The 57671-nt window shown below is 42.5% G+C and carries 50 protein-coding genes and 2 tRNA genes (1 of these 52 running past the window's edge); 29 read left to right on the top strand and 23 right to left on the bottom strand.

Translation table 11 applies throughout. The features are described from left to right. Positions 1 to 176 precede the first annotated feature (176 nt). The 3 genes from ACYPWY_RS09515 to ACYPWY_RS09525 all read left to right on the top strand — a co-directional run bounded on the left by ACYPWY_RS09515 (position 177) and on the right by ACYPWY_RS09525 (position 4098). A complete protein-coding gene (locus tag ACYPWY_RS09515; RefSeq protein ID WP_459685296.1) occupies positions 177 to 380 on the top strand; it encodes a hypothetical protein in 204 nt (67 codons plus the stop codon). A 109-nt stretch (positions 381 to 489) separates the two neighbouring features. Beyond that, a complete protein-coding gene (locus ACYPWY_RS09520) occupies positions 490 to 3210 on the top strand; it encodes a DNA gyrase/topoisomerase IV subunit A (RefSeq protein ID WP_459685297.1) in 2721 nt (906 codons plus the stop codon). 42 nt (positions 3211 to 3252) lie between these two features. Next, positions 3253 to 4098, top strand: coding sequence for a DUF3316 domain-containing protein (locus tag ACYPWY_RS09525; protein WP_459685298.1), 846 nt, complete (start codon positions 3253 to 3255; stop codon positions 4096 to 4098). Between the two features lie 430 nt (positions 4099 to 4528). Here ACYPWY_RS09525 and ACYPWY_RS09530 read toward each other — a convergent pair whose 3' ends face one another. Both ACYPWY_RS09530 and ACYPWY_RS09535 read right to left on the bottom strand, forming a co-directional pair. After that, positions 4529 to 4720 carry a hypothetical protein gene (locus ACYPWY_RS09530; protein ID WP_459685299.1) on the bottom strand — a complete coding sequence of 64 codons (192 nt, stop codon included), beginning with the start codon at positions 4718 to 4720 and terminating at the stop codon, positions 4529 to 4531. Continuing rightward, positions 4717 to 5283: a zeta toxin family protein gene (locus tag ACYPWY_RS09535; protein ID WP_459685300.1), complete on the bottom strand. Its 567-nt coding sequence runs from the start codon at positions 5281 to 5283 to the stop codon at positions 4717 to 4719. The genes ACYPWY_RS09530 and ACYPWY_RS09535 overlap by 4 nt, the downstream gene beginning before the upstream one ends. A 417-nt stretch (positions 5284 to 5700) precedes the next feature. Here ACYPWY_RS09535 and ACYPWY_RS09540 point away from each other — a divergent pair, with 417 nt between their 5' ends. From ACYPWY_RS09540 to ACYPWY_RS09595, 12 genes are all read left to right on the top strand, one after another. Continuing rightward, a complete protein-coding gene (locus tag ACYPWY_RS09540; protein WP_459685301.1) occupies positions 5701 to 7116 on the top strand; it encodes an aspartate kinase in 1416 nt (471 codons plus the stop codon). 366 nt (positions 7117 to 7482) lie between these two features. Next, positions 7483 to 8298, top strand: coding sequence for a MotA/TolQ/ExbB proton channel family protein (locus tag ACYPWY_RS09545; RefSeq protein WP_459685302.1), 816 nt, complete (start codon positions 7483 to 7485; stop codon positions 8296 to 8298). Positions 8299 to 8367: 69 nt separating this feature from the next. Further along, positions 8368 to 8979 carry an ExbD/TolR family protein gene (locus tag ACYPWY_RS09550; RefSeq protein ID WP_459685303.1) on the top strand — a complete coding sequence of 204 codons (612 nt, stop codon included), beginning with the start codon at positions 8368 to 8370 and terminating at the stop codon, positions 8977 to 8979. Between the two features lie 50 nt (positions 8980 to 9029). Further along, positions 9030 to 9674 carry an ExbD/TolR family protein gene (locus ACYPWY_RS09555; protein ID WP_459685304.1) on the top strand — a complete coding sequence of 215 codons (645 nt, stop codon included), beginning with the start codon at positions 9030 to 9032 and terminating at the stop codon, positions 9672 to 9674. 24 nt (positions 9675 to 9698) lie between these two features. Continuing rightward, positions 9699 to 10535 (top strand): energy transducer TonB, encoded by an 837-nt coding sequence (locus ACYPWY_RS09560; RefSeq protein ID WP_459685305.1) that lies wholly within the window; start codon positions 9699 to 9701, stop codon positions 10533 to 10535. Between the two features lie 99 nt (positions 10536 to 10634). Continuing rightward, positions 10635 to 10850, top strand: a complete 216-nt coding sequence (locus ACYPWY_RS09565) for a hypothetical protein (protein ID WP_459685306.1) — start codon at positions 10635 to 10637, stop codon at positions 10848 to 10850. A gap of 32 nt (positions 10851 to 10882) precedes the next feature. Continuing rightward, the gene (locus ACYPWY_RS09570) at positions 10883 to 11905 is read left to right on the top strand and encodes a PstS family phosphate ABC transporter substrate-binding protein (protein ID WP_459685307.1); all 1023 of its coding nucleotides are present in this window, start codon (positions 10883 to 10885) and stop codon (positions 11903 to 11905) included. 39 nt (positions 11906 to 11944) lie between these two features. Continuing rightward, positions 11945 to 13597, top strand: a complete 1653-nt coding sequence (locus ACYPWY_RS09575) for a tetratricopeptide repeat protein (protein WP_459685308.1) — start codon at positions 11945 to 11947, stop codon at positions 13595 to 13597. Between the two features lie 200 nt (positions 13598 to 13797). After that, positions 13798 to 15066, top strand: coding sequence for a methionine adenosyltransferase (gene metK / locus ACYPWY_RS09580; RefSeq protein ID WP_459685309.1), 1269 nt, complete (start codon positions 13798 to 13800; stop codon positions 15064 to 15066). A gap of 66 nt (positions 15067 to 15132) precedes the next feature. Further along, complete coding sequence (locus tag ACYPWY_RS09585) at positions 15133 to 16011, top strand: DUF4271 domain-containing protein (protein ID WP_459685310.1); 879 nt, start codon at positions 15133 to 15135, stop codon at positions 16009 to 16011. Beyond that, positions 16008 to 16766 carry a uroporphyrinogen-III synthase gene (locus tag ACYPWY_RS09590; protein ID WP_459685311.1) on the top strand — a complete coding sequence of 253 codons (759 nt, stop codon included), beginning with the start codon at positions 16008 to 16010 and terminating at the stop codon, positions 16764 to 16766. The genes ACYPWY_RS09585 and ACYPWY_RS09590 overlap by 4 nt, the downstream gene beginning before the upstream one ends. Before the next feature lie 189 nt (positions 16767 to 16955). Next, positions 16956 to 17648, top strand: coding sequence for a M48 family metallopeptidase (locus ACYPWY_RS09595; protein ID WP_459685312.1), 693 nt, complete (start codon positions 16956 to 16958; stop codon positions 17646 to 17648). Positions 17649 to 17652: 4 nt separating this feature from the next. Here ACYPWY_RS09595 and ACYPWY_RS09600 read toward each other — a convergent pair whose 3' ends face one another. The 3 genes from ACYPWY_RS09600 to ACYPWY_RS09610 form a co-directional block, all read right to left on the bottom strand. Beyond that, positions 17653 to 20196 (bottom strand): DUF5686 and carboxypeptidase-like regulatory domain-containing protein, encoded by a 2544-nt coding sequence (locus ACYPWY_RS09600; RefSeq protein ID WP_459685313.1) that lies wholly within the window; start codon positions 20194 to 20196, stop codon positions 17653 to 17655. 77 nt (positions 20197 to 20273) lie between these two features. Then, positions 20274 to 21959 carry an energy-dependent translational throttle protein EttA gene (gene ettA / locus ACYPWY_RS09605; protein ID WP_459685314.1) on the bottom strand — a complete coding sequence of 562 codons (1686 nt, stop codon included), beginning with the start codon at positions 21957 to 21959 and terminating at the stop codon, positions 20274 to 20276. A gap of 310 nt (positions 21960 to 22269) precedes the next feature. Beyond that, positions 22270 to 24471: a beta-glucosidase gene (locus tag ACYPWY_RS09610; protein ID WP_459685315.1), complete on the bottom strand. Its 2202-nt coding sequence runs from the start codon at positions 24469 to 24471 to the stop codon at positions 22270 to 22272. Positions 24472 to 25108: 637 nt separating this feature from the next. Between ACYPWY_RS09610 and ACYPWY_RS09615 the strand changes: the two genes are divergently transcribed. Further along, a complete protein-coding gene (locus tag ACYPWY_RS09615; RefSeq protein ID WP_459685316.1) occupies positions 25109 to 26632 on the top strand; it encodes a right-handed parallel beta-helix repeat-containing protein in 1524 nt (507 codons plus the stop codon). Between the two features lie 38 nt (positions 26633 to 26670). Beyond that, positions 26671 to 28047, top strand: a complete 1377-nt coding sequence (locus ACYPWY_RS09620; RefSeq protein ID WP_459685317.1) for a right-handed parallel beta-helix repeat-containing protein — start codon at positions 26671 to 26673, stop codon at positions 28045 to 28047. Positions 28048 to 28439: 392 nt separating this feature from the next. Here the strand turns inward: ACYPWY_RS09620 and ACYPWY_RS09625 are convergent, their stop codons facing one another. Further along, positions 28440 to 28958 carry a hypothetical protein gene (locus ACYPWY_RS09625; protein ID WP_459685318.1) on the bottom strand — a complete coding sequence of 173 codons (519 nt, stop codon included), beginning with the start codon at positions 28956 to 28958 and terminating at the stop codon, positions 28440 to 28442. 379 nt (positions 28959 to 29337) lie between these two features. On the opposite strand from ACYPWY_RS09625, the gene ACYPWY_RS09630 reads away from it, so the two are divergent. Then, positions 29338 to 29466 (top strand): hypothetical protein, encoded by a 129-nt coding sequence (locus tag ACYPWY_RS09630; protein ID WP_459685319.1) that lies wholly within the window; start codon positions 29338 to 29340, stop codon positions 29464 to 29466. A gap of 403 nt (positions 29467 to 29869) precedes the next feature. Here the strand turns inward: ACYPWY_RS09630 and ACYPWY_RS09635 are convergent, their stop codons facing one another. Then, positions 29870 to 30592: an RDD family protein gene (locus ACYPWY_RS09635; RefSeq protein WP_459685320.1), complete on the bottom strand. Its 723-nt coding sequence runs from the start codon at positions 30590 to 30592 to the stop codon at positions 29870 to 29872. Between the two features lie 113 nt (positions 30593 to 30705). Between ACYPWY_RS09635 and ACYPWY_RS09640 the strand changes: the two genes are divergently transcribed. Further along, positions 30706 to 31659, top strand: a complete 954-nt coding sequence (locus ACYPWY_RS09640; protein WP_459685321.1) for a stage II sporulation protein M — start codon at positions 30706 to 30708, stop codon at positions 31657 to 31659. A gap of 85 nt (positions 31660 to 31744) precedes the next feature. Here ACYPWY_RS09640 and ACYPWY_RS09645 read toward each other — a convergent pair whose 3' ends face one another. Both ACYPWY_RS09645 and ACYPWY_RS09650 read right to left on the bottom strand, forming a co-directional pair. Continuing rightward, positions 31745 to 32050 carry a DUF5053 domain-containing protein gene (locus ACYPWY_RS09645; protein WP_459685322.1) on the bottom strand — a complete coding sequence of 102 codons (306 nt, stop codon included), beginning with the start codon at positions 32048 to 32050 and terminating at the stop codon, positions 31745 to 31747. A gap of 208 nt (positions 32051 to 32258) precedes the next feature. Further along, a tRNA-Pro gene (locus tag ACYPWY_RS09650) sits at positions 32259 to 32331 on the bottom strand. Positions 32332 to 32689: 358 nt separating this feature from the next. Between ACYPWY_RS09650 and ACYPWY_RS09655 the strand changes: the two genes are divergently transcribed. Next, entirely contained in the window at positions 32690 to 33454 is a 765-nt protein-coding gene (locus ACYPWY_RS09655; protein WP_459685323.1) for a glycoside hydrolase family 25 protein, read from the top strand. 3 nt (positions 33455 to 33457) lie between these two features. Next, positions 33458 to 34453, top strand: coding sequence for a S41 family peptidase (locus ACYPWY_RS09660; protein WP_459685324.1), 996 nt, complete (start codon positions 33458 to 33460; stop codon positions 34451 to 34453). A gap of 68 nt (positions 34454 to 34521) precedes the next feature. On the opposite strand, the gene pyrF is transcribed toward ACYPWY_RS09660, so the two are convergent. The 5 genes from pyrF to recJ form a co-directional block, all read right to left on the bottom strand. Continuing rightward, on the bottom strand, positions 34522 to 35340 hold the full coding sequence (gene pyrF, locus ACYPWY_RS09665; RefSeq protein ID WP_459685325.1) for an orotidine-5'-phosphate decarboxylase: 819 nt from the start codon (positions 35338 to 35340) through the stop codon (positions 34522 to 34524). A 7-nt stretch (positions 35341 to 35347) separates the two neighbouring features. Then, a complete protein-coding gene (locus tag ACYPWY_RS09670) occupies positions 35348 to 35896 on the bottom strand; it encodes an ORF6N domain-containing protein (RefSeq protein ID WP_459685326.1) in 549 nt (182 codons plus the stop codon). A 10-nt stretch (positions 35897 to 35906) separates the two neighbouring features. Further along, the gene (gene prfA / locus ACYPWY_RS09675; RefSeq protein WP_459685327.1) at positions 35907 to 36992 is read right to left on the bottom strand and encodes a peptide chain release factor 1; all 1086 of its coding nucleotides are present in this window, start codon (positions 36990 to 36992) and stop codon (positions 35907 to 35909) included. A 506-nt stretch (positions 36993 to 37498) separates the two neighbouring features. After that, positions 37499 to 37891 (bottom strand): acyl-CoA thioesterase, encoded by a 393-nt coding sequence (locus tag ACYPWY_RS09680; protein WP_459685328.1) that lies wholly within the window; start codon positions 37889 to 37891, stop codon positions 37499 to 37501. Between the two features lie 12 nt (positions 37892 to 37903). After that, positions 37904 to 39625: a single-stranded-DNA-specific exonuclease RecJ gene (gene recJ, locus ACYPWY_RS09685; RefSeq protein WP_459685329.1), complete on the bottom strand. Its 1722-nt coding sequence runs from the start codon at positions 39623 to 39625 to the stop codon at positions 37904 to 37906. Positions 39626 to 39960: 335 nt separating this feature from the next. On the opposite strand from recJ, the gene ACYPWY_RS09690 reads away from it, so the two are divergent. Beyond that, positions 39961 to 42357, top strand: coding sequence for a hypothetical protein (locus ACYPWY_RS09690; RefSeq protein ID WP_459685330.1), 2397 nt, complete (start codon positions 39961 to 39963; stop codon positions 42355 to 42357). Between the two features lie 236 nt (positions 42358 to 42593). Here ACYPWY_RS09690 and yidC read toward each other — a convergent pair whose 3' ends face one another. Next, on the bottom strand, positions 42594 to 44543 hold the full coding sequence (yidC, locus tag ACYPWY_RS09695) for a membrane protein insertase YidC (protein WP_459685331.1): 1950 nt from the start codon (positions 44541 to 44543) through the stop codon (positions 42594 to 42596). Between the two features lie 27 nt (positions 44544 to 44570). Beyond that, complete coding sequence (locus ACYPWY_RS09700) at positions 44571 to 46190, bottom strand: CTP synthase (RefSeq protein WP_459685332.1); 1620 nt, start codon at positions 46188 to 46190, stop codon at positions 44571 to 44573. Between the two features lie 191 nt (positions 46191 to 46381). Here ACYPWY_RS09700 and tsaB point away from each other — a divergent pair, with 191 nt between their 5' ends. The 6 genes from tsaB to ACYPWY_RS09730 all read left to right on the top strand — a co-directional run bounded on the left by tsaB (position 46382) and on the right by ACYPWY_RS09730 (position 50516). Continuing rightward, the gene (gene tsaB, locus ACYPWY_RS09705) at positions 46382 to 47077 is read left to right on the top strand and encodes a tRNA (adenosine(37)-N6)-threonylcarbamoyltransferase complex dimerization subunit type 1 TsaB (protein ID WP_459685333.1); all 696 of its coding nucleotides are present in this window, start codon (positions 46382 to 46384) and stop codon (positions 47075 to 47077) included. Positions 47078 to 47443: 366 nt separating this feature from the next. Further along, positions 47444 to 47716 (top strand): ECs_2282 family putative zinc-binding protein, encoded by a 273-nt coding sequence (locus ACYPWY_RS09710; protein WP_459685334.1) that lies wholly within the window; start codon positions 47444 to 47446, stop codon positions 47714 to 47716. A gap of 2 nt (positions 47717 to 47718) precedes the next feature. Further along, positions 47719 to 48156 (top strand): hypothetical protein, encoded by a 438-nt coding sequence (locus ACYPWY_RS09715; protein ID WP_459685335.1) that lies wholly within the window; start codon positions 47719 to 47721, stop codon positions 48154 to 48156. Positions 48157 to 48175: 19 nt separating this feature from the next. Beyond that, positions 48176 to 48934 (top strand): LEM-3-like GIY-YIG domain-containing protein, encoded by a 759-nt coding sequence (locus ACYPWY_RS09720; protein WP_459685336.1) that lies wholly within the window; start codon positions 48176 to 48178, stop codon positions 48932 to 48934. Positions 48935 to 48940: 6 nt separating this feature from the next. Then, positions 48941 to 49582 (top strand): hypothetical protein, encoded by a 642-nt coding sequence (locus ACYPWY_RS09725; RefSeq protein ID WP_459685337.1) that lies wholly within the window; start codon positions 48941 to 48943, stop codon positions 49580 to 49582. 28 nt (positions 49583 to 49610) lie between these two features. Next, the gene (locus ACYPWY_RS09730) at positions 49611 to 50516 is read left to right on the top strand and encodes a hypothetical protein (protein ID WP_459685338.1); all 906 of its coding nucleotides are present in this window, start codon (positions 49611 to 49613) and stop codon (positions 50514 to 50516) included. Positions 50517 to 50626: 110 nt separating this feature from the next. Here ACYPWY_RS09730 and ACYPWY_RS09735 read toward each other — a convergent pair. From ACYPWY_RS09735 to ACYPWY_RS09760, 6 genes are all read right to left on the bottom strand, one after another. Beyond that, positions 50627 to 50697 (bottom strand) — tRNA-Cys (locus tag ACYPWY_RS09735). A 70-nt stretch (positions 50698 to 50767) separates the two neighbouring features. Further along, positions 50768 to 52390 carry a C69 family dipeptidase gene (locus tag ACYPWY_RS09740; protein WP_459685339.1) on the bottom strand — a complete coding sequence of 541 codons (1623 nt, stop codon included), beginning with the start codon at positions 52388 to 52390 and terminating at the stop codon, positions 50768 to 50770. A 283-nt stretch (positions 52391 to 52673) separates the two neighbouring features. Beyond that, positions 52674 to 53555 (bottom strand): GTPase Era, encoded by an 882-nt coding sequence (gene era, locus ACYPWY_RS09745; RefSeq protein ID WP_459685340.1) that lies wholly within the window; start codon positions 53553 to 53555, stop codon positions 52674 to 52676. 72 nt (positions 53556 to 53627) lie between these two features. Beyond that, entirely contained in the window at positions 53628 to 54611 is a 984-nt protein-coding gene (locus ACYPWY_RS09750) for a beta-ketoacyl-ACP synthase III (RefSeq protein ID WP_459685341.1), read from the bottom strand. Positions 54612 to 54708: 97 nt separating this feature from the next. Then, a complete protein-coding gene (gene rpmF, locus ACYPWY_RS09755) occupies positions 54709 to 54894 on the bottom strand; it encodes a 50S ribosomal protein L32 (protein ID WP_459685342.1) in 186 nt (61 codons plus the stop codon). 59 nt (positions 54895 to 54953) lie between these two features. Further along, positions 54954 to 55517: a YceD family protein gene (locus ACYPWY_RS09760; protein WP_459685343.1), complete on the bottom strand. Its 564-nt coding sequence runs from the start codon at positions 55515 to 55517 to the stop codon at positions 54954 to 54956. A 430-nt stretch (positions 55518 to 55947) separates the two neighbouring features. On the opposite strand from ACYPWY_RS09760, the gene ACYPWY_RS09765 reads away from it, so the two are divergent. After that, positions 55948 to 56541: a DUF4294 domain-containing protein gene (locus ACYPWY_RS09765; RefSeq protein ID WP_459685344.1), complete on the top strand. Its 594-nt coding sequence runs from the start codon at positions 55948 to 55950 to the stop codon at positions 56539 to 56541. A gap of 72 nt (positions 56542 to 56613) precedes the next feature. Here ACYPWY_RS09765 and ACYPWY_RS09770 read toward each other — a convergent pair whose 3' ends face one another. Next, a protein-coding gene (locus ACYPWY_RS09770; RefSeq protein WP_459685345.1) for a DUF58 domain-containing protein crosses the window boundary here: on the bottom strand, positions 56614 to 57671 show its 3' portion. It continues 250 nt past the right edge of the window; only the last 1058 of its 1308 coding nucleotides appear in the window; the start codon falls outside the window, past its right edge; it ends in the stop codon at positions 56614 to 56616.

Raw genomic sequence — 57671 nt, forward strand, 5'->3', positions numbered from 1 at the left:
AAGACCACAGGACTATGCGAGTACTGACACACTTTTCTACTCCACCAACAGGGCGGTGGCAGCGGTGGGTAAAGAACTGTTCATTAACTATTCGCATAATGTCGCTTAATTTTGAGTACTTACTTATCATTTTTGCTCAAAATTCCCATAATCGGTCAAAATTCCCAGGGCAAACCATGGAGAAATTTAGTACTACTGTTATGGATGAGATTCCTCCCTTTGGTCGGAATGACTCGCCTGTCAGTAGTTTAAAGGATGAGGAAGTGGCGGCGAAGCCGCCACTTCCTCATCCCCTCTCCCCAAAAGGAGACTGTCATTCCGACCAAAGAGAGGAATCTCCTGTTCATATCAGCAACTTTACCGAAAGGCATAAGCAGTAAAATTTTTCATGCGTTTTCCCTTGGTAATTTCCCCATATTTTTTGAATTTTACGCGAAAAAAAATTACCTTTGGGATTCCAATTACAATAAAACAAGTTTAAATACATATATGTTTCCAGAAGATACAACAGATGATCTTGAAAATTTGGATGAGGACAAGCCATCCGGTGGTGTAGGAGATGATAGCAATAGCGAAACAAACGAGGGCTTGCATTCGGGCTATAAGGTTCCGTTGAAAGACCTTGATAGTCAGTTGCATTTGTCGGGTATGTACCAAAACTGGTTTTTGGACTACGCTTCGTATGTGATACTCGAAAGAGCTGTTCCTCATATTGGCGACGGGCTAAAACCTGTGCAACGGCGCATATTGCACTCCATGAAGCGCATGGATGACGGACGCTACAACAAAGTGGCGAACATAATCGGCCATACCATGCAGTTCCACCCGCACGGCGATGCTTCTATCGGCGATGCACTGGTTCAGTTGGGGCAAAAAGACCTGCTGATTGATTGCCAGGGAAACTGGGGAAACGTGCTTACCGGAGACGGCGCTGCAGCCCCCCGTTACATCGAAGCGCGGCTATCGAAGTTTGCCTTGGAGGTGCTGTTTAACCCCAAGACAACCGAGTGGAAACCTTCCTACGACGGGCGAAATAAAGAGCCGGTATCGCTTCCCGTCAAGTTTCCGTTGTTGCTGGCACAGGGTGCAGAGGGTATTGCAGTCGGCCTCTCGTCGAAGATATTGCCGCATAATTTTAACGAAATATGCGATGCCTCGGTGGCTTACCTCAAAGGAGAGCCATTTGAGCTGTATCCCGACTTCCAAACCGGGGGTTGCGTGGATGTGTCGCGTTACAACGATGGCGAGCGGGGCGGCGCCGTAAAAGTCAGGGCGAAAATAACGAAACTCGACAATAAAACACTTATTATAACCGATGTACCGTTTGGCCGGACAACATCGTCTCTGGTAGAATCTATTCTGAAAGCGAACGACAAAGGGAAAATCAAGATTCGTAAAGTGGATGACATTACGGCGCAAAATGTAGAAATACAAATTCATTTGGCCCCGGGTGTGTCGTCGGATAAAACAATTGACGCCCTGTTTGCATTCACCGATTGTGAAATAAGCATTTCGCCCAACTGCTGTATTATAGAGGACAATAAGCCTCATTTTTTGCGTGTTGGCAACATCCTCCGATATACGACCGACAATACGCTGAACCTTCTTCGTCTGGAACTGGAAATCCAGAAGAGCGAACTTTTGGAAAGCTTGCATTTTGCTTCGCTCGAAAAAATATTTATCGAAGAACGTATTTACAAGGACAAGGAATTTGAAAAAGCCGAAAATATGGATGCTGCCATTGCCCATGTTGACAAACGGCTGGCTGTGTTCAAACACCTTTTTATCAGGGAAGTAACCCGGGAGGACATACTGAAGCTGATGGAAATAAGGATGAAGCGCATCCTTAAATTTAACTCGGACGAAGCGGACGGGCTGATTGCAAAATACAAAACCGAAATTGAAGAAATAGACCACAACATAGCCAACATTGTGGACTACACAATTTCGTGGTTTGTGATGCTGAAAGAAAAATACGGCAAAGCATTTCCGCGTAAAACCGAATTAAGAAGCTTCGATATCATTGAGGCGACAAAAGTGGTTGAAGCAAACGAAAAACTGTATATAAACCGCGAAGAGGGCTTTATCGGCACTTCGCTCAAAAAAGACGAATATATTTGCAACTGTTCCGACATCGACGACATTATTCTTTTCTACAAAGACGGCAAATACAAGATAGTCAAAGTCTCGGAAAAAATGTTTGTGGGAAAAAACCTGTTGCATCTCGATGTTTTCAAGCGGAACGACAAACGCACCATCTACAATGCCGTGTATCGGGATGGGAAAATAGGGGCGTATTATGTAAAACGCTTTGCCGTAACAGGGGTTACCCGCGACAAAGAATACGACCTGACCAAGGGAGAAGCCGGTTCAAAAGTAGTGTATTTTACGGCAAACCCCAATGGCGAAGCGGAAACTATCCGGGTGATACTAAAACCACGTCCACGTTTGCGGGTGCTTGTATTTGAAAAAGATTTCAGCGATATAGTTATTAAAGGCCGGCAGTCGATGGGTAATTTGCTTACAAAAGCCGATATACATAAAATATCGTTGAAGCAAAAAGGCGGTTCTACGCTTGGAGGCCGAAGGGTATGGTTCGACCCCGATGTGTTGCGTATCAATTACGATGAAAGAGGGGAGTATCTGGGCGAATTCCAGAGCAACGACCAGATTTTAGTTATAAACAAAAAAGCTGAATTTTACACGACCAATTTCGACCTCACCAACCATTACGAAGCAGATATACTTCGGATTGAGAAGTTTAACGCCAATAAAAACTGGACAGCCATTCTTTACGACGCCGACCAGGGATACGTCTATTTGAAGCGTTTCACCTTGGAATCTTCGGCCAAAAAACAAAGTTTCCTTGGCGAAAATCCCGAATCGGAACTGCGTTTGTTGACCGATACGGCCTATCCGCGCATAAAAGTTGTTTTTGGCGGACACGATAACTACAGGGATGCAATAGAAGTGGATGTAGAAGAATTTATAGCCGTAAAAAGCTTTAAAGCCAAAGGGAAACGCTTATCGGCATATCAGGTACAGGACGTTGAAGAACTCGAACCGCTACATGCCCCCGAAATACCGGAAGAAGATGCCAATGATGACGAACCGGGCGAGAGCTACGATGCTGCGGATGAATTGGATAATCGTCCCGATTCGGATATTATAGATGAAATAACAGGACAAAAGTCCTTGGATTTTGAATAAGAACAGCCCCCCCGCCCCCCGTAGGGGGGCGGGTTAGAGAATATGCCTAAAACCATACAAAAAGCCCTTGTTATCAGTTTCCTGTTTTTATGCGGGCTGACGGTGTATGGTCAGTCCGATTCGTTGTGTTTGCCTGTTCCGTCCAATAATGCAACGCTTGTTGGCTTTGGCGCTATGGAGCTTTACGACACCTATTTATCGCCCTTGAAGTATAAAGGAACCTCCTTCAGGTTAATCAATGAGCGGATGAAGCAGATGCCGTGGTTCGACAATAAATTTGTCAGGCAACAAACAATGGGAATAGAATTGGCGCAGGCTGAAAATCCGGCTAAAAATACCACCGAATATTGGCTCTTGTTCGATTACAATTGGGGGGGGCACTACAATGTGCTGAAAACGGATAAATTCCGGTTCTCGGCAGGGGCTATATGGAATACCTCCATTGGCGTGCTGTACAACGAGCGAAACGGCAACAACCCCGCATCGGCAAAAGCATATAGCAATATAAACCTGTCGGTAATAGGTTTTTACCGCTTAAAAGACATCACTTTTCGCTGGCAGATGGATACGCCGGTTGCCGGAGTTTTATTTTCGCCTCATTTCGGACAATCCTATTACGAAATGTCGTTGGGGAATACGGTTGGCGCCGCCAATTTTGCCTCTCTGCATAACCAGCGGGCTTTGCGAAATTATTTTACCATCGACTTCCCAGTCGAAAAATTCACATTCCGACTGGGATATTTAGGTTCGTATTATCAAACTAAGGTACACAGTTTGCAATCGCACAACTATTCCAACAGCATCGTCATCGGGCTGGTTGCAGAATCAATTAACTTTAGCGGAAAGAAATTGAAGCGGAATAAACAGATTAAGAGTAGTTATTATTAACCTGAGTTCCGTTTAAGAAAACCTATTTACACCTAATTTTCTTTACAGAACAACCTCAGTAGCAATATGTTACATACATACAGACCTCATTACCTCATTAGAATGCAAGCGCAAATGAGGTAAATGAGGTTTAATTTGTGGAAGATTTATTGGCTACTGAGGTTATTATGTAAAGAAAATTAGGTGTAAATTAGGTTTTTTATTGAATATCAATTATTTATTATTCTTTCTTATCCAGAACTCAGGTTATTAACAGGCCACTAAGGCTGTCCCAATATGGAAACATGGAGAGGGGCTGTAGGGGCAGACCTGTGTGTCTGCCCAGGGATTGTAGGGAGATTGCGGGTCGGAGCCCGCAATGACAGCGTTTTTTATCGCTTCGCGCCAATTATTCACATTATTCCCATTGGCACATTATTCTCATTATTTATCAGTCTTGCCAGATAAGTATGGGGCTCGCATTGACTTCTTCCAGTTTGCGGGCTTTTATTTTCACAATTTCGCCATTGACAAAAAACACAAGGTTCCCGTCTTCTTTTTGCTTCTTTTCCAGTAACCGGTCGCAAGTCATGTTCAAACCGCTGATGATTTTATGGCGTAAAACTAGTTCGTCCCGGTTCATGAATTTCGGAGTATATTGTAAATTTCGGGAATGTAAATTTCGGTAACCTGGTCTCTTTTTCCCTCGGCTATCAATTTGAAAGGAATTTCGGAGTTGTTGATTACGATCCAATAATCGCAGATGGGCGTATATAATGTAAACAAATTGCGTATGCCCGATTTATATCTTCGCCTGATAACCTCCTCCGGCACATTATGCCCGCCGGATCTGACCCTGTCTTCGACCCTGCTTACGGCCAAATCGGGCGAATTGAGCCAAAAATACAGCAAGGTAACAAAGTAGCCCTGTTCCTGCGCTTCCCTGATAAACCGGACGTATGATTTTGTGGCCAGGGTAGTTTCGATGGCGAAATCTTTTTTATTCTGGAGCAAATCTTCCATTCGCCTCACCATAATCCTTCCCGCATCAATTGATACACTTTCGGGTTGAAAGGGAGATAGTCCTCTTGCTATTTCGTCGGCATTTATAAATTCCTTGCAATCAAGCATTTCGGGCAACATAACATACGATGCTGTGGTTTTGCCCGCACCGTTGCATCCACCTACAATAAACAGATTTGGCATGTATTATTCTTTTATTTTGTTTTGCAAAGATAGGTTTTTAACCGAAAAGAGCAATATGAATAATGAGAATAATGTGCTGATGTGCTGATGTGTTGATGTGAATAATGTGCTGATGTGCTGATGTGCTGATGTGTTGATGTGAATAATGTGCTGATGTGTTGATGTGCTGATGTGAATAATGTAGGGTCGTGGCGTGCCACGACCATTTTTATTTTGTCATTGCGGGCTCCGACCCGCAAAGAACAGTCGGATCCCGCAATGACAGTCAGTTTATAGTCGCTTCGCGCCAATTATTCATATTATTCACATTAGCACATTATTCTCATTATTAAGGTTGGCTATTGGAAGATTATTACTAAATTTGCATGTTTTTTTCAGGAAGTGATACACATTATTATATAATACCAAATTTGAGTTATGCTTACAGTAGAGAAAATTGGCGGAACATCCATGTCTCAATTCAAAAATGTTTTGGATAATATTATTATAAGTAACCGGAAACCGGAAGACTATTATAACCGGATATTTGTTGTTTCGGCATACAACAATGTAACCAATTGGTTGCTGGAACATAAAAAGACAGGAGAGCCCGGCGTTTACGTTAAGTTTCTCGAAAACGACGATTACACCATCGCTTTGGATAGCCTCTGCCAACGATTGTTGCAGATAAATGCAGGGATGGAATCCATAGGATTAGATATTCGCAAAGCCCGGGAATTTATTGAATTTCGGCTCGAACAGGCCAAAAACATGTTGAATAGCTTGAGTCAGGTGATGGCATCGGGCTATGTGAGAACAGATGATATTTGCCTGGCGGCACGTGAAATATTGGCCTCGATAGGGGAGGCGCACTCGGCATGGAATTCGGTGAATATACTGAATAACAACGGTGTGAATGCCCGGTTTATTGATTTATGCGGCTTCAATGATTCCTGCCCATTGACCATTGACGAACGCATAAGAGAAGCCTTTAAAGGAATTGAGTTTGATAAGGTTTTGTGCATTGCAACCGGCTATACAAAAGGAACAGAGGGCATTATGCGCGCATTCGACCGCGGATACACCGAAGTAACTTTCAGCAAAATAGCCGTTGAAGTGAAAGCCGGTGAAGCCGTTATCCACAAAGAATATCATCTGTCGAGCGCCGACCCCAATATCGTTGGGCCGGACAAGGTGATTCCAGTAGGACGTACAAGCTTTGTTATTGCCGACCAGCTGGCCGACATAGGCATGGAGGCGATACATCCCAAAGCCGCTAAACCACTCGAATTGGCAGGCATTAACATACGGATAAAGAACACATTTGAATCCGAACACCCCGGAACACTTATCACACGCGGATATATTTCGCCCGAACCTAAAATAGAAATTGTGTCGGGCACCAATAAGGTGGTGGCGATAGAAGTGCACGACCCGATGATGGTGGGAGAAGTAGGCTTCGACTTGAATATCATGACGTATTTTGCCAAGCACAATGTGAGCTATATCCTGAAATCGACCAATGCCAACTCCATAACAATGGTAGTTTGGGACAATCATAAATCGCGGGAGCTAATCGAAGACCTCAAAGAATCGTTCTACGAAATTGTGGTAGAAAAGGTAGCCATCGTGTGCGTCATGGGAACAAACATAGCCATGCCCGGCTTTTTATACCGTGCATCTAAAGCGCTGTATAATAAAGGTATCAATATCGAATGTTTCGGACAATCGTTGCGGCAGGTCAATATGCAGTTTGTTATGAAGCGGGAATTTTACAACGATGCCGTGTATGCCTTGAACGAAGAATTGTGTTTGAAATCACGCATTCCCGTTGTCGGAAAAATAAAAAATTAGGAAGTTTTATACTTATGGGGGTATTTCGTATGGTATAATTATGTAACTTTGCCTGATGGAATTTGGTTTCTGAAACAGATTCCATGAAAGTTTGGGCTTGAACCATGAAAACATAAAACTCAAAACCTGAAATAAAGCGAATACCCGTTTTTAAATGTAGAAATGACCCTAATAAAGGATATTTTTGTGTTTTTAATTGAATTTTGCAGTTTTTTTTATGGAAAAGACAGCTAGACATAAAATCAATTCCTATATTTGTGCGGGCAAAAATTAAAGATGTTAAAAACCAAATTAAATCGCCTGAAAGCGAAAAAATGATAATAACAGAAATAATCACTAATTAAAAAACAATTTTATTAATTTATTATGGAAACTAAACCAACTAAACCAACGAAAACGACCAAACCAAGATCCAAAGGTGTATCTGCTATGCTTGTGGTTATTGGTTGTGCTATTATTGCTCACTTGTTCTTTTACCTCTTTTGCGGAGCAGACAGTAACTTTGACGAAAAAGGGCACCCTGTAAACATGTTTGGAACATTGAAGCAAGGGGGATTTGTAATTCCTATCGTAATGACACTTCTTCTTACGGTGTTTGTTTTGTCAATCGAGCGTTTCTTTGCTCTGACCAAAGCGAGCGGTAAAGGTAGCATCACCAAATTTGTAGCGCTTGCAAAAACCAAACTTGATGCCGGCGACATCGAAGGCGCAAGAAAAGCGTGTGATGAACAAAAAGGTTCTGTCGCAAACATTCTGAACGCCGGACTATTGAGGTACGAAGATGTTGAAAAACTGGGAAACTTAAACAACGACGAAAAAGCAGCCATCATCCAAAAAGAACTGGAAGAAGCTACAACTTTGGAATTACCTTATCTGGAACAAAACCTGAACGTAATTGCAACTATATCTTCGTTGGGAACACTATTCGGACTATTGGGAACGGTACTTGGTATGATCAGGTCGTTCGGCGCGATGGGTAACGAAGGAGCTCCCGATTCAACTGCTCTTGCGATTGGTATCGCCGAAGCCTTGATGAATACAGCGATGGGTATCGGTACCGGCGCTGCTGCGATTGTTTCTTACGGTTACTTTTCGGCAAAAGTTGGAACTATTTCCAATGCTGTTGACGAAGTAGGTTTTGCCATTGGCCAAACATACACCAAAGTACATTTAGGAAAATAAAAAAAATATTGTAGAATGATTTGTGGAATTTGAATAGAATTTCACTCTAATAAATAAAATAAAGAAGAGATGTCTAAAGTAAAAGTAAAAAAACACAGTACGTTTATTGACATGACGGCAATGAGTGACGTTACTGTACTCTTGCTGACATTCTTTATGTTAACTGCGACTTTTATTCCTAAAGAACCGATTCAGGTGATTACACCTCAATCAGTTTCCGAAATTAAAGTGCCTGAATATGACGTACTAACCATATTGATTGACCCCAAAGGGAAAGTCTATATGAACATCGACAGGGCGGATAGCAAAAAAGCGACACTGGAAAAAATGGGAGAACTTTATGGCCTCTCATTCACACCAAAACAACTGATAGCTTTTTCGTATCCTACAACCTTTATCGGTGTTCCTATGAGGGAAATGAAATCGTTTTTGGATAAACCCATGGACGAGCAGGATGTAATGATTAACAGTTACGGAATCCCTTCGGATAGTATTAATAATCAGCTGGCTCAATGGATCAGGACGGCGAAAGATGTAAACAGTGATTTGGAGATAGCGATTAAAGCTGACAAAGAAACAGCTTATCCTCATGTTAAGAATGTGATTTCTACACTTCAAGACCTGAAAGAAAACCGCTATCGGTTAGTTACTAATCTTCGTGGAATGCCTGATGGATTTTAATTGGGAATATCAAGCGGAACTTTTAATAAAAAGTAAATTAAAATAAAGTTATGGCAGAAGTAAATACCGGTAGTGACGAAGGTAAAAAAGGGAAACCCAAAAAGATGCACCTGAGGGTGGACTTCACCCCGATGGTTGACATGAACATGTTGCTAATCACCTTTTTTATGTTTTGTACTACCTTAAGCAAGCCTCAAACTATGGACATTACGGTGCCTACAAAGGATGATAAGGAATTGACAGAGCAGGACAAAAATAAAATTAAAGAATCTCAGTCAATAACTATCCTTTTGGGCGAAGAAAATAAAATCTATTATTACTTGGGAATGCCCAATTATGAAGATTATACCTCTTTGAAAGTAACGGATTTTGCCGGTTTGCGCGACCTGTTACTCGAACGTAATGAGATAGGAATCAGGCAAATGACAGCGTTAAAGCTGAAAAAATACAAGAAAGAAGTTTCTGAGGAAGATTTTAAAAAGCAATCATCGGAGATCAGGAACAGGAAAGAGGGCCCGATTGTGGTTATAAAACCAACGGACTTTTCGACTTACGCCAATCTCGTAGATGCTCTCGACGAAATGCAGATTTGCAGTATAGGTACTTATGCCTTGGTAGATTTGGCGGATGGAGATAGATTTATGCTTGAGAATTATAGTACCAAGGGAAGTCTTTCGGCGCAAATTAGTAATTAATCACATTCATTTAAAAAGAGAATTATGGCTAAAGAAGTAAATTTGAATTCCTCTGAATGGTGTGATATGATCTTTGAAGGAAAGAACAAAAAATATGGAGCATATTTTTTGCGTCAATCTTCCTCTAAAAGACATCTGGTCGCATTCTTAATCGTGCTGATTGGCGTAGGGGTTATTTCGGCAATCCCTTCAATCATGGAAGCGGTGAAAAGAAACAGCCAGAATCTTGGTGGGGTAGAGGATGCGTTCGAGCTTTCAAACATTACCAATGTAGAGGAACAAGTTCCAGAAGAAAATATCATCAAACAAGAAACGGCTCCACCGCCGCCACCCTTGAAAGCAACCATCCAGTTCACGCCTCCTATTATCACAGAGGATGAAAAGGTATCGGAAGATGATGCAATGAAATCGCAGGACGAGTTGAATGAAAACAAAAATATTCAGGTGTCAATCGCAACTGTTGAAGGTTCTAACGATAAAGATGCGGTGGATATTGCGGACTTGAAAGACCACAAGGTGATTGTTCAGGAAGTAGCAGAAGAAAAACCTTTTGTCAGTGTAGAACAAATGCCTAATTTCCCCGGTGGAATGGGTGAGTTGAACAAGTTCATAGCAAGCAATCTGAAATATCCGACCATTGCATCCGAAAACGGTATTTCGGGACGTGTAATCGTTCGGTTTGTTGTAGGAAAAGAAGGAAAAGTTTCTGATATTCAGATAATGAGAGGATTGGATGCCTCTTGTGATAAAGAAGCAAGACGTGTAGTTGAACTCATGCCCAAATGGATTCCCGGAATGCAGAATGGACGCGCAGTTCCTGTATATTTTACGCTTCCTATCATATTCAAGCTGGCACAGTAACAACGATTTGTTTATAATATCATAAACTGATCATATAAAGAAAGAGGAGCGGATGATACTATCCTCTCCTCTTTTTAAAATTAGAGGAAATATAAAGGTATGAATTTTCGTTTTATCTGGGGCGCTTTTATGGCTGTGGCCTACATAGGAATAGCTTATCTGGTGGTTTTTACACCCGTACTAATCCGGTACAATGCCAATGATAATAAATCGGCAAACGATGAATATTTTATTGTTCGCATCATATTGGGGCTTGTCCTGTTTGCATACGGCCTGTTCAGAGGCTACCGGATATGGAAAATGAAACAAAATTAATCGCTGATAGGCTAATTTTAAATGAAAAATGAATGATGAAGAATAGAATCGACAAAAACAATTATTCATTCAATTGTTGCAAAACGGCAATTGGCACATTGGCACATTGGCACATTGGCACATTCGTTATCTGTTTACTGTGTGTCGTCCTCTATTCGTGTAGCAATGGCGGAAAGGCAACACGTACGGATACATACACAAGCGGTTTTGCTGTTTTTGTCAGCGACGATTGCTTTGCGCCCATTGTAGAGGAAGAAATAAACGTATTTGAAGCCTTGACCCCCGATGCCAGTTTAATGGCCCTGTACACCAGCGAAGTAGAGGCCGTGAACATGTTGTTGAAAGACAGCGTGCGACTGGCTATTTTGGGACGAGACCTCACCGAAGCCGAAAGACAGGGCATCAAAGCGCGGAATGAAAAACTGAATCCACGCTCGCAGAAGATAGCCATTGATGGTATCGCCCTGATAATAAACAAAGAAAATACCGATTCGCTGATCAGCGCTTCTCAGATACAGGAAATTATGACCGGCGGATTGACTTCGTGGAAACAACTGAATCCGCAATCGAACTACGACAACATTGCCGTTGTTTTTGACAATCCCAATTCGAGTACAGTTCGTTTTATCAAAGATTCGATATGTTTCGACAAGCCTTTGTACGAGGGTTTGAGGGCGCAGGAAACCAACCAGTCGGTTTTGGATTATGTTGCCAAAACCCCCAATGCTTTGGGAGTTATAGGCGTTAACTGGATTAGTAATCCGAATGATACCACCAATTTGTCATTTACCGATAAAATTCGGGTAATGTCGGTGAGCAGGAGCTATCCGGCTACCGAAGATAATAGTTATCAGCCACTTCCGGCCTTTTTGGCTTTGGGAGATTATCCCCTGACCAGGGATGTATATATTGTGTTGACAGACCTTAGAGGGACTTTGCCCGCCGGTTTTGTTGATTTTGTGGCAAAAGACAGAGGTCAACGTATTATACTGAAAGCCGGTTTAGTACCTGCCACACGGCCTGTTCGTCTGATCAGGATGAAAGACCACCTGTAAACCAGAAATATAAACTATAAATAAATATATATTAGAGACATGACAAAGAAATACTTATTAGGCGCTCTATTCGGTTTTTTGATAAGCTCCTTAACCTACGCACAAAACGTTGGAATTGATTATTTTAGTACGGACGAACTGGAAATAGCAAAAGATATTTTTGAAAAACAGTTGAACGTAAATGCTCCCGAAGCAAATTACTATTTGGGCGAAATAGCCTACGCCAAAGGCGAATCGGATAAAGCCAAATCGTATTACCAGCAAGGCCTTGCGGCATCTCCCGCCTACGTGTTGAACAATGTGGGATTGGGAAAATTGTTGCTGAAAACCGATGCAAAAGCAGCAGAAAACGAATTTTCGACAGCCTTGAAAAAAGACAAGAAAAACGTAGAAGTGATTGTTGCCATAGCAAGAGCATACTACCAGAACGGGCTAAAAGACAAACTGGCTTCGCGCCTGGAAGATGCCCGCAAAGCCAATAAAAAATCGCCATTAATCTACGTGTTCGAAGGCGATATGCTGAAAGATGCGGAAAAGTTGGGCGATGCTGCCGGATGGTATGCGCAGGCAATTAATTTTGCACCCGATTACACCATAGCTTATATCAAGACCGCTCAGGTTTACGAGCGTATCAATCCGGCTACGGCTATTGATGCCTTGAAGAAGGTATTGGAAATCAATCCCGATTACAAGCTGGCATATAAATACCAGGGGAATATTTACTATACGGGAGGACAATATGCCAAAGCTATTGATGCTTACAAAACATTTTTTGCCGATAAAACCTATAGCGCCGAAGACCTGACCCATTATGCGGCATCGCTGTTCTTCAGCAAAAATTATGACGAAGCAAAAGCCTTGATTTCGGAAGGAATAAAGAAAGATGCCAACAACTTTGTATTGAACAGGCTGTTGACTTACAGCGCCGTTGAATTGGAAGATTATGCCAATGGACTGATAGTTGCCGATAAGTTTTTTTCGCTGGATAAAGGAACAAGCGAATACATCGCAAGAGACTATATAACCTACGGAAAAATCCTGATTGAAAACGGACAGATAGATAAAGCCTTGGAACAATATGATTTGGCGATTAAACTCGACCCCACACAATTCGACTTGTATAAGGAAATTGCCGGCACATTGGCCGATGCGGGCAGAACAATTGACGCCGCAAATTATTTCCGGAAATACATTGATTTAGCCGGTGAAAAAGCCGAAGCCCTGGATTATTATAACATGGGCAGGTATTATTACATGGCAGCAGGAAGCGGAGTGAACTCAGAAGAAGCCGAAGTGCTTGCAAAAATCAAAGAACACCTTTTGGCCGCCGATACAGCCTTTGCTACAGTTGCAACTCGTGTATCCGACAGCCATTTGGGGTCATTCTGGAGAGCTCGCGCCAATTCGTTGCTGGATGTTATTGCAGGGAAAGAAACTAAGGCAAGACCCCAGTTGGCGAAACCTTATTACGAAGCAGCTATCGACATAATTCTGGCTAAAGAAGAAGCGGAGAAATCCAACGCTAAAGAATTGATAGAAGCATACCGTTATTTGAATTCGTACTACTATTTATTGTATGACGAAACAAAAAGCCCTGAGGCTAAAGCCAACACTATTTTGTACGGCGAAAAGCTGCTGAGCTTAGACCCCGAAAATGCCCAAGCTAAACAGATAGTTGAAGCGCTTAAATAAGCTGTATTGAGCGATATAAAAAAAGGCCTGATATTTCAGGCCTTTTTTTTGTTGTATTGATTAAAATGATGTACCTTTGCTATCAGTTTTGTGGATAGATTTGATTGATTGCAACCACATGAAAAAATGCTAAAATGTTTTTCATTTATTCTGCATTCATACACCTCTGTCCTTATTTATAAATAATTAAAACATTAATTATGAGTTATTTATTTACCTCCGAATCCGTTTCGGAAGGGCATCCGGATAAGGTCGCAGATCAAATATCAGATGCATTGTTGGATGAGTTTCTGGCACATGACCCCAATTCTAAGGTGGCATGTGAAACCTTGGTAACAACAGGGCAGGTTGTATTGGCCGGTGAAGTTAAATCGCAGGCTTATATTGATGTTCAGGAAGTGGCGCGAAATGTTATCGAACGCATTGGATATACCAAAAGCGAATACCAGTTTGAAGCGCAGTCGTGCGGTGTTCTGTCGGCCATACACGAGCAATCGGACGACATCAACCGTGGTGTAGATAAAAAAACCGACCCCATGGACCAGGGCGCCGGAGACCAGGGCATGATGTTTGGCTACGCAACAAACGAAACGGACAACTACATGCCGCTGGCATTGGATTTATCGCACGCTTTATTGTTGGAACTGGCCGTGATAAGAAAAAAAGAACTGCATTTGATGCCCTACCTTCGCCCCGACGCCAAATCGCAGGTAACAATTGAGTACGATGACAATGGAACACCCTTGCGCATTGATACGATTGTGATTTCGACACAGCACGACGACTTTGGCAGCGACGAAGAAATGCAGGCAAAAATAAAAGCAGACGTTATTAACATACTGATTCCCCGCGTCAAAGAAAACTATCGATTCAGGGAAGATATTGCCGGACTGTTTAATGATGAAATAACCTATCACGTGAATCCAACCGGAAAATTTGTTATCGGAGGCCCTCACGGCGATACAGGTTTAACCGGACGGAAAATTATTGTTGACACCTACGGCGGAAAAGGAGCGCACGGTGGAGGCGCATTCTCGGGAAAAGACCCATCGAAAGTCGATCGTTCGGCTGCTTATGCGGCTCGCCATATTGCTAAAAATCTGGTAGCTGCCGGCGTTTCTTCCGAAGTACTGGTGCAGGTTTCGTATGCTATTGGCGTGGCCAGACCAATGAACATTTATGTGAATACATTTGGTAAAAGCAACGTACAGCTAGCCGACGGCGATATTGCACGCAAAGTGGATCAATTGTTCGACATGCGACCGAAAGCAATAGAAGAACGCCTTAAACTGAGGAACCCTATTTATTCGGAAACCGCAGCATACGGGCACATGGGACGAAAAAATGAGGTGGTAACAAAAAGCTTCAAATCGCGCTATAGCCCCGATACGCTAAAAGTAGAAGTGGAACTGTTTACCTGGGAAAAACTCGATTTTGTTGAGCCCATAAAGAAAGCATTCGGCTTGTAATCAGAATAGAATGAGGCTGTGTCAAAAATTTTGAGACAGCCTCGTTTATTGAATTTCGTGTAAATTGTGGAAACAGACTCTATAACATACGATACGACGAACTATTGTGGAAAGCATGTATTGATAGAAAATTTGTCAATACCTGAAATCCAATTGCTCGATAAAAAGTATTGGGATAAGGAGCTGTTTTTTTCGATAGACTCGCTTCAGTCTCAGAACGAAACTATAACAGTGAGACCGGCCGAAAACCATGACGGAATTAAGCCGTTTTTCTCGCTGGAACAAATAGATGGAATATTTTCGCTATTGTTGCTCTGCTTCTTGTTATTGGCCTACATATACAAGGGCGGGATTCTCTTTTTTAAAGAAAATCTATCTTTCGCTTTTTCGACACGAAAGATTGTCAATCAGTTAAATAAAACAACCGCCTCGGAGTTTGGGTATAATTTTATCTTGATTTTCCAGTTTGTGCTGTTGGCATCCATCTCGCTTTTTGCCTTGTTCACCAAACAGGATACGACCTACATCCCCCCGAATAGCTTTTTGATTATACTTGTGTTTATGTTGGTCATTTTTTTATTCGGAATGGGTATGTTCCTTTTCTACAAGTTTGTAGGCTATCTTTTCGAAATTCAGGATGACATCAAAATGTTTATAAGAGGCCATCTGGTTGTCCTGGAAATCGTGGGATTGCTCGCTTTTATTCCTGTTCTGCTTTTAGTTTACTCAAGTTATTACCACGAAGTCTTAATCGGTTTCCTGATTGTGTTGTTCGTGATTTCGCGATTAATAATAATTTACAAAACCGGTGTCTTTTTTTTCCGGCAGAACGTTAATTTTTTATTTTCGATTGCCTACCTTTGCAACGTGGAAATAATTCCTTATTTTTTGTTGTACGGGGGATTGTTACATTTATTTAAAATAGACATAATCAGTTTGTTATGACTTTTAAGATTAAAAAAATATTAATATCACAACCTAAACCAAATACGGAGAAATCGCCCTATTTCGATTTGGCCGAAAAATATGGTTTGGAGATAGACTTTAATCCGTTTATTAAAGTTGAAGGAATTGATGCTAAGGAATTCAGGCAGCAAAGGATAAATATTTTAGATTATACGGCAATAGTTTTCACTGCAAAAGTAGCTATCGACCATTTTTTCAGGTTGTGCGAAGAACTTCGTGTTACGATGCCCGAATCGATGAAGTATTTTTGTATTTCGGAGGCGGTGGCGCTGTATCTCCAAAAATACATTATTTATCGCAAGCGTAAAATATTTTTCAGCGCGACAGGTAAAATGGCCGGATTGGCAACGCCATTAACAAAACACAATAAAGAAAAATTTCTGATGCCCGTATCCGATGTTCACAGCGACGAACTGACTGTGATATTGGATCAGAAGTCGATTAATTATACCAATTCGGTGATGTATCGCACGGTTAGCAACTCCATTGTACAGGAAGATATTGAAAAGTACGACATGTTGGTGTTTTTCAGTCCGGCAGGAATAGCGTCTTTATTCAAAAATTGTCCCGACTTTAAACAGGGAGATATTGCCATAGGATGTTTTGGCGCCACCACAGCCAAAGCGGTGCACGATGCAGGCCTGAGGCTCGACTGCGAAGCGCCTCTCCCCGAAATTCCATCAATGGCGGCAGCCCTGGAAATTTTCCTGAAAGAAAATCAGAAGAAGAAATAGTAATTAGCAAATTAGCGTGAGTTCATATAAGAATTGTCCGTTAGGCTAAGGCTGAAAGCCTTAACCTGACGGGTTGTAGAGGAGATTGCGGGTCGGAGCCTGCAATGACAAATGCAAAAAAGAGACTTATGACACAGCCTCATAGAATTTGCTAATTATCTCATTTTTAAATTTGCTAATTAAAGACTGGTGGAAGGTTTTACCGATAAGGATTTAGGGTGTGTGCTTGTGCGCCGGAATAGCCGTTCGAAACGCATGATAGCGAGGTACAAGGACGGGCACATTTTCCTCACGGTTCCGCCCCATTATTCAACAGATACAATTAAGCGGCTTTTTGAAGAATTGAAGCCACAATTGCTTGATTTCGAGCCGAAAAAGGCTTTTATTTTTAACGAAACTACCCAGCTGGAAACACTTTCGTTCAAACTTCTTATAACTAGGCACAAGCTACAGACTTATCATGGCAGCTTAAAAGATGGGATGCTGGTTATCTCTTGTCCCGAAACTACCGATTTTGAAAAAGAGGAAGTCCAGGGAATGATAAGGAATTATATCGAATCCGTCTTTCGGGCAGAAGCGAAGAGGATTTTGCCTTCTAAAGTTGAATTACTCGCCAAAAAGTACGGATTCAATTATACCGCTGTCAAGATTAACAACAGCAAGACCCGCTGGGGCAGTTGTTCGTCCCGGAAAAGCATAAATCTATCTTTCTTTCTATTGATTCAGCCGCTGCATCTCGTTGAGTTTGTGATACTTCACGAGCTATGTCATACCCTGGAAATGAATCACGGAGACAGATTCTGGGCGCTGCTGGATAAAGTTACAGGCAACAAGGCGAGAGAACTGACTAAAGAGCTGAAAATCAGTAAAGCAATGTGGTAAATCGCTAAAAATTAAGACTGAAATTTATACGGACACCCTCTTTGTTGATACCGGGGTGATCGAGGTAATTCAACCTTCGGACATAGTCGATACGAAAGAATTTTAATATATTTTCTACACCAACATTAAACTCCATATAGGGCATATTCGTCATGGAGTAAGAATCTTCGGGAAACAGCATTAAGTCCCTGTTATATAGCGGATTATTCTTCCTCGACAAACTGCCGGTAAAGCCGCTGAACTCAAAAACCTCCCGCCATTTAAAACTTCTTACCACGGGAATCCGGTTAAAGAGCCAGCCTCCCATCTTGTACTTCACATTCCACGAGAGTTGTATATCGTTTATAAATTCGAGCGGATTCAGTAAATTGAACGAGCCGTTTTGGAGGGTGATGGAATTATTGGCGTTGGCCGACACCAGAAGAGGGTAGGGAACTTTCCCGAAAATTCGCTCTCCCTTCACCGAGGAGTAAATTTTACCGTAAGGCGCCACCCACATTTCTTTATCAATTGACAAATACAGCTTGGTGTAATTGTATTGCCCTCCCAATAGATTCTCGAATCCTTTTAAGAATGAAAAATTGTAGATAAATCCTTTAGTCGGAAGGGTTTGCCTGAGCCTTCTTCGCTGAAAGAATTTTTCGTTCGGAGCATATCGCAGCATCAGCATTACTTCGGAGGTTCGGAGGTTGCGAACGGTGTCCAATTTATGCAGCAGGTCGTTTTGTTTCTCAAATGTAATATTCATCGCCGGTTTCTGATTGTGGGTTATGGCGTAAATATTGAAAGAAAAGCCACTGTAATATTCTTTGATGTACGAAATTTGGCTGGCTTGGTCGTATGCCAATTTTGCCGTTCTGGATCTGTTACTTATCGACAAAAGAATATTGTCCCTCTCGGCTTGCAAAAATTGCTGACCCAAGGCTGCCACATCGTACTTGTACGAAATAGACAAGTTGTTGTTCGGAAACTCATTTTTGTGGTAGTTTTTGTGGTTGAAAGCCCAAGTAGCCTCTCCCATATATTTTGGTTTGCCATCTTTAAAACCGTATGCAAAATATCCGTAAAGAAAAAGGTGTTTATGCAGATTTCTGGTTGTAGCGCCCGTCAATCGTAACCTGTTTCCCTCCAGATTATTATAGCTGTAAAGCGTTTCAACGGTTCCAATGTCTATTTTATTTTTGTCGGGGTCTTTGGATGTTGCTATGTAGCCCGAAGAGATGATGTTGGCAATTTTACCTATCTGACTGACTGTTTTATCGGCCATCAGTTCGTGCATCATATCATCCATGTTATAGTCGTTGTTGAAAACCTCGGGACGGTTATTTTTCCAGTATGCCTCGTTGTGCTTGTTGTATCCCGATAAGCGTATTTCGGGGGCAGGATTAAGGAAAATGGCATCTACCGGTTCGTTAAAACTAAAATTGCTGAATGTTTTAACTTTCTCGACATAAAATTTGAAGGTATCGAAAAGCGAAAACTCCATCGAGGTGGTATATTTGGTGGGTATCCACAAGTTGGGAGCTTTTTGTTCAAACTCCTGTTCCAGCATCATCGACTCTATGAAGTTCATGTTTATTTTAGTCGGAACCCGCATCAATATTCGTTTAATGGCGTAGGTAGAGTCGGTGGTTATATACAGATTTCCCGAAAAACCAATATCCCGGGTATTGAAGGGTACAAATCCCAGGTTTACATAGCGTGCACTGTCGATTGTTACCGTATCTATTAAATACCACTTATAAAAATCGACCGAGTTCGTAGAGCTTAGAGGCCCCACAAAGTCCCGGTAAAGCATGTTGATGTTGTTGTCGGTGATTGATACGTCTGCAAAGGTTTTAGACACGATGGTATTGATGGCTTCCGTATCAAGTTCCTGATCTAAACCTTCGTTCTGATAGGCTGTGATTACGGTTCTTGTCCCTTTCGGTTTTTTTCGGTAATATACTTCCGAAAGTGTTTCCCTCACCGAGAACGGAAGAATTGGTTTGCCGTTTATTTTCGATTTTGTCTCGTATTTGTGCAGGAATTTGAAATTCTTAAAAAGCAGTTGATTGGGGTCGAATTCGTTGAATGCGAAGAATATCCGGTCGTATTCATCGCTTTTGTAATAATCCTGATTGGCGATGAGCATATCGTTTTTATGCTCGATGACCTTCTTTATCAGGTCAACAGCCGGATTGTTTTCTTTTGAATATTTTTCTTTGCCGGGGCGCACGACCACCTCGTCGAGACTGACGCCCTCGGGCACAAGCAGTACATTCATCTGGGTAACTTGTCCGACCGGTATAGTTACCTCTTTGCTAAGGTAGCCCATCAGCGAAAACACAACGACATTTTTCTCCGTCCGGTTTCTTATCCGGTACTTACCGGCATCGTCCGTCAGTTCGCCTACGATTGAACCCTCGAAACGCACGGTGGCATAAGGTATGGGGGCGCCGGTAATGGAATCTTTTACCGTACCTTGTATAGCTGTTGTAACCTGCGCGTGTATGTTATTGCAGAATAGTAAAGATAAGATGTATAGAAATATAATTTTTCTTAGCATTTTTCTCTCAAAAAAAATTTATTCATCAATAACAGATTCAAATGAAGAACTGTTGTTGCGGGTTGACGAGCGGGCTTTTAGTCTGTCAGCTTTCTGTATCGCACCCGTTTAGGTTCTACATTGCCCAGACGGGCTTTTTTATTTTCTTCGTACTCGCTGTACGAACCCTCAAAATAAAATACTTCGGAATTTCCCTCAAAAGCCAGAATATGTGTACAGATACGGTCGAGAAACCAGCGGTCGTGCGAGATAACAACGGCGCATCCGGCAAAGTTTTCCAGCCCTTCTTCCAATGCACGAAGCGTATTTACGTCAATGTCATTGGTCGGTTCGTCGAGCAACAACACGTTGGCTTCCGATTTTAGCGTGAGCGCCAGATGCAGGCGGTTTCTTTCGCCGCCGGACAATACGCCGCACAATTTCTCCTGGTCGGCTCCGGCAAAATTAAAGCGCGACAAATAAGCGCGGGAGTTAATTTCCTTGCCGCCCACCCTGATAAATTCGGTTCCTTCGGATACTACCTGATAAACCGTTTTATTGGGGTCGATGGACTCGTGCGCTTGGTCAACGTAGGCTGTTTTTACGGTATCGCCTACTTCAAAAACGCCTTTGTCGGGTGTTTCCATTCCTTGTATCAGGCGGAAGAGCGTTGTTTTTCCGGCTCCATTGGGGCCTATAATTCCCACAATGCCATTGGGCGGAAGAGCAAAGTTCAGTTTGTCGAACAAAAGCTTGTCGCCGAAAGCTTTAGCTACATCCAGGGCTTCGATAACCTTGTTGCCCAAACGGGGTCCGTTGGGAATAAATATTTCGAGTTTTTCTTCTCTTTCTTTCTGGTCGGCGTTCAACAAGCGTTCGTAATCGTTCAAACGCGCTTTGCCTTTGGCCTGTCGTGCTTTGGGCGCCATTCTCACCCAATCCAACTCACGTTCGAGGGTTTTCCGGCGTTTGCTGGCTTGCTTTTCTTCCTGTTCCATGCGTTTGGTTTTTTGCTCCAGCCACGAGGTATAATTTCCTTTCCACGGAATACCTTCGCCACGGTCGAGTTCAAGAATCCAACCGGCAACATGGTCCAGGAAGTAGCGGTCGTGGGTGATACAAATAACCGTTCCGCTGTATTGTTGCAAATGCTGTTCGAGCCAGTCGATGGATTCGGCATCCAAGTGGTTGGTCGGCTCATCCAGCAACAAAACATCCGGTTCCTGAAGAAGCAGGCGGCAAAGCGCCACGCGGCGGCGTTCTCCTCCCGAGAGGCGCTCGGCCAATGCATCTTCCGGCGGACAGCGCAGGGCGTCCATTGCCCGTTCGAGCTTGTTGTCCAGATTCCAGGCATCGCTGGCGTCTATCTTGTCTTGCAGTTCGGCCTGACGGGCGAAGAGGGCGTCCATTTTGCCGGCATCTTCGTAATATTCCGGCAAAGCAAACTTTTCGTTTATTTCTTCGTACTCTTTCAGTATATCAACAATTGGCTGCACGCCTTCCTGTACGATTTCCTTGACTGTTTTTGCAGGGTCGAGCTGGGGGTCTTGTTCGAGGTAGCCCACCGAGTATCCTTTATCGGAGACAATTTCGCCCTGAAATTCTTTGTCTATTCCGGCGATTATCTTCAATAAACTTGATTTCCCCGAGCCATTCAACCCGATAATACCAATCTTTGCGCCGTAAAAAAACGACAGGTAAATGTTCTTTAAAACTTGTTTCTGAGGTGGATAAGTCTTACTTACCCCAATCATCGAAAATATTATTTTTTTATCGTCAGCCATATTTTATAACTTATAATTTAGAGGTACAAAGATAGCATTTTAGTTGCAAGTGTCAAGAATAATGAGAATAATGTGCCAATGTGAATGATTAGAATAATGCAGTAGCAACGCGTGCGTTGCTTTTTTTGGGGGTGATGTCCACCGCATTTTGAACGTAGGGGCGAATCATTATTCGCCCGTTGCCGTGAATTTCATGCATGATGGTTAGGAGATTGCGGGTCGGAGCCCGCAATGACAAATAGCCGATAATGGCAAGGGCGCGATTAATCGCGCCCCTACATTATTCTCATTGGCATATTATTCACATTAATTAATCTATCTTCACCACCACCGAGCTTTTCACATCGCCTGCCGATGCGGCACAATGAATGCTGAACTTGTCGGATTCTACTACCCAGCTGTGTTGTTTGTCGTCAAAAAAGGCCAAATCCTGCACTTTTACGGGGATTTCGACGGTTTTGCTTTCGCCTGCTTTCAGGAATACTTTGCGGAAAGCTTTTAATTCCTTTACCGGTCGCAGCGCCGAGGGTTTTGCCTGACTGGTATAAATCTGCACCACCTCTGCTCCGTCAACCTGTCCTTTGTTGCTGAGCGTGAATGATAGCTTTATTTCATCATCCTTGCCGTATTCTTTTTTATCGGCGTTCAGCTTGCCGTAATCGAATGTGGTGTAGGAGAGGCCATAACCAAACGGGAAGAGCGGCGCTATTTTTTTGGTGTCGTGCCAACGGTATCCCACCAGAATATCTTCCATGTAAACCTGCTTTATGCTATCGCCCGGGTAGGACAGGGCGCCAAAAGAATGAGCGGCGTTATCTTCCAATTTCTTCGGAATGCTGAACGGTAATTTTCCCGAGGGATTCACATCGCCTGCAATAACGCGGGCTGTTGCGTTCCCCGCTTCCGAACCCAAATACCACGATTGCATTAACGCGGGCACCTTGTCTATCCAGGGCATGGCAACGGCATTACCGCTAATAATAATCAGCCCCAGGTTTTTATTGACGCTTAGCAGTTCCTGTATCAATTCGTCCTGTCCGAAGGGGAGATTGTAGCTGATTCGGTCGCCGCCTTCGCTGTCCTGATGATGATTTTTGTTCAGTCCGCCGAAAAACAGTACCACATCGGCCTCTTTCGCCAGTTCAATGGCTTTGCGTTTCAACGAATCGGTATTTTGAGTAGGAGCCTTCACTTTATCATACGAGGTTGCGCCCGAAGCATAGCCCATTGTGTAAACAATCTGTTCGGTTCCATACCTCGCCTGAAGTCCTTCGAGGGGCGAGACTTCCTTTTTGGCCTTCAATTCGGAGGAGCCTCCGCCTGTTGTCAACGGACGAGTGGCATTTTCGCCAATTACGGCTATTTTTTTGTACTTCCCCTTTGGTATGGGAAAAAAGGCGTTGGTATTTTTCAGCAACACAATTCCTTCTTCGGCAATCGCCCGTGCCACAGCAGCATGTTCGGCGGTTGCAAGACTGCCATACGGGCGGCTCCTGTCCATGTTTGTCCTGAAATTGAGTCGCAGCACACGGCGGACTTTGTCGTTCAATTCCGATTCGGGCGCTTCGCCGCTCTTTATCAGTTTCAAAAGCGGTTGCGCCATGTAGTAGTTGTCGTAAGCCGAGTTGAGACCTGTGGTGAGGCCGTTTGTCCATGTGCCCATTTCTATATCAAGGCCGTTGAAAGCTGCTTCGCGCGCATTGTGAGCGCCACCCCAATCGGTGATAACGGCGCCGTCGAACTTCCATTCGGTTTTCAGTATTTTATTGAGCAGTATATCGTTATGGCAGCAATGTTGCCCACGGAATTTGTTGTATGCACCCATTATCGACCAGGTATGCCCCTCTGTAACTCCGGCTTTGAAAGCAGGCAGGTATATCTCGTACAAGGCTCTGTCGCTCACCTGCACATCAATGTGGTCGCGCCACACTTCCTGATTATTCAGCGCAAAATGCTTGAGGCAAGCCGCCACGCCATTTTGTTGAACCCCCTGAATATAAGGTACAACCATTCTGGACGACAGATAAGGGTCTTCGCCCATGTATTCAAAATTACGACCATTCAAGGGTGTGCGGTAGATATTTACGCCCGGGCCAAGCATCACATCTTTCTTTCTGAAACGGGCTTCTTCGCCGATAGCGTTGCCATATTGAAGCGAAAGCCCGGGGTTGAATGTTGCCGCCAGACAAGTCAAGGCCGGAAAAGCGGTACAGGCATCGTTCGACCAACCGGCATGTTTCCAGCTGTCCCATTCTATTTCCATGCGTACGCCGTGAGGCCCGTCGCTCATCCATATTTCGGGAATACCCAACCGCGGGCAACCCGGTGTGCTGAACTTGGATTGCGCATGTATCAGGGCTATTTTTTCTTCCAGAGTCAGCCGTTTCAGGGCATCTTCCACCCGTTCTTCTATATTTTTCGATTCATCCAAATAGACAGCCAGAGATTTGTTTTGGCTGTTGATGTTTACGGCAATAAGCATAAACACAGCAAGATAAATAATTTTTTTCATGGGACGAAGATTTAGTTTAAATTATCTGTTGGTAAAAATAGGATAAAAAACCGGGAAATCCAATGTGGATGATGAGAATAATGTGGTAATTAAAATTAGCACACAGAATACACGGAAAATACAGATAAACACGGATTCTATTTTTAACATACAACTAATTATCAGACATGGCAAACCTTGAAAAAATTTAGTACCACATTACGAATGAGATTCCTCCCTTTGGTCGGAATGACTGTCTCCTTTTTGGGAGAGGGGATGAGGAAGTGGCGGCTTCGCCGCCACTTCCTCATCCCTTAAACCACTAATAGGCGAGTCATTCCGACCAAAGGGAGGAATCTCCTGCTCATATCAGCAACTTTACCGAAAGGTATAAGCAGTAAAATTTTTCATGCGTTTGCCATAATATGCCAATGTGAATAATAAGAATAATAAACTGGGAGATTGCGGGTCAAGCCCGCAAAGACAAGATTGTAGAGACGTGGCGTGCCACATCTGTATCATACGAGTTCATTATTCTCATTAAATTATTTTATCATAAAACACAGTTATTATATCAATTATTTAATTTGCTAATTTAGTAATTACATATATATTTACGTTGTGAAATTCGGATTAATAACAAACACACTTATACCCCATGAAAAAACAGTTACTATGTCTCTTTATTCTTTTATGCATTTGCTCGTTACCGGCACTCATGTCGAAAAATTATTATATAGCAACAGATGGTAGCGACACAAATACCGGTGCGATAACATCTCCGTATGCTACCCTCAATAAAGCTCAAAGCCAAGTGGTAGCAGGCGATACGGTGTATATTCGCGGCGGTGTATATCGCATTGCCACAAGTCAGGTGATGGAATATTCGGGCATTTTTGCGCGGGTGTTCAAACTTGATAAAAGCGGTACTGCATCCAAAAGAATCTGCTATTTCGGCTATCCGGGCGAGCGACCGGTATTCGATTTGTCGGATGTAAAGCCTGCTGATTACCGCGTATATGTGTTTTTTGTGAGCGGTTCGTATCTGCATTTCAAAAATTTTGAGGTCGTAGGCACACAAGTAACTATTCTCGACCACACCCAATCGGAATGCTTCCACCACGAGGGCGGCAACAATTGTGTGTATGAAAATTTGTCGATGCACGATGGCAAAGCTATCGGTTTTTATCTGACAAAAGGTAGTAATAATTTGGTACTCAACTGCGATGCCTACAACAATTGGGATGATGTTTCCGAAAACAAGAAAGGTGGAAATACCGATGGTTTTGGCGGACACCCCAATTCCGCCTCCTATACCGGAAACGTATTCCGTGGTTGCAGGGCATGGTACAATAGCGATGACGGCTTCGACCTGATCAGCGCCCATGCCGCTTATACTATCGAAAATTGTTGGGCCTGGCGCAATGGTTATTCCACAACTAACGCATCCTTGGGCGATGGCACCGGAATTAAAGCCGGTGGTTATGGCATGTCGGCATCGCCAAAAGTTCCTACTGTTATACCCCGGCATGTTGTTCGGTTCTGTTTGGCTTACTACAACAAAAACAGGGGAATATACGCCAACCATCATTTGGGCGGAGTTGATTTCGTAAACAACACCAGTTACCAGAATCCAGTCAATTATGAGATGGTAAACCGGAAAAATGCAACCGATGCTACCCCCGTGGATGTGGCAGGTTATGGTCATACTCTCAAAAACAATGTATCATATCTTCCAAGAACTGCCAACAATCATGTTGCGAATATAAATACAGCCGAAAGTGAAGTAATGAACAACTCGTTTACCTTGTCTTTAAGCTTGGGTAATCCCGATTTTGAAAGCATTGATGCCGCACAATTGTCGGCTCCGCGCAAAGCCGACGGCAGTTTGCCCGATATTGACTTTTTGAAGCCGAAAGCCGGAAGCAAGTTGATTGACAAAGGCGTTGACTTAGGTTTTCCGTTCGCTGGCAGCGCGCCCGATTTGGGTTATGCCGAATATCAGATACCGGCGGCAATCGAAAGCGCAATCCTTGATAAGGATTCGGATAAAGAGATTCTATCGCGTGAATATTACGACATTACAGGAAAAAAGGCTACTGGAAAATCGAGCGGCTTACTTATTTGCCGCACTATTTACACAGACAATTCGCTGAGTGTTTCTAAAATATGGAACAAATAATATATTAGCACACGGAAACAACTGATATTTACTATATTATGACAACAAAACAATTCGTTCTTACATTTCTATTTTTTGTAGCTGCTTTTTTGGCATCTGCACGCAACTATTATGTTGCCACCACCGGCAACGACAGCCATGCAGGTAGCATTACAAAGCCTTATGCCACGCTTAGCAAAGCCCAAAGTGTGGTTACGGCAGGCGACACCGTGTATATTCGCAGCGGTGTATATCACCTCACCGAAAGCCAGATAATGGAATATATTCCTTCCACTACCCGCATTACGAATCACAAAGCCAATCTGGCCTGCATTTTCAAATTCGACAAAAGCGGTACTGCTGCGAAGCGTATTTGCTATTTCGGCTACCCGGGCGAACGTCCGGTGTTTGATATGTCGGATGTTAAACCGGCCAATTATTGGATGGTGTCGTTTTTTGTAAATGCCTCTTACCTGCATTTCCGAAATTTTGAAGTTATCGGAACGCAGGTTACTGTTACTACGCCCACAAATTCGTGGTGTTTTGCCAATATCAACGGCAGTTACAATATTTACGAAAACCTTGCAGCACACGATGGTATGGCCACCGGATTCTGGATAGAGCAGGGACAAAACAACCTGGCGCTGAACTGCGATTCGTACAATAACTGGGATAGTGTGTCGGGCGATAAAAAAGGCGGCAACAGCGATGGTTTCGGCGGACACATGTATCACAGCCAGACCGATACAGGTACTGTGTTTCGCGGATGCCGGGCATGGTACAACAGCGATGATGGCTTTGACCTGATAAATTCCAAAGCAGGTTTTACCTTTGAAAATTGCTGGTCGTTCTACAACGGTTATTCTACTACGGGCGCTTCGCTGGGCAATGGCGCGGGCTTCAAATCGGGTGGTTATGGGATGAAAGCCACTGCCACGCCACCTGCGGTAATTCCGCGCAATGTGGTGCGTTTTTGTCTGGCTGTAGAAAACAAGGCACAGGGTTTTTATGCCAATCACCATCTGGGCGGAATAGATTTTTACAACAATACATCCTATCGCAATCCGTCAAATTACAATATGATTTGCAGGAAAGATGCCAACACCGCTGTGGATGTAGCCGGATACGGGCATAATATCAAAAATAATGTGTCGTACAGCCCGCGTACGGCAGACAGTCATATCTCCAATATCAACTATGCCGAAAGTAAGGTGCAAAACAATTCGTGGGATTTCAGCACATTTACACTAAGCAACTCCGATTTCCGAAGCATAGACGTGAGCCAACTTACACTTCCACGCCAAGCCGACGGCAGTCTGCCCGATATTGATTTCTTGAAACCCTCCGCTACCAGCCAGTTGATTGACAAAGGTGTTGACACAGGTTTCCCCTTCAAAGGCAGCGCGCCCGATTTGGGGTATTCTGAGTATAAATAATGGGAATAATATGCCAATGTGAATAATGAGAATAATGTAGAGGCTGTCTCGAACGTATTTTTGAACGCAAATTACGCAGATTACGCGAATTCGCGCAAATAATTTTATGAATTGACTGATTTTAAACAGTATATAAATTGTGATAATTCGCGTAATCTGCGTAATTTGCGTTCTTTTGAAACAGCCTCTTTCTATTGCTGTCATTGCGGGCTCCGCCCGCAATCCCCCAAGCATGGCACAAAACCCCGTGCATTGCACAACCTCTCAGTAGAGACGTGGCGCGCCACGTCTCTACACACGCACTGTCGAGACGCGCAAATATTTCATCATCCCATCAATTGTGAATATCGTGTGTTGGGCGTATGCCATACGCCCCTACGAACCACAAAATTTTAATAAATTCCGTCTGTTTTTAAAATTTCCTTTGAAAGATTACGCTCTTTAAAAAGCATCTCTTTTGCTTTCCTCTTGTATTCTTCTGTGTATTCAAAACAAAAAAAGATGCTATAATATAAATCCAATTTTTCATCCACTAAAAAGTCAGGATGAAAAATGGCAAGTTCCAAAATGCTGATTTTATCAGTTTTTATATCAGGAATCATACTTATATACCCATCAAATAATCTATACGGGCTTCCGTATGCTGAAAAAACTGTCAAAAAATTATTCTTATTATGGTAATCCTTATACTGATTCCTGATGTCCCTATACGAATAATTAATATCAATAATATCTTGTCTTAAATAATACGATTTACCATTTCGTAATAAGATAATTTCCTCTGTTGGAAATAATAATAAAGTATCGTTATCGCTGTTCACAAAATAATAATCATCCGAAATACGATTATTATCGGAGCAACCAATGAGCATAACTGATAAAAAGACGAGGTATAGTATAACAGATTTCATGATTTTTTTAATTCTCATAAATGTGTGTATTCACCAATTCCCCGAATGAAGGTGTTATAAAATGCGGAAGCGTGGGAACTTTCAGTTTATCTAATTTGAGGTACGACCAAGCACCCACACAGAAATAAACAGTTACCCCCACGCCTAGCGGATATATACGTAGAGTATATACGCGAAGCATGAACGTTTGCAAACTGCTTATCCTTCTGTGTAAAAATTGGTCGTTTTCAAATTAAGGATAAAGCTAAAACGCTTCAATAAATATGTAATAAATCAAGGGCTTAGCAACGCTTTGCCGGTTCGTCCCATGACATGGGCAAAGATAGGTAAATATGTGAAGAAGTAAAAGCGATAAGGGAAAAATAAACAGTACAAACGCATGAAAAATTTTAGAACCACTATTGCGGATGAGATTCCTCCCTTTGGTCGGAATGACTGTCTCCTTTTTGGGAGAGGGGATGAGGAAGCGGCGGCGAAGCCGCCGCTTCCTCATCCCTTAAACCACTAACAGGCGAGTCATTCCGACCAAAGGGAGGAATCTCCTGCTCATATCAGGAAAGGTATAAGCTATAAAATTTTTCATGCGTTTGCCATAGGAAAATAAATTTTTAAATGTGTCAATGAGAATTATGTGCCAATATGCCAATGTGAATAATGTAGGGTCGTGGCGTGCCGCGACCATTTCTATTTCTGTCATTGCGGGCTCCTACCCGCAATTGGAGCGGAGCGTAAATCGGCCTTAGCCAATCTCCTGACAATCAACGCTAATTATATATTCGTAGCAACCCGTTCGCGGCAGCGGGCGTATGCCATACGCCCCTACGAACCCCCTACATTATTCACATCAGCACATTATTCTCATTGGCATATTGGCACATTATTCTCATTGGCATATTGGCACATTATTCCCATTAATATTGTACCGAAAGGTAATTGTAGTCGTCTATGATTTTTTTCAGGAAGGCGCGGTCGCTTCCCTCGTAAGAATAATCTGTTGTTTTCTTTACTTTTTTGGCTAAATACCGGAGTGTGTCGGGGTCGCTGTTGTACCTGTAATTTTCCAGTACTGCACGGATGGTAGCTATGTCCTTGTCGGTCAGTTTCTCCAGTACATCGCTGTAAACTACCGTATAGTTGTCGTGAAAATCCAAATCGGGAATGCTCGGTTGGTAGCTACCTGCTTCGGGCTTGAGGCTGATAACGGTTGTTTTGGCCAGAATGTCGCCCAATCGTTGCGATTTTTCGGTAGCAGCCACTAAGACAACGGCGAGGATGCTGTTGGTTAATGTAAAATCGACCAGCCGGAACAGCCATCGTATGAGGTAGCTACCAACCGAGGGGGTAGTTCCATCTATGTTTACTACTTTTATTTTCAGTATCTTTTTGCCGGGGCTTTGTCCATTGTTGAAAATCTCGAACAGCAGGTCGTAAAAAACAACGGGCAAACAGGCGATTAAAAATAGCCAGACCATTATATCCTCGTTGCTGAACGAATAGAGTATTATTACCAGCCAGACAATGAACCATATCATGATAAAAAGGCCATCCAATAAAGTGGCTAAAATGCGGGGGCCTAATCCGGCAGCGCGCATATCAAGGGTTACGTTTTGAGTTGTTTGTATCTGAATTGGCATTCGAGTGTTATGTATAGTTAATTGAGTTTACAAAAGTAAAATATTTTTCAATAACTTTTTGCCCTTTTTTGCAAAGAACTATCTTTGCAGGTAACTTAATACGCCGACCGGACATGAGAGAAGCCTTTTTTATAAAGCAAAACAAAGATAAATGGGTAAAAATCGAAAAAGAAGGATACAACGACCCGTCCTCCGACGACCTCGCCAATAACTTTATAGAATTGACCGATGACCTCTCGTATGCAAAAACTTTTTACCCTGATTCACAGACCGAAAAATACCTGAACAGGTTGGCCGGAAAATATTTTATGGGCATCTACAAGCACCGGAAAAGAGAAGCCGGACGGTTTTGGCGTTTTTGGAAGGAGGAACTTCCCCTGGTTATGTATCAGCGGCGCAAGCTTATGTTCTATTCGTTTCTTTTTCTCTTATTGGGTTTTACCTTGGGCGCCTTTTCCGCCAGTCAGGATACCGGTTTTGTGCGATTGATACTGGGTGATTCGTACGTGAATCAGACCTTGGAGAATATTGATAAAGGAGACCCGATGGCTGTTTATAAGGCTGAGGAATCGGCGCCTATGTTTCTTATGATTTCCAGCAATAATATTAAGGTTGCTTTCATAGCCTTTATTTTTGGCATTCTGTTTTCCATCGGGAGCGTTTATATCCTGTTTTCCAATGGGGTTATGCTGGGCGCTTTTCAGTATTTCTTTTACCAAAAGGGACTGTTGACGACTTCCATGTTGTCGATATGGCTCCACGGCACGCTCGAAATATCCGCTATTATCATTGCCGGCGGAGCAGGATTGGCGCTGGGAAACAGCCTCCTGTTCCCCCAAAGCTATCCGAGACTGTATGCCCTGACAAAAGCAGCTAAGGATGCCTTGAAAATTGTGGTCGGATTAATCCCCGTCTTCATAGTAGCCGCCTTTATCGAAAGCTTCCTGACACGCTTAACCGAAATACCCATCGCTTTCAACCTGACAATCATTGGCCTGTCGGCCAGCTTCATCGGCTATTATTTCTTCTATTATCCTTATAGGGTGCATTTGCGGGAAGTGGGATAGGGGTGTTATAGTGAAGGAGGTATTGGAGGGGAGATAGAAAAACCCCGCCGATAATGGGCGGGGCAAGGCCGATTGACTTTGAATGTCAAATTAAAAATGCAACCGACTTGTTTATTTCCTCCGATATTTCGGTTAAAGCCTTTTGCAATGTGCTGATTTCTGCTTTATTGAATGATGCCTGTTTCCCATTCACTACATTGCCATTCAGGCGTTGGTAGAACCATTGAGGCGTTTTATTAAAATAGTTTTTTGCTAAATAAGAAACTGATATAATCGGTAGTACATTTTGTAATTTTTGGCGTAATTCTAACTCTTTCAGTTCATCATTTCGCTCCTGCATATCTGAAATAAACGCTTCATCAGAACCTTGTTCAATAGCCAATTTTTTCATTTCGATGTCAATGGCATTTATTTCTTATTTTCTTTTGATACTTTCTTCATTTTAGTTCCATTTCTAATTTGACAATACAAATTTAATAACCATTTTGTTATTATCGAAGCTTTCCAGCAAAGATTTTTATCTCAAGCAATTATTTTAAGCCTAAGAAACAAAAAAGAGCATACAATTAATTATATTTCAATTAATTATATGCTCTTTGTCGGGATAAGACGACTCGAACGTCCGACCTCCACGTCCCGAACGTGGCGCGCTACCAACTGTGCTACATCCCGCTTTTTTATGCGTTGCAAAGATAGATAAAAAACTGAAAACTGAAAAAAATAAATGAGAATAATGTATGTCGTGGCGTGCCGAGACTATTTTTCTTTCTGTCATTGCAGGCTTGACCCGCAATCCCCCAAGCGCGAGCAAGTCTCTCCGATTTTGTTCCATACTCGGGAGATTGCGGGTCAAGCCTGCAATGACAGTCAGTTTATAGTCGCTTCGTGCCAATTATTCTCATTAGCACACAGAGCAAACATTCAACCCCTTCGGGGTAACGGTATATAATTCTTTCATGCGTTTGCCCTGGGGGGAACTTGTAAACTATCCATTAAAATATTATATTTGCATATAAATTAGTTGGTAATAATGCCGCAAAAAAGGACACGGAAAAAGAAGAATAAAACTCGCCGCAGTGTTAATTGGGTGATTTTAGGAGTAATAGCTATTTCAATTCTTGCTGTTGGCTACTATATTTATGTGAAGAAATTCAAGCAGGCAACTTCTTTCAATAAAGTGGGATTTACGGTGCGCGGCGTCGATTTGTCGCATCACAATCCCATAATAGATTGGAGCGAAGTAACCGGACAAAACATTGGCTTTGTGTATATGAAAGCAACGGGAGGCGTTTCGCACAAAGACCGGAACTACCTCTACAATTATAAATCGGCCAAGAAAAGCAACATCAAAGCCGGAAGTTATCATTTCTACCTTTTTGCTGCTTCGGGGAAAAAACAGGCACAGCATTTTATCAAAACCGCCAGATGCGAGTCGGGCGATTTATTACCGGCCATTGATGTTGAACACTCACCCGACAATCCGCATAGCCACGATACCGTTTATACACAGCTTGTTGTAAAAGAATTGAAAGCGCTCGAAAACGAACTGTACGAGTATTATGGGGTACATCCGGTGATTTATACAAATAAACAATGCTATGGCCTGTACATAAAAGATTACTTCTTCGATAATCCGTTGTGGATATGCGATTTGAGCGCTGAACCTTCGGGTATTGATAATTGGATGATTTGGCAATTCTCGCACAAAGGGAAATTGGATGGAATTAAAGGCGACATTGATTTAAACTATTATCGCTACTCGTACGAAGAACTGAATAAAATATTAATGCCTTAAGCCATGAAGAAAATAACGCTTTATATGCTTTGTCTGGCTTTTATCCTGACTTCTTGTTTTAAGGAAGAAGACTTCGACAACAGCAAAAAAGGAAATTTTGAAGCATTGTGGAAAATCATGGATGAAAGGTATTGCTTTTTTGAATACAAAGACATCGACTGGAATGAAATACACGACAAGTATGCGGAGCGAATCAGCGAAGATATGGGCAACGAAGCCTTATTCGATGTGCTGGGGCAAATGCTTGCCGAGGTCAAAGACGGACATGTGAATTTGGCTACCAGCTACGATATGGCGCGTTATTGGAAGTGGTTTGAAGATTATCCCGACAATTTTGACGAAAAAATACAGCGAATTTACATCGGAACGGATTACAGGATTGCTGGCGGTCTGAAATACAAAGTGTTAGAAGACAATATCGGCTATGTTTACTACGAAAGTTTTTCGGATGGAGTAGGGGAAGGCAATCTGGATCAGGTACTGGACCGTTTAGCCGTCTGCAATGGCATTATTTTTGACGTCAGAAATAACGGCGGTGGCGTTTTGACTAACGCCGAACGAATCGCCAGCCGCTTCTTCAACGAAAAAACATTGATAGGTTACATCACCCACAAAACCGGAAAAGGGCACAACGATTTCTCGGAACCTTACGAAAGGTATATCGAACCGTCGGGCAGGTTACGTTATCAGAAAAAGGTGGCAATCCTCACAAACAGGCGGAGCTTTAGCGCAACCAACGATTTTGTAAATGCAATGAAGTATGCCCCGAATGCCGTAATAATAGGCGATAAAACGGGTGGAGGCAGCGGATTACCCTTTAGTTCCGAATTGCCAAACGGCTGGTCGGTACGCTTTTCGGCATCGCCCATGACCAACGCCGAAGGAGAACATATAGAATTTGGCATCGACCCCGATATAAAGGTCAGCATGTTGACTTCCGACAAAAACAAGAGAAGAGACTCCATTATTGAGGCGGCACGCAAGTATTTAGCCCCCTGAATCCCCCGTGGGGGACAGCCCCTCCAACCTCCCCGTAGGGGAGGCTTTTAAAGTCTCCCTAGGGGGATTTAGGGGGCTAAATACCCTTCCATCTCGGCCTGAAGTTTTTGAGCTTCCTCGCGTGCTGCTTTAGCGTAATTTTCTGTGTTACTGGCATAAATAATTGCTCTGGAGGAGTTTACCAGCAAGCCGCATTCGTCTGTCATGCCATATTTTACCACTTCGGCCAAACTACCACCCTGAGCGCCTACTCCGGGTACAAGCAGAAAGTGGTGTGGAGCCAGTTTCCGTACATCGGCAAACATCTCGCCACGCGTAGCGCCTACCACATACATCAACTGTTCATCGGTTCCCCATTCCTGCGATTTTCTCAGCACTTTTTCAAACAATCGTTCTCCATTTTCGTCTTTTGTCAGCTGGAAATCGAGGGAACCCTTGTTGGATGTCAGGGCTAAAAGTACCACCCACTTGTTTTTGTAAGCCAAAAAAGGTTTCACACTGTCTTCGCCCATGTATGGCGCTACCGTAACTGCGCTCGCTTTCAGGTGCTTAAAAGCCGATGCCGCATACATGTCGGATGTATTGCCAATATCGCCGCGTTTGGCATCGAGTATAATAAACTGGTCGGGATACTTTGTGCGAATATATTCTACTGTTTTTTCCAGCGCCCAAACACCTTTCACACCCATACTTTCGTAAAAAGCCGCGTTGGGTTTATAAGCCACGCAGTAAGGAGCGGTAGCATCTACAATAGCTTTGTTGAAGGCATAAACAGGATCTTCCTCGCTCAATAAATGTTCGGGAATTTTATTAATATCCGTATCGAGACCGACACAGAGGAATGATTTTTTACTCCTTATGTTGTTGATGAGTTCTTGCTTTGTCATAAATCAGTTATTTATCAATATTTTTTGGTTTTACATAACCGACAGTATTACGATGTCGTATCGGCGTATCGGATGCTTTTTCCGCCAAAACCGTCAAAGACATATACAAATCGGAAATAGCTTCGTCGGTTATTTTGTTGTAATCTTCCAAATCATCAATGCGTTGTCTCAGTTCTTCAATTTCCTTGGGCGCAATTTTTTGTTGTACAAGATAACTTCGTACAGCAACAAATACACGCATGATATTAATATTTATTTCAATAGCTTGCTTACTACTAAGGACAGAAGAAAGCATTGCAACTCCTTGCTCTGTGAATGCATAAGGGAGATAACGATTACCGCCCCAACTTGAGAACGCAAATTGCGTTCTCAAGTTTTTCCATTCATCCAAGTTGAGTTCAATCATGAAATCTGATGGAAAACGCTCAATATTGCGACGAACTTGTTCTTTAAGGCGACCTGTTTTAATTCCATACATTTCCGCCAAGTCGAAATCAAACATGACCCTTACACCTCTGATTTCGTATATTTTATTTTCAATAACCGATAACTCCATTATTTCTTTTTTACAATTCACTTTCTTTCAATCGCTCGGTATTTTCGGCCACAATCAGCTGGTCGATAATTGGTTGAACATCGCCGTCTATTATTGCCGATAAATTATACAGCGTCAGGTTGATGCGATGATCGGTAACGCGTCCCTGCGGATAATTGTAGGTGCGAATTTTAGCCGAACGGTCGCCGGTTGATACCATTGTCTTCCGTTTGGAAGCTATTTCGGCCTGATATTTCGACAGCTCTATATCGTAGAGTTTCGTCCTTAACATCTGCATGGCCAGTTCCCGGTTGGCTAACTGCGAGCGCGCTTGCTGGCACACAACCACCATACCTGTTGGTTTATGGGTCAGTTGCACTTTTGTTTCTACTTTGTTCACATTTTGCCCGCCGGCCCCGCTCGACCGCGCTGTCTGCATCTCCACATCGGCAGGATTGAGTTCAAAGTCAACCTCTTCGGCTTCGGGCAACACGGCAACGGTCGCCGCCGAAGTATGCACCCGGCCTTGCGTTTCGGTGGCAGGAACACGCTGAACGCGGTGCACCCCCGATTCGTATTTCAAAATACCATACACCCCTTCTCCCGTTACGGTAAAAATAATTTCCTTGTATCCTCCCGCCGAACCTTCCGTTAAACTGGTAACTTCGGTTTTCCAGCCTTTAAGTTCGCAGTATTTTGTGTACATGCGGTAGAGGTCGCCTGCAAAAATAGCGGCTTCATCGCCACCCGTTCCACCGCGAATTTCGACAATCGCATTTTTATTGTCTTGAGGATCGGAAGGTACGAGCAAAAATTTTATTTCTTCTTCGAGCAATGGCAAGCGTTTGGAAGCCGAATCCAGTTCTTCTTTGGCAATTTCGCGCATTTCCGAATCCGATTCGCTGTCCAGTATTTTTTTTGCTTCGGATATGCTCGTCAATACCTGCAAGTATTCTTTTCGGGCGGCGGCAATCTTTTGCAAGTCGCTGTATTCTTTATTCAGCTTCACATAACGCTTCATGTCGGATATAACATCCGGGTCGGTTATCAATGTTCCGATTTCTTCAAAACGGATAACCAGAACGTCCAGCTTTTCTAAAAGGGAAGTTTGAGACATTTATTTTTTCCTGAGATTATTTGCAAAGATACGGTTTTAACTGAAAAGTACCAATGAGAGAGATGAGAATAATGGGGGAATGTGAATAATGAGACTAATATGCCAATAAGAATAATGAAAATATAGCCGTCAGGCCAAGGCTGAAAGCCTTTGAGCATTAGCTTATTCGGACTTTTTCATGGTTTGCCCTATGTACAAATGTGAATAATGAAATTAATAACCAATGGTTAGAGGTTAATGGTTAGCAAAGACAATGTGCCGATGTAAATAACGACCGGGCAACGCATGGCATTGCCCTTTGTCCTTTTATTATAACCTCATTTTCACCTAATTTCAATTACAAAACAACCTCAGTAGCAATGTGTTATATTCGCAACCTCTTGTTTGGCGCAAGTTTTCAACTACCGAAAGTTATAAACTTTCTACATTACAGGCACAAGTTAGAAACTTGCGCCAAACAGGGGGGGCAAGCCCGCAATGACAGGCTTTTTTATTTCATTGGCACATTATTTATCAAAGATTTTGTCGAAATAATCGGGTTTCGACAATTTACCGTTGACCAAGGTAACCACCTCTATCACAGCTTCGGAGCATAGCACATTGTCGGATACGCGTATGATTTGTTGCTTGAACAAATAGCGGATGCCTTTCTTTTCGTAATCTACCGTACACCAAAATTCTTCGCCGCCGTGCAGCGAATTCCGGTATTTTATATTCACCTGCGATACCACGGCATCAATGCCTTGCAGGTGTATGTCGTAAAACCTGATTCCGTACGATTCCAAAAATTCGTGGCGGGTAACTTCGTAATAATGTTGGTAATTGGCATTGTTAACTATACCTTGGGCGTCGCATTCGTAATCGCGAACTTTCATTTTATAAGAGAACAGCGGTTGCATTATTTTCGTTTTTTATAGTTGACCGTTATCTATATCTTTCACATATAACTGTGTGTTTGTCTTACCGTTGTGCACATTTTCCTCGAGGGTGTAGCATATCTCGAAAGAGCCGCCCTTTACCAGCGGAAAACTCGAGCCTTGCCGGAAAGCTATGCCGTGCAAAAGTTGAGCCGAGGTAATATCAATCATTTCGAGCTTGATGTGTTCCGATTGTTTTCCCACCAGCTTGCTTGTGCCGTAATCTATCGCATTTTTTGTGGTGAATATCGGATTCAGGTTATCGGGGCCAAAAGGGGCGAAGCGCAGGAGGTCGAACATAAATTTGTTGTCAATGTCCTTAAATTCGAGCATGGCATCAATATTAATTTGCGGACGCATCATTTCGGGCGCTATTTCTTTGACCGACAGCTCCTCAAACCTCCGCTTGAACTCTTCCAGATTTTCTTCTTTGAGCGATAAGCCGGCGGCATAAGTATGCCCGCCAAAGTTTTCGAGAATATCTTTACAGGCTTCTATCGCTTTGTAGATGTCGAAACCCATGACCGACCTGGCCGAACCTGTAATCAGGTCGTTCGATTTGGTGAGGACGACAGCCGGACGGTGGTATTTTTCGGTGAGCCGCGAGGCCACTATTCCGATAACGCCTTTGTGCCAGTTTTCGTTGTAGATAACAATGCTTTTGTAGTCCTCTATAACCACCGACTCGTCGATAAAGGTATTTGCTTCGTCGGTTATCCGTTTATCCAGTTCCCGCCTGTCGTCGTTATAATGGTCGATGTTCTCGCTTTTAATCAGGGCTTCTTCTATGCTGCTCGACAACAGCAGATCGACTGCTTCCTTGCCATTCATCATTCGTCCCGATGCATTGATTCGCGGTCCGATTTTAAAAACGATGTCGCTGATAGTGATGGTTTTGCCTTTCAGTCCGCCAATACTGATAATCCCTTTCAGTCCGAGACTTGGATTAGAATTGAGTTGTTTTAGCCCGTAGTAGGTCAATATGCGGTTTTCGCCCGTTATGGGTACTATGTCCGAAGCCACGCTCACGGCCACCAAATCGAGTAATTCGGTTAGTTCCGAGAATTTGATTTTGTTATTGTAGGCCAATGCCTGTACTAGCTTGAAGCCCACGCCACAACCCGAAAGATGTTCGTAAGGATAGATAGAATCGGGACGTTTGGCATCAACAACGGCCACCGCATCGGGTAGAATGGCGTCCGGCATGTGATGGTCGCAGATAATAAAATCAATGCCTTTGCTTTTGGCATACGACACTTTTTCGATAGCTTTTATGCCGCAATCGACAGCAATAATCAATTTCACATTGGTTTCGGATGCATAATCAATGCCTTGCTCCGATATACCATACCCTTCGTCGTACCTGTCGGGAATATAGTAATCAAGATTGGAGCTGAACTTTCTCAGAAATTTGTAAACAAGAGCAACAGCCGTAGTTCCATCTACATCGTAGTCTCCATAGACCAATATGCGCTCTTTTTCCCCTAAAGCTTTTTCTATTCTTTGTACCGCTTTTGCCATATCCGGTAATAAAAACGGATCGTGCAAGTCTTTTAAGTTGGGATGAAAAAATCTCTCAGCCTCTTCGACTGTAGTAATCCCACGTTGTATAAGTAGCTGACAAAGGATAGGATTTATACCCAGTTGTTTTGCCAGGTTATCTCTTTCTTCTTTTTTTTGTTCTGTTAGGGGTTCGTAATTCCATTTGTAAATCATTATATATTGTTTTTCTTTCTTCTATCACAAGGGGAGACGCTCTGTCTCAGGTTGTTATGTGTTTCATGATACACCATAACACAAGGGTTGCCGCCAATTCCGGCAGCTTTAACATGTAAAGATAATATTATTATGTTGTCTTTAACAAACAAGTTAAACTTTTTTTGGTGTTTCGTTACACTATAAGCTAAAACAAAGATATTATCCGAAAAGTTTGATTGATATATAAAGTTTTGTACTTTAGCGTGGAAAATACAGTTCAAGCTATATAAACAGTTCGGTACAGTCTCATTCAAACGGATTTGTACCAATATAATGTAAAAAACAAAAAAACCATGAAGACTAATTATTTTTATTTATGTGCCTTTTTAATGCTTTTTCAACTATCTTCGGCACAGAAAAAACCGATTTATCCCATTGCCGGAGCCGACGAAAAAACACCTTCCCGTTCCCAGTACTTTAGCTGGATAAACAACACCAACGAAGGCCCAACGGAACAACAAACCTCGATTAACCTCGATTTTTTTGAGTGGTTGAACAAGGAATACGGCATGACGCTGGACATCTACGCTTTCGATGCCGGATTGATTGATGGGAATAATTTCTATGGAACCACCAAATCGGCTCGTTTCAAGTCGAAATTTCCACAGGGATTGGATGCTGTTTACCGGAAAGCGAAAAATATGAATACGCGCCTGGGTAGTTGGGGCGGCCCCGACGGGTTCGGAAATACGCCTCAGGAAGCTGCTGGGCGGATAGAAACAATGGTGGCGCTTTGCCGCGATTACGAATGGGCTTTATTCAAGTTCGACGGCGTATGTGGTGGCTTGCGGAAAGATAAAACGAATTATTTTATCGAGATGATGCAAAAAGCACGCTCATACTCTCCCGATTTAATCCTGCTGAATCACCGTTTGGAACTGTACGAAGGCTTGCCCTATGCCACTACTTTTCTTTGGGAAGGACAGGAAACCTACGTGGATGTACATGTGAGCAACAATGTAACGGCTCCTCACAACCGTGCCGGCACGCTGGCTCGCGGACTGGTTCCCGGCCTGAAACGCTTGACGGAAGACCACGGCGTATGTTTGTCCTCCTGCCTCGATTATTGGGACGATGACCTTATTTTGCAGGCATTCAACCGTTCGCTGATTCTTGCTCCCGAAATATACGGAAACCCCTGGTTATTGTCCGATGACGAGTTTCCCAAATTGGCGCGGATTTACAACCTTCACCGCAAATTCAGGGATATATTGGTCAACGGAATGGTGTTGCCCGATTCCTACGGACGCTATCCGGTTTCGCGCGGTGATGCCGAAACCCGCCTGATTACCTTGCGAAACCTGACTTGGAACGACCGTGAACAAACGGTACGCTTGAACGAAGAAATCGGCCTGACCAAAGGCAAAGCTGTTTATGTTCGCCAGTTTCATCCGGTGGAAAAAATGGTGGGGACGTATAAATACGGCGATGTTATAAACATAAAGGTTCCTGCATTTCGTTCGTTGCTACTTTTTGCTTCGAGCAATGAGAAGTACAACGACGAACCCGGTATTGAGGGGGTTGATTATGAGGTAGTCAAAAATATTCCAGGGAAACCGGTTGAGATTCGCCTGTTGGGATTGCCGGGTACTTCGGCTACTATTAAGTTGCCGAAAGGATTTTCTGCTAAAAGCGTATCCATTGATGGGAAAGCTGTTCCCGCCCTGGCTTCGGGGAAATCCGTCAATATCCAATTTGAAGGCGAGGTTTTGAAACATCCCTATCACCGGAAATTGGCCGATTTGTCCCGCACCGAATTTTCCGCAGATGTTTCGGCTTTGTACGAAGCTACCGTTTTTGCCGCCGACAATAACGCGCTGGAAGTCCGTTCGTTAAACCGATCGGGCGAAACTAAGATTCCGGTGGTGAAAGCGGCGCGGGATGCCTTTTTCAATCAAGCGACATTTATCGACAGGGGCGTATGGGATAAATACCTGTTTGATGGAGACATGGAAACCGGTTTTTGGGCCGAAAGATGGAAGAACCGTGATGTACTTAAAAGCGCTTGTTTACGCTTGGATTTGGGAAAAGAACAGGCCGTTGACAGTATAATTGTCAAAGTAAAAGACTATTACCGCTTGAGGCCGCTGTTGCCGGATGAAGGTCGTTTCGCTCAACTGTCTTCCGATTTAAAGAGCTGGAGAACAATTACATACATTTGTGGCACACGGATGAATATTCCGGTAAATACCTCGCTCCGTTACCTGAAATTGAATCCTTACCCCGATGCCATTTCGGAAATTGAAGTTTATTACAAGGGGCGAAAAGTTGACCCTTCGGCTTTTCGTGCCAGTAATTTGTTTACCGATTCGCAACAGATGAAATGCGAGGCCTTGTGGACAAGCTCGTTTGTGCTGGACGAGGTAGCCGAAAACAGTTACCTGTCGGTAGCCATCAACGGCAAACATGGAGATGAAAGCGCTTATGCCGCCCTCAAAGTGGATGGAAAATTGGTTGGCGCACCCTCCCGCGCCAAGTCCTATCGCTCTAACGCTTGGGAAGATTCCACTAGCCGGACAGCCTCCAACGCCAACTTCACTTATTATTTCCCCTTGGATGATAGCATGAAAAACAAGAAAATAGAAGTGTTTGTCATGGGATACAACAAAGACTTCCTAAACCTCCAGCCCGAAGTATGGATTTCGGCCTATCCGGTTCCGTATAAGGAAAAACGGATGATGATTCGATAGAATAATGTGCTAATGTGCTGATGAAAATAATGAGAATAATATGCCAATGGGAATAATGTGAATGTAGGGTCGTGGCGTGCCGCGACTATTGACAATGAATTGTTCGACCCACCTGTCATTGCGAGCTCCGACCCGCAATCTCCTATCAATCAACATTATGTAGGGGCGTATCGAAATAGCGTTGCCCCAATTATTATTCACATTGGCATATTATTCCCATTCAAGAGAGAGAAGATTTATCTTCTCTTTTTTGCAGCGGCTTTGGCTTGTTGTTGCTGAAGTTTTTGTGCTTCGGCTATGCGTGCCATGAAACCTGATTTCTTTCTGGGCTTTTTCTTATTTTCTTCCAGTTTTTTCAGCAAGGCTTCTTCGTCGATAAGGTAGCGGAAACCGAGCGTTAACAGGATAGTAATCAATGTAGATAAGAAATAATAGTAGGTAAGCCCCGAAGGATAGTTATTCAGCACAAACAGGAATATGACCGGCATAAGCATCATCATCCACTTCATACCCGGCATTTGTTGCTGACCGGTATTGGTGGCATCCATATTGAATTTGGTGTAAACAATATTGGTAACCGTCATGAGGATGCAAAACAAGCTGATGTGATTACCCAACCAGTTGGATAACAGCGGGATGTTTGTATTCCATTCAAAAATGGCATCGTAAGTCGATAAGTCGTTCGCCCAAAGAAAACTTTGCTGGCGCAATTCTATGGCCGACGGGAAGAAACTGAACAAGGCCGCCAAAACAGGGAATTGCAACAGCATGGGAATACATCCGCTCATGGGGTTTGCTCCGGCTTTGTTGTACAAGTCCATCGTTGCCCGTTGCCGCTCGGCAGCCTGATCTTGCTTGGCGTATTTGGCGTTTATTTCTTCTACTTGCGGCCTCAGTACGCGCATTTTGGCCGATGACATGTACGATTTGTATGTCAGTGGGGAGATGATTAATTTCACCAGAACGGTCAGCAGCAGGATGACAATACCCAAGCCAAACCCTGTTTTGTTCAACAGATTGAACAAGGGGATAACAAAAAATTTGTTCACCCAGCGGAATAAGCTCCATCCCAGGGGCACCAATTCGTCCAGATTGAGTATTTGAGAAGCGTCCGACTGATCATCATCGTAGCTTTTAAGCATGGAGTATTTGAGAGGCCCCAAGAAGTACCTGAAGCCTATACTCAGCGTGCCATCAACTCCTTCGATGGGAGTAGTGTATAAAGTAGCTTCGTATTTTTTCAGGTAGTCGTCCGAACCGGTTAAAAGCCTTGAATTTAGCACGGCAATGTTAAATTCGGCATCGGCAATCAACGCCGAAGCAAAAAACTGGTCTTTAAAGGCCACCCATTTTACCGGCGCGGAGATTTCTTCTTTAATATCTTTGCTTTCGCTCAATTCTTCCACATTCTGACCGGCATACTTATAATATATGCTGCTGTAACGCTGCTCGTTGTCGATACTTTTTTCCTGCCTTCTCAGGTCTTGTAGCCAACTGAATACAAATTCTTTTTTGCTGGTCTGGCTTAGCACATCCTGCATACCCACTACCTGTATGTCGAACTTAACTATGTAGCTGTTAGGCTCCAAAGTGTAGATGAAGTCGATATACTTGTTGTCGGAGTAGTTCAGTCTGAGGGTCAACTTGGCGCTATCCCCGGTTTCTATTGGCGCGAAATAGGCGTCAGCCGTATTCAGTTTAATGCTCGATTTATTTTCCAGTTCCAGCGAAAAAGCGGCATCGTTGTTGAACAAATAGAGCGAATCGCCCGTATATGTCAGGTAGCCTTTGGGTTGGGCGCTGGCAATATAGGCGCCTTTTGTCGAAAAGTTCAGCTTCAGCGCCTCATTTTCGAGCGATACCAGTTCTGCCTCGGGACGAGCGACTGCCGCCGAATCGAACGAAGTTAAACTAATTGTATCTTCCTGAACTTGTACCGGTTCAAAAAAATCAGTCGTTGTATTTGTATTTTCCGACCCGGGAACAGTTGCTGAAAGCGAATCGTTAACAGCCTCCGGCTGAGCGTATTGACTTGCCTGTGCTTGTTGTATAGAGTCGTTAAACCGCCTTTGCTCTTGTTCCACCCTGACGCGCTCAAGTTCTTCTTCGGAAGGAGAGTTGAGAAGGGAGAATCCAACAACAACGGCGGCTATAAGTAAAAATCCAATGATTGTATTTTTATCCATTGTAAAATCTAAAAATTAGTGTTTTATTTATTTGTTTGTTTCTTTTTTGTTTTCAACCACAGCCTTGATGAAACTCATAAATAAGGGGTTGGGGGAGAGCACCGTACTGTTATACTCGGGATGGAATTGTACGCCCAGGTACCATTTCAGACCGGGCGCTTCAACTACTTCAACCAAATTTGTGTCGGGGTTTGTGCCGGTGCATTTCATTCCATTTTCTTCAAACTGAGTCCGGTAATCGTTGTTAAATTCAAAGCGGTGTCGGTGTCGTTCTTCTATCAGGTCTTTGCCATAAGCCTTGTGTACCAGCGAATGTTTCTGCAAAGCGCACTTATAAGCGCCCAAACGCATCGAACCTCCCATATTGCTGATATTTTTCTGTTCTTCCATCAAATCTATCACTTTATAAGGAGTATTGCTGTTCATTTCGGTGGAGTTTGCCTCTTCCAGATTCAGCACATTGCGCGCGTATTCAATAACCATGCATTGCATTCCCAAGCAAATGCCAAACGTGGGCACATCGTGTTCACGGGCGTATTTCAGGGCTACAAATTTTCCGTCAATGCCACGTTGTCCGAATCCGGGAGCAATAATAATGCCGTCCATTGAGCCCAATATTCCGGCCACATTGGCTTCGGTTATTTTGGCGGAATGGATTAATTGCAGGTCGAGTTTCCGGTCGTTGTAGGTTGCGGCCTGCAACAGCGATTCGTTAATGGATTTGTAGGCGTCGGGAAGTTCTACATACTTGCCTACCAAGCCTATGCGTATTGTTTCGGTAGCATTTTTCTTTTTGTCGAGAAAGTCCCGCCACGATTTTAAGGTAGGTCTTTCACCGATGGGCATACCCATTTTTCGGAGAATGATTTCGTCCATACCCTGTTCCTGTATTATCAGCGGAACTTCGTATATGGTAGGAACGTCAACCGATTGTACTACGGCGTCCTCTTCCACATTACAGAATAGAGCCACCTTGCGAAGAATGTCTTTGCTTAGGAGATGTTCGGTACGCAACACAAGCATATCGGGCTGAATACCTGATTCTTGCAAGCTTTTCACCGAATGTTGAGTAGGTTTTGTTTTGACTTCCTTGGCGGCAGCAATGTAGGGCACGTATGTCAGATGTACGCACACACAGTTTTTCCCTAAAGCCCACCTCAATTGGCGTACACTTTCGATAAACGGAAGCGATTCGATGTCGCCTACTGTTCCGCCTATTTCGGTAATGACGAAATCGTAATCGTATTTCGACCCCAACAGTTTGATATTCCGGCGTATTTCGTCCGTAATGTGAGGCACTATCTGAACGGTTTTCCCCAAATAATCGCCTCTTCGCTCTTTATTAATAACATTCTGGTAAATTCTACCGGTTGTTATATTGTTATCGCGATGAGTAGGCTGGTTGAGGAAACGCTCGTAATGCCCCAAATCAAGATCGGCTTCATGGCCGTCCACCGTAACGTAACATTCGCCATGTTCGTACGGGTTCAGGGTTCCCGGGTCGATATTAATATACGGGTCCAGCTTTTGGATAGTAACTTTATATCCTCTGGCTTGCAATAATTTTCCCAGCGAAGATGCTATAATTCCTTTCCCCAAGGATGAAATAACACCGCCCGTAACAAAAATATATTTTGTATCTGCCACAACTATAATTTTTTATATTTGAAACTACTTTACAAGCGTACAAAAGTACAAAAATAAATGTAAAACGAAAAATTAATTTGATGTGCTGATGTGCTGATGTGGCAATATGCTAATTTGCTAATCAGCACATCCGAAACACATCATCATATTGGCAAATTAATTTCGTATCTTTGTGCAAAATTATAAGTTTTATGCCCTGTATTCTTCACATAGAAACATCAACACTGGCCTGCTCGGTGGCTGTTTCGCTCAATGGCGGCACAATATACAAAGAAGAAGCGCCCGATGGCCCTTCTCATGCTTCGTTATTGGGTGTGTTTGTCGATAATGCCGTTCGATTTACGCGCACGAATAACATCCGGTTAGAGGCTGTGGCGGTAAGTTGCGGCCCGGGTTCTTATACCGGTTTGCGAATAGGCGTTTCCGAAGCCAAAGGTCTGTGTTTCGGCTTGGGCTTGCCCTTAATTGCTCTGAATACCTTGCTGATTATGGCTGCAAAAACAGTAAAAGACAGTTCATTACCCGAGGATGCCCTCCTTTGCCCCATGATAGACGCCCGCCGGATGGAAGTGTATGCAGGGATATACAACCGCCAACTGGAGCCGGTAAGAGGCATCGGAGCGGATATAGTGGATGAAAATTCGTATCGTGAATATTTATTGCAACACCAAGTGGTGTTCTTCGGCAATGGCGCAGATAAATGCAAAGATTACCTGAGCAGCGAAAACGCCCTGTTTTTAGAGAATGTGTATCCGGTAGCCTCCGACATGGTTGCTTTAGCCGAGGATGCATTCGCAGCAGGTGATTTTGTAGATATAGCCTATTTTGAACCCTTCTATCTGAAAGAGTTTGTGGCTACTGTGGCTAAGAATAAGGGGCTTTGGTAGCTGGTAATACAGAACCCTTGTGGTAATCTAATCGCAAAGACTTATAAATAGAGAGTACAGTATATTGTTTGCCCTTCGTTGAGTCTTAATCTCGGTAAACGATAATAGGAGTACTGAAATATGAAACTGGCTTTATAAGGCATCTAAATTATTGGAGGTTGGGCGTATTTCTAAGGCTTCGTTTCACTCAGCCTTAGAAGATAGGTTTACGAAGTATATTTTGAGGCAAATTTTCGCCCGAATCGTTTTCGTGCCGAAATTTCACTTTTTTCCTCGTGAGCTTATTCGGTTTCACTTTCGATATAAAAATACTGTAAATCGAAAATAAAGATGTAAATTCGTCATATAAATAACAATCGAGATAATATGAAAGATAACTATCAGAGAAATATCCAACTTAGGTGTTCAACTTGCGGTGGAGAAGATTTTAATTTCAATGAAGACAAGTCTTATGTAAAATGTAATTTGTGCAATCGGGAATATCTTGGCGGATATGACGAATTAGTAGAATTCAATCAAGAAAATATCAATGAGAGTGTCGAAGCAATGAAAAATGAAGTTCAAGATGATTTGCAAAAAGAACTGTCTGATATGTTCAAAAAAGCCTTCAAAGGGAATAAGAATATAAAATTCAAATGAGCATGGATATTGTTAGTATAGCTTTATCGGCATTCGCAATTGTATTGACAATTGTAATGTATTTTAAGCATGATAAGCGATTGAAAAAGCAAGAAGAAAAATTAAATGCTTATCAGTTGAAAAAGATTGATGAAGAGGAGTCTGAAAATAAAAAAGCTCTAATAAGAGGTAATATTGTAAAAGGAAACAAAGGTAGTCGGGTACTAAAAGTATTCAATTCAGGCAAAGCAGTTGCTCGTAATATCAGAGTAGAATATCTTCGAGATATGGAGCATATTTTCCCAAGAGATGACCACTTTCCGTATGAATTGTTGAACCCACAAGATAATTCTGAGATATTTTTATTGTTAGCCTCTGGTGCATCGACATTGCATATCAAATTTATTTGGGATGATGATTTTAAGAAAGACAATGAATTTATTCAAAAGCTAACTCTCTGATACCATATAAAAAATAATTATGGAATGCTTTTCTCAATTAACCCAAGAGACTCTTGGTGATTATGTATATCTATTGATTAATCCTTTGGATAATAAGATATTTTATGTCGGTAAAGGAAAAGGTAATAGGGTATTTGACCATGCGAAGGCTATTTCTTCTGATTGGATAAGTGATAAACTTGATGTTATTAGAAGTATTATTGACAAGGGGGAAAAAGTAAAGTATTATATTTTAAGGCATGGCTTGTCAGTAGATGAAGCCTATCTTGTAGAATCTGTATTTATTGATTTTCTGACATTCAGTGATTTTAGCTTTGTTGCTAATATATCTAATATTGTTGCTGGACATAATCAATGGGATAAAGGTTTGAAAACGGTTGAAGAAATAGAATTATTGTATAATTGCTTGCCTTTAGATATAGAAAATAAGCCTCATAAACTGCTTTGTATAAATATAAATGGCACTTATCACTCCTCAGCCGATATTTACGGAATTACAAGGAAAAGTTGGGTATTAAATCCTAATCGAGCAAATCAAGCTGATTACGTTGTTGCAGAGTATAGGGGAATTATCCGAGCTATATTTAAAATAGATGAAAAAGGATGGCAAAGGGTTGAAAGTGAAGAAAATGCAGAATACTTTAAAGGAAAAAGCAAAGCTCGATATTATTTTGAGGGAAAAGAAGTACTTGATAAGGAAATCCAAGAAATATATTTGAATAAAAGGCTTCCTCCCAAACCTAAAGGGCAAGCTAATCCTATTTGGTATTTGGACTGATATAGTATGAGAAATAAAATACTTCAAGAGAAACGGCTTTCTGAAGCTATAAAATTGTTTCCTCAAATTAAAATATTGCATTGCTTAGGGCATGGAAATAAAGGAGAGGCATATTTAATGGAAGATGGTTCTGTTATGAAAATAACAATTGATAGAGAGGAGTATTATACAGCCCGAACAATAAAAGGACGAAGATTAAAGCATATTATTGATATTTATCAATGTTATAAATTTGAATGTATCTATGATGATGGAGATTCGGATAATCTTTTTTGCATAAAAGAAGAGTTTCTTGATACAACTTCAAAAAAAGAGATTATTCAAAAATTTGTAGCTTTATTTAAACGAGCGTGGTTCAGTATTTATTTTTCTGATATAGCAAAGTACCAAAGTGCAACTTTTGATGATTTAGACGAATATATGAGGAATCCCGATAGGTATTCAAAAGCAATCAACTTCACGAAAGAATATATTATGAGTGAAGGAAATAAACTTGGTTTAGGAAAAGAATTTGATGATATCTATAATCAATTACTTGCCGCTTATATAGAGTTGTATAAATTCGCCCCGAAATCCCATTTAGATTTGAATGATGGCAATATAGGATTTACTTCAGAAGGAGCATTGAAAATATTTGATATGCAGTAAAATTTATAAAATAAAGATAAACCAGTATATGAGTGTAGAAATAACTTTAGATAAACTAAGAGCATTAGACCTTCCAAAATATCCTTATACTGAAGTCAAAGAATTGTTTTGGGAATTAGGGCAAGTTGGTTTTATTATCAATACTCTTCATTCTATGAAAGTAATAACAAGAGCAAGGTCTGGTAGTGGATATACTAATAAGTCAGACTTGTCTTATAAGCCTCAAGAATATAATGATAAATGTCAGCGAGCAAGTACTCCCAATCATACAATGTTTTATGGTACTATTGTTGAAGAAGGTCGTCCAATAGAAGATACGAGATTAATTGCTGCAAGTGAGTGTTCTGCATTGCTTAGAGGAGGTATAAATACTTCTGGAATTGAAAAAATTACTTTTGGTAGATGGCAGGTTATTAAAGACATTGATTTGGTATCAATAGTACATAAAGATATTTTTTCTAACGTTGAGAATAATACACTATTAAAAGAATTGCATGGTTCATATGAGACATTTATAAAAAAGTCTCCCGATATTGAAGAAAAGAATAACTTAATCGCAAGATTTTTTGCCGAAGAATACTCTAAGGATAATATCACTAATGATTTTGATTATTTTCTTTCAGCTGTTTTTTCGGAGTTTGTAGCTTATGATTTGAATTATGATGGGGTTATGTATCCTTCTGTACAAGCAGGAGGACAAATTGGATTTAATGTAGCAATTAAACCCGAAGCTGTTGATGATAAAATGAGATTAGATATTATTGGAGAATCAACCTTGTATAAAAATAAAGATAAGTCTATAAATATTACTGATAAAATATCATCTATGGAATCTTGGATATATTTAGATTCTATTTCTAACTCCCAAAAAGATAATGATGAAATTTTGAGTAGGTTGGGGATAAGTAGTTTTGATGAATTAAACAATCAATAACCTGTATATCTGCCACTTGTAAAATAACCCTTTGTCGCCCCTATTTGCGACCCCTAAAAATAAAAAACTCCAAAACATGTTTTAATAAACAATTTCGGAGTTTTTTTTTGAGGTTCCTGGCGGATTCGAACCGCCGTAAACGGTTTTGCAGACCGGCGCCTAGCCACTCGGCCAAGGAACCATTCGCACTAAGCGAGTGCAAAGGTAATCTATTTTTTTAACTATCCAACAAGGCTAGCCGGAAAATATGCTTATTTTATCACTTTATATTTATCGCCGGTTTCTTTTACAATCTCGCGGTAGAATTTATCGGGATACCCAACTCGTTCGGGCGATGTGGGTTGCCCGTGCTCGTTTCGGATAAATTCACCGTCTTTTTCTTTGCGAACAATACCGTCCATGTATTTAATCATCAAAAATTCGCCCAGCTTTTTCCAGCGCTCAAAGGCATATTGTGCCTGTTTGCTGCTGTAATCCGTAAGTACCATCTGCGGCGTTGCGCCTTGTACGGTTGTAGCTATATGCTCGATATGGGTTTGCTGCGCCAGGAATTCGCTTTCCAGTTCTTCCTGAACTTTTTTCACTTCCTCGTGCAGGTAGTTGTATTTGTTGTAAACCATATTCGCCACCCAATTGTGAATCCAAAAGCTGGATGTCCACGAAAAAGTGTATAAATCGCCGTTTCCCTTGCGAAAGCATTCGGGTATTTTGGTGATGGAGCAATACATGGGTACATATACCGTATGTGCGGCATCGTCGGTACCAAACCACAGTATTCCGCCAATCGGGTTAGGTAGCCACGACCGCATTTGGGCGACAAACGTAAAGCCTGTTTGCTGTGTGGCAATCGGACGTTCGTTGCAATAGGTAACGGAATCTACTTCCCACTCCAATGGCGACCAGCGATAGGGCGAATCAAAGGGCCCTGCGCCTGCATTGTAACGCCAATCGAGTTCGGTATCCTCGTAATGGTCGCGCATCATTGCCTTCAAATCGCTTAGCGACAGTTTCTTATCCGGTTTGATATACAGGGGCATGGGGTCGTGTGTTTCGCCTTTGGCATAACTTGCGAAACGAGCCATATCTTTGTTGTAGCGGTTAAAGAAACTCCATACGCGCGCTTCGCAAAAACGTTGTCCGCCAAAATCCAAGGGGTTGTATGCCCTGGCAAAGCTAAAATCCTTGTCTTCGCCCGAAAAATAGCCCTTTTCGCGGGCAAACGAAATCACATCTTTTGAATACAGGCAGTTTTCTTTGTCGTTTAACGGAAACTGTTGTATCCTCGCCTGATTGGCATGTGCCGAAATACAATCGTCGGGAATGCGGACGGCCACCCAAACGGCTCCCTTGTTTCCTTTCCCTTTGCCTGTCATTTCCAGTATCCACACCTCGTTGGGGTCGGCAACAGAGAACGATTCTCCGCTGCTGCAATAGCCGTATTCACTCACCAGGCTTGTCATCACGGCAATGGCTTCACGGGCTGTTTTGGCGCGTTGCAAAGTGATGTACATCAAACTGCCGTAATCAATAATTCCTTCCGATTCTTCCAGCTCTGTCCGGCCACCGAAGGTTGTTTCGCCGATGCTTAGCTGGTATTCGTTGATGTTTCCGACTACGTTGCAGGTTTCCGAAGCTTGTTTTATTTCTCCCAGATATTTGCCGGTATCCCATTCATAAACCTTCAACATTTCGTTTGGAGCATATTTTTGCGCAGGCCAATGGTACAGTTCGCCATAAAGCGAATAGGAGTCTGCCGAATAAGTTATCATGGTCGAACCATCTGCCGATGCCGATTTACCCACAAGCAAATTTGTACAGGCAAACAAACCGGTCGCAAAATGGATAGCAATTAAGATGAGAATTGATCTTTTCATTGTTAATTTATTTGAGATTTATTCGTGAAGATACGCTTTTAGAACGATAAATAGCGCTCCAAACTTGGTTACTGTAAAAAAAAACAGATATTATTCAGCTAATTTTATATGTTTTATAATATATAAATTTTTTTTGCAAATACGATTAATTCGTGTTTCTTTGTATCAGATAACCTAAAACAATCTTTTTGCCTTAAGGCTAATACCTAAATTAACTAAAATAAGAGGAGATATAACCAAAGTCTCCTCTTATTTTTTTTTGGCGCTCGCCAGCTTTTTGTCGTTACTCCAAAATATAGCCAAACCTTTTCAACAGGTTGTCGCGGCTTCTCCAGTCTTTTTCTACTTTCACATACATGGTCAGGAATACTTTTTTACCGAAAAAGTGTTCGATGTCTTTGCGTGCCATGGAACCTACTTTTTTCAGGGCAAGTCCCTGATGGCCAATGATAATTCCTTTTTGGGTATCGCGTTCGGCAATTATCAAGGCACGGATTTTCAGAATGTCTTTTTCATCCTGAAATTCTTCGACAATGACTTCTACCGAGTAGGGAACTTCTTTTTGATAGTAAAGCAATATTTTTTCGCGGATAATTTCGGTTACGAAAAACCGGGCCGGACGATCTGTCAGCGCATCTTTCTCGAAATAGGGTGGGGACTCGGGCAGCAAACTTATTATCCGGTTTTTCAGGAGGTCGATGTTAAATTTGTTCAGGGCCGATATGGGATATATTTCGGCTTTGGGTAAAAGCTCTTTCCATTCCGCTACCAGTTTTTCGAGTTCCAGCTGGTTGGTTTGGTCAATTTTATTAATGAGTAGCAGCGTCGGAATATCCACTTGCTGTACTTTGCTCAGAAATTCTTCGTTTTTCAGTGTTTTTTCCACCACATCGGTCATGTACAGCAAAACATCGGCGTCGCCCAATGCCGATTCCGAAAAGCGGAGCATTGTTTCCTGCAATTTGTAGTTGGGACGCAGTATTCCCGGCGTATCGGAATACACAATCTGGTATTCGTCGGTATTCACAATTCCGAATATCCTGTGCCTTGTTGTTTGCGCTTTAGATGTAATAATTGACAGCCTCTGGCCTACCAATTTGTTCATCAAGGTCGATTTGCCTACGTTTGGATTTCCTACAATGTTAACGAATCCCGATTTATGCATTTTCTATGATTTGTGATATATAAAATAAAAAACGCACCTTTCGAGATGCGTTCTTTCAATATTATATCGGATTTAATACGCCCATTTTATATATACTGCTCCCCAGGTGAAGCCTGCGCCGAATGCTGCAAGGATAATATTATCGCCTTTTTTCAGCTTGCTTTCCCATTCCCACAAACACATGGGGATGGTTCCTGCGCTCGAGTTGCCGTATTTTTGGATGTTGACCATTACCTTGTCTTCCGACAGTCCCATGCGGTTGGCGGCAGCATCAATAATCCGTCTGTTTGCCTGATGGGGTACAAACCAGGCAATATCGTCTTTTGTCAGGTGGTTTCTCTCCATGATTTCGGCTGACACGTCGGCCATGCGCGAAACGGCATGTTTAAATACTACCTGGCCTTCCTGATAAATGTAGTGCATTTGCTTATCGACTGTTTCGGCTGAAGCCGGATTGGCCGATCCGCCGCCTTCCAACCGGAGGTGCGGTATTCCTACGCCGTCGGTATGCAGTATGGTATCTTTTATTCCTACGTCTTCGGTTGTTGGTTCCAGCATGATGGCGCCTGCGGCGTCGCCAAACAAGGTACAAGTTGTTCTGTCGGAATAGTTTGTAATGGAGGTCATTTTATCGCCTCCTATGATAATGATTTTCTTGTATTTCCCGCTTTTGATGAAGTTTGCTCCGACTTCCAACGCAAAAATGAATCCCGAACAGGCTGCGTTTAAATCGAAACCGAAAGCATTTTTTATGCCGCTGGCTTCGGCCACCAAGGCTGCTGTGGAAGGAAATGGGTAATCGGGGGTGGTGGTTGCGCAGATAATCAGGTCAACATCTTCGGGTTTAGTGTTGGTTTTCTTCAACAACTCGGCTACGGCTGCTGCTCCCATCACAGACGTACCTTTCCCTTCGCCTTTCAATACGTGTCTTTCTTTTATACCAACACGCGACATGATCCATTCGTCGCTTGTATCCACCATTTTAGCCAAATCGGCATTGGTAATAACATCTTCGGGAGCATAAGCTCCGATGCCCGTAATTGCTGCTTGAATCATAGTTATATGCTTGAATGAAATAATTTTAAATAAAGAAAACCCTAAAGACTCCTCCCTAGGGCTTTATTTTTTGATACTACGAAGAGGAGATTTGTAATTAAACCGCCGCTTTTTTCTCGATAGCTAGTTTTCCTCTGTAATAACCACATTCTCCACAAACAGTGTGGAAAACATGCCATGATCCGCAATTTGAACAAATTGCCAATGTAGGAAGAGCTGCTTTATCGTGAGTTCTTCTTTTTGCTTGTCTAGCGCTTGATTGCCTACTTCTGGGATGTGCCATTTCTTTTTGTTATTTTATTTTATAATTATGTTATTGATTCAAAAATTATTCAATCTTAATCAGTCAAAACTCAAATCTTTTATCGAATCCCACTGCGATCCGGATTCTGCCGGGTTGTCGTCCTGTATATCATCGTCCAAATCCAAATCGTCGTCATCCGGCGATGTTACTTTATGTTTGTTCAGTTTCGATGACATCAGCTTGTTGCACTTTCCTTGCGGATGCACATGCTTCATTGGGATGTTCAGCGATACAAATTCGTACAAGAACCAAGCGATATTTATTTCGCCGTCATCTTCGGGAATAACAACTATTTCGTCGCTTTCCTCCGAATATTCTTGCCCAAATTTTACGATAAGGCGGTTATTTGTTTCAATTTCTATCGGCATATAGTCCAAACACCTGTCGCATGTTACCTGAACTTCGCCTGCCAGTTTAAACAAAAACTCGAACAGGTTGGTTTTATGCTTTATCGTCAAAACCACTTCAACCGAGCCTTTATGCAAATCCGAATCGGCATCGCTAATCAGGTTAAAAAACTGATCGTCAAGCAGATATTTGAACTCGCGGTTGCCTTCCGAAATACCCTTTAATGGTATGTTATAGAGACTAAACTTTCCCACTTTTATCTAAAGTATAAAGAACGGTCGCAAAGATAAGAATAAATTTTAATATTGTAAAATTGCTAATGAGAATAATAAAAAAACTAATGTGCTGATGTACCAATGTGCTGATGTGCTAATGTGAATAATGTAGGGTCGTGGCGTGCCGCGACCATATTTTTTTGTGGGTTCGTAGGGGCGTATGGCATACGCCCGCTACCGCGAACGGGTTGCGACGAATATATAATTTGCACCAAACAGGAGATTGCGGGTCGGAGCCCGCAATGACAGAAATAAAAATGGTCGCGGCACGCCACGACCCTACATTATTCTCATCAGCACATCAACACATCAGCACATTATTATAATCGTTTAATTCTGTTTAACACTCCTATGCTACATTTATAATTTAATTCCGTTTATTTTTGCTTGTCAATAATGTGAAATATAGTTGAAGCATATAATATACATACTACCGGTTTGTTTCCTGCTGTGTTCGGGGCAGAGTCTTTTTGCTCAGGGCCGGAAGAAGAAGATTTATTATTTGGTGGAAGTAAAGCAGAACGATACCTTGATTACGGTTCAACTGCCCGAAGTGGTGGTGTATGCTCCCTTGAAGTTTAAAACTGAAAAAGAGCGGCTGGCTTATACCCGGCTGGTGAGGGATGTGAAGAAAACCTTGCCCTATGCCAAAGAGGTATCTAACAATATTATAGAAAGTTACGAAATGATGCAGACTTTTGATACGGAGAAAGAACGCCAGAAGTTTTTGGAGGATGTACAGAAGTTTATCATGGACAAATACAAGCCCCAGATGAAAAAGCTGACCCGTACGCAAGGAAAAATACTGGTGAAGTTGATTGACAGGGAGACAAACAGTTCGTCCTACGACATAGTAAAATCCATGGTCGGGAGTTTCAAGGCCGGATTCTACAACACCTTTGCATCCCTCTTTGGCAACAACCTGAAAACCCGCTACGACCCCGAAGGCGAAGATTGGATGATAGAACGCATTGCCACGGAGATAGAGCAGGGGGTATTGTGATGTTTTGATTGTCAGGAGATTGCGGGTCAAGCCCGCAATGACAAACATTCTCAATTCTCCATTCTCAATTCCCTAAATGAGGCCTCTTGATTTAAACTCCAAATATTTATTGATTGAGTTGATTGTCAGCGATTCGGGTGTGGATAGCAGGGTGTGGATGCCGTACCTGTTTAGCTCTTTCACAATCAGGCGCTTGTCGTAGGACAGCTTTTCGGCAATCCCTTTTTTAAACACTTCACCAATATTCCCGGGATTCACCGACAGCACATCGTTAAACTCCGAATTCAGGAAGAAGGCCACAAGTACGAGGTGATCTTTTGCCAAGCGGCTCAGGTATTTCAACTGGCGCCGCATTCCGTTTACCGTCTCGAAATTGGTGTACAGAACAATCAGGCTACGCTGGTTAAGTTTATGTTTAACAGTTACATACAAGCGTTCGTAATCCGATTCCTTGAACTGTGTTTTCTGTGCATAAAGCGTCTCCATGATTATATTCCGTTGACGGCGTTGGCGGTCTGCCGGCACAATCTGGTCAATCTGATTCGAGAAAGTGATTAATCCGGCTTTATCGCTTTTGTTCAGTGCGGTACTGCAAACCATCAGGCTCGAATTGATGGCATAATCCAACAAGGTCAGGCCATTAAACGGCATTTCCATAGTGCGACCTTTATCTATGAGGCAATACACCTGTTGCGATTTTTCTTCCTGGTAGGTGTTCACCATCAGCTGATTAACGCGTGCCGATGCCTTGTAATTAATGGTGCGGGGGTCGTCGCCCATCACATATTGTTTAATGTGTTCAAACTCGGAAGCATGACCCAGTCGGCGGACTTTTTTGATTCCAACATCTGTCAGGCGGTTTGAGGCAGCCAGCAGTTCGTATTTGTGCATGTCGATAAACGAGGGATATACGGCCACCATTTTGTGCTCGTCGAAGCGGTAGCGTTTCTGCACCAAGCCGATGAAACTCTGCGCAAATATATTTACCGCGCCAAAGGAATATTCACCCCGTTTGGTGGGGCGTAAATTGTAATGCAAAACCTTCTCGGCATTGGCTCGAATGTCCGTCTTAAAACGGAGGTTACGCATCTGAAACTGAAAAGGCGCTTCCTCAACTACCTGTATGTCAA

Source organism: Viscerimonas tarda, from assembly GCF_054601255.1.

What these genes read in the sequence shown, in the direction of transcription:
- ACYPWY_RS09515 (WP_459685296.1), top strand. Translation starts at nt 177, where the DNA reads ATGGAGAAATTTAGTACTACTGTTATGGATGAGATTCCTCCCTTTGGT.
- ACYPWY_RS09520 (WP_459685297.1), top strand. Translation starts at nt 490, where the DNA reads ATGTTTCCAGAAGATACAACAGATGATCTTGAAAATTTGGATGAGGAC.
- ACYPWY_RS09525 (WP_459685298.1), top strand. Translation starts at nt 3,253, where the DNA reads ATGCCTAAAACCATACAAAAAGCCCTTGTTATCAGTTTCCTGTTTTTA.
- ACYPWY_RS09530 (WP_459685299.1), bottom strand. Translation starts at nt 4,720, where the DNA reads ATGAACCGGGACGAACTAGTTTTACGCCATAAAATCATCAGCGGTTTG.
- ACYPWY_RS09535 (WP_459685300.1), bottom strand. Translation starts at nt 5,283, where the DNA reads ATGCCAAATCTGTTTATTGTAGGTGGATGCAACGGTGCGGGCAAAACC.
- ACYPWY_RS09540 (WP_459685301.1), top strand. Translation starts at nt 5,701, where the DNA reads ATGCTTACAGTAGAGAAAATTGGCGGAACATCCATGTCTCAATTCAAA.
- ACYPWY_RS09545 (WP_459685302.1), top strand. Translation starts at nt 7,483, where the DNA reads ATGGAAACTAAACCAACTAAACCAACGAAAACGACCAAACCAAGATCC.
- ACYPWY_RS09550 (WP_459685303.1), top strand. Translation starts at nt 8,368, where the DNA reads ATGTCTAAAGTAAAAGTAAAAAAACACAGTACGTTTATTGACATGACG.
- ACYPWY_RS09555 (WP_459685304.1), top strand. Translation starts at nt 9,030, where the DNA reads ATGGCAGAAGTAAATACCGGTAGTGACGAAGGTAAAAAAGGGAAACCC.
- ACYPWY_RS09560 (WP_459685305.1), top strand. Translation starts at nt 9,699, where the DNA reads ATGGCTAAAGAAGTAAATTTGAATTCCTCTGAATGGTGTGATATGATC.
- ACYPWY_RS09565 (WP_459685306.1), top strand. Translation starts at nt 10,635, where the DNA reads ATGAATTTTCGTTTTATCTGGGGCGCTTTTATGGCTGTGGCCTACATA.
- ACYPWY_RS09570 (WP_459685307.1), top strand. Translation starts at nt 10,883, where the DNA reads ATGATGAAGAATAGAATCGACAAAAACAATTATTCATTCAATTGTTGC.
- ACYPWY_RS09575 (WP_459685308.1), top strand. Translation starts at nt 11,945, where the DNA reads ATGACAAAGAAATACTTATTAGGCGCTCTATTCGGTTTTTTGATAAGC.
- metK (WP_459685309.1), top strand. Translation starts at nt 13,798, where the DNA reads ATGAGTTATTTATTTACCTCCGAATCCGTTTCGGAAGGGCATCCGGAT.
- ACYPWY_RS09590 (WP_459685311.1), top strand. Translation starts at nt 16,008, where the DNA reads ATGACTTTTAAGATTAAAAAAATATTAATATCACAACCTAAACCAAAT.
- ACYPWY_RS09600 (WP_459685313.1), bottom strand. Translation starts at nt 20,196, where the DNA reads ATGCTAAGAAAAATTATATTTCTATACATCTTATCTTTACTATTCTGC.
- ettA (WP_459685314.1), bottom strand. Translation starts at nt 21,959, where the DNA reads ATGGCTGACGATAAAAAAATAATATTTTCGATGATTGGGGTAAGTAAG.
- ACYPWY_RS09610 (WP_459685315.1), bottom strand. Translation starts at nt 24,471, where the DNA reads ATGAAAAAAATTATTTATCTTGCTGTGTTTATGCTTATTGCCGTAAAC.
- ACYPWY_RS09615 (WP_459685316.1), top strand. Translation starts at nt 25,109, where the DNA reads ATGAAAAAACAGTTACTATGTCTCTTTATTCTTTTATGCATTTGCTCG.
- ACYPWY_RS09620 (WP_459685317.1), top strand. Translation starts at nt 26,671, where the DNA reads ATGACAACAAAACAATTCGTTCTTACATTTCTATTTTTTGTAGCTGCT.
- ACYPWY_RS09625 (WP_459685318.1), bottom strand. Translation starts at nt 28,958, where the DNA reads ATGAAATCTGTTATACTATACCTCGTCTTTTTATCAGTTATGCTCATT.
- ACYPWY_RS09630 (WP_459685319.1), top strand. Translation starts at nt 29,338, where the DNA reads ATGAAAAATTTTAGAACCACTATTGCGGATGAGATTCCTCCCTTTGGT.
- ACYPWY_RS09635 (WP_459685320.1), bottom strand. Translation starts at nt 30,592, where the DNA reads ATGCCAATTCAGATACAAACAACTCAAAACGTAACCCTTGATATGCGC.
- ACYPWY_RS09640 (WP_459685321.1), top strand. Translation starts at nt 30,706, where the DNA reads ATGAGAGAAGCCTTTTTTATAAAGCAAAACAAAGATAAATGGGTAAAA.
- ACYPWY_RS09645 (WP_459685322.1), bottom strand. Translation starts at nt 32,050, where the DNA reads ATGAAAAAATTGGCTATTGAACAAGGTTCTGATGAAGCGTTTATTTCA.
- ACYPWY_RS09655 (WP_459685323.1), top strand. Translation starts at nt 32,690, where the DNA reads ATGCCGCAAAAAAGGACACGGAAAAAGAAGAATAAAACTCGCCGCAGT.
- ACYPWY_RS09660 (WP_459685324.1), top strand. Translation starts at nt 33,458, where the DNA reads ATGAAGAAAATAACGCTTTATATGCTTTGTCTGGCTTTTATCCTGACT.
- pyrF (WP_459685325.1), bottom strand. Translation starts at nt 35,340, where the DNA reads ATGACAAAGCAAGAACTCATCAACAACATAAGGAGTAAAAAATCATTC.
- ACYPWY_RS09670 (WP_459685326.1), bottom strand. Translation starts at nt 35,896, where the DNA reads ATGGAGTTATCGGTTATTGAAAATAAAATATACGAAATCAGAGGTGTA.
- prfA (WP_459685327.1), bottom strand. Translation starts at nt 36,992, where the DNA reads ATGTCTCAAACTTCCCTTTTAGAAAAGCTGGACGTTCTGGTTATCCGT.
- ACYPWY_RS09680 (WP_459685328.1), bottom strand. Translation starts at nt 37,891, where the DNA reads ATGCAACCGCTGTTCTCTTATAAAATGAAAGTTCGCGATTACGAATGC.
- recJ (WP_459685329.1), bottom strand. Translation starts at nt 39,625, where the DNA reads ATGATTTACAAATGGAATTACGAACCCCTAACAGAACAAAAAAAAGAA.
- ACYPWY_RS09690 (WP_459685330.1), top strand. Translation starts at nt 39,961, where the DNA reads ATGAAGACTAATTATTTTTATTTATGTGCCTTTTTAATGCTTTTTCAA.
- yidC (WP_459685331.1), bottom strand. Translation starts at nt 44,543, where the DNA reads ATGGATAAAAATACAATCATTGGATTTTTACTTATAGCCGCCGTTGTT.
- tsaB (WP_459685333.1), top strand. Translation starts at nt 46,382, where the DNA reads ATGCCCTGTATTCTTCACATAGAAACATCAACACTGGCCTGCTCGGTG.
- ACYPWY_RS09710 (WP_459685334.1), top strand. Translation starts at nt 47,444, where the DNA reads ATGAAAGATAACTATCAGAGAAATATCCAACTTAGGTGTTCAACTTGC.
- ACYPWY_RS09715 (WP_459685335.1), top strand. Translation starts at nt 47,719, where the DNA reads ATGGATATTGTTAGTATAGCTTTATCGGCATTCGCAATTGTATTGACA.
- ACYPWY_RS09720 (WP_459685336.1), top strand. Translation starts at nt 48,176, where the DNA reads ATGGAATGCTTTTCTCAATTAACCCAAGAGACTCTTGGTGATTATGTA.
- ACYPWY_RS09725 (WP_459685337.1), top strand. Translation starts at nt 48,941, where the DNA reads ATGAGAAATAAAATACTTCAAGAGAAACGGCTTTCTGAAGCTATAAAA.
- ACYPWY_RS09730 (WP_459685338.1), top strand. Translation starts at nt 49,611, where the DNA reads ATGAGTGTAGAAATAACTTTAGATAAACTAAGAGCATTAGACCTTCCA.
- ACYPWY_RS09740 (WP_459685339.1), bottom strand. Translation starts at nt 52,390, where the DNA reads ATGAAAAGATCAATTCTCATCTTAATTGCTATCCATTTTGCGACCGGT.
- era (WP_459685340.1), bottom strand. Translation starts at nt 53,555, where the DNA reads ATGCATAAATCGGGATTCGTTAACATTGTAGGAAATCCAAACGTAGGC.
- ACYPWY_RS09750 (WP_459685341.1), bottom strand. Translation starts at nt 54,611, where the DNA reads ATGATTCAAGCAGCAATTACGGGCATCGGAGCTTATGCTCCCGAAGAT.
- rpmF (WP_459685342.1), bottom strand. Translation starts at nt 54,894, where the DNA reads ATGGCACATCCCAGAAGTAGGCAATCAAGCGCTAGACAAGCAAAAAGA.